The following is a 56,620-nucleotide window of genomic DNA, read 5'->3' on the forward strand; positions in this document are numbered from 1 at the left end:
CGAGATCGACTATGAGGTGACGATGCTCACCGTCCGCACCACCGGCCCGGCGGGGCCCACCATCCGGTTCTGCGAGCCGATCGGACACCACCACCGCAACGGTGAGGTGCTGGAGCTGTGGCAGCCGCAGCAGATGTCGCCGGTCGCGCTCGACGCGGCCAAATCCATCGCCGCCCGCATCGTCAACTCGCTCGGCGGCCGCGGGGTGTACGGCGTGGAGTTGCTGGTGCGCGACGACGAGGTGTACTTCTCCGACGTGCGGGTCCGGCCGCAGGACACCGGCCTCGTAACCTTGCGATCGCAACGGCTTTCGCACTTCGAGTTGCATGCCAGGGCGATCCTGGGCCTCGCGGTGGACACCATCATGATTTCGCCGGCCGCCGCGGAGGTGCACTACGGCGGCTCCGAGGCGGCGTGGCCCGGCGGGACCGGTGGGGCCGAGCTGACGGCGGTGCTGCGGGAGGCGTTGAGCGTGCCGGAGAGCGACGTGCGGCTGTTCGGCGGACCGGATGACGAGACCGACGCCCCGCACCGTCTGGGGGTCGCGCTGGCCACCGCGCCGGACGCCACCGCGGCCCGCAGGCAGGTTCGGCAGGTGTCCACGGCATTGCGCAGGCTCTGGTGATGGTTTGGTGATCCGATGACCGAACAACCCGACGCGGCCGGCGACCGGCCGACCGCCACCCCGTTCCTCGGCGCCCTGGTGATCATCATTGGGGTGCTCATCATCGTCGGGCTGATCAACCTGTTCGACCGTGAACCGGTGACTCCCGAACAGGAGATCATCGGCGCGGTGATCGCGCAGAACGACGCACTGCAGCGGCAGGACTACGCCGACTACACGACGTTCACCTGCGCCGCCCAGCACAAGACCGAGTCCGAAGTCCTTGATGAACAACGCAACTCGGTCGACCGTCGCGGCGAACGGTACCTCGACGACGTCACCGACGTCACCATCGACGGGGATCGGGCCACCGCGCGGGCGATCTATCACTTCGACAACGCGCCCGACGACGAGGTGGCGGCCGAAATGACGTTCGTCCGGGAGGCCGGAAGCTGGAAGGTCTGTTCACCGGGTCCTCGTTAGATGTGGGAGACTCACCGCCGTGAGTTACGCAGGAGACATCACCCCGGAGCAGGCCTGGAAGCTGCTGTCCGATGATCCGGCGGCGGTGCTGGTCGACGTGCGTACCGAGGCTGAATGGCGATTCGTCGGCGTCCCGGATCTGACCTCGTTGGGGCGTCGGGCGTTGTTCATCGAATGGGTCCGGCAGGACGGCAGCCTCAATGAGAACTTCGTCGAGGAGTTGACGTCGTCCGGGTGTAAACCCGGTTCGGGTCCGGTGGTGTTCCTGTGTCGGTCCGGCAACCGCTCGATCGGCGCGGCGCGGGCCGCCACGGCGGCCGGGATCGAGCCGTCCTACAACGTGCTGGACGGCTTCGAAGGCGACCTCGACGAGCACGGCCATCGCGGCCGCACCGGGTGGAAGGCCGTCGGACTGCCCTGGAAGCAGTCATGACCGACCGGCCGCCCGCATCCAAGCCGTCCGTGCGGACCCCGGCCGGGCTGCCCGACGGGGTCGGCCCGGCCACCATCGGGGTACGCGGCGGTCTGCTGCGGTCCGAGTTCGAGGAGACGGCCGAGGCCCTGTACCTCACCTCCGGTTACGTCTATGAGTCCGCCGCCGACGCCGAGCGGGCGTTCGCCGGGGAGATCGACCGCTTCGTCTACTCCCGCTACGGCAATCCGACCATCGCGATGTTCGAGGAGCGGTTGCGGCTCATCGAGGGCGCTCCGGCCTGTTTCGCCACCGCGACCGGCATGGCCGCGGTGTTCACCGCGCTCGGCGCGCTGCTGGGCGCCGGCGACCGGTTGGTGGCGGCACGGTCGCTGTTCGGGTCGTGCTTCGTGGTGTGCAACGAGATCCTGCCCCGCTGGGGAGTGCAGACCGTGTTCGTCGACGGCGATGACCTCGGACAGTGGGAGCGGGCGCTGTCGGAGCCGACCACCGCGGTGTTCTTCGAAACCCCGTCGAATCCGATGCAATCGCTGGTCGACATCGCGGCGGTGACCGAGCTCGCCCACGCCGCCGGCGCGAAGGTGGTGCTCGACAACGTGTTCGCCACCCCGCTTTTGCAGCAGGGGTTCCAGCTCGGCGTGGACGTGGTGGTGTATTCGGGCACCAAACACATCGACGGTCAGGGCCGGGTGCTCGGCGGGGCGATCCTCGGCGACACGGACTACATCGACGGGCCGGTGCAGAAACTGATGCGCCACACCGGCCCGGCGATCAGCGCGTTCAACGCCTGGATCATGCTCAAAGGCCTTGAGACCCTGGCGGTTCGGGTGAACCACAGCAACGCGTCGGCGCACCGGATCGCCGAGTTCCTGGAAGGACACCCCGCCGTGCGGTGGGTGCGTTACCCCTTCCTGGAGTCCCATCCGCAATATGATCTGGCCAAACGGCAGATGCGAGGTGGTGGCACGGTGATCACGTTCGAGTTGGACGCACCGCCGGACGGCGGCAAACAGCGTGCGTTCGAGGTTCTCGACAAGCTGCGGTTGATCGACATCTCCAACAACCTCGGTGACGCCAAGTCGTTGATCACCCATCCGGCCACCACCACCCACCGGGCCATGGGGGCGGAGGGCCGCGCCGCGATCGGCCTCGGTGACGCGGTGGTGCGGATCTCGGTGGGCCTGGAGGACACCGAAGATCTGATCGCCGACCTGGACAGGGCGCTGAGTTAGATGGCCCGTCGGTCGTCGGCGCAGTCGCGAGCCAGGAAGGCGGAGGCGAAGAAGGCCCGGCGACGCAAACGCAAGGCGGCCCGCGACGCCACCTGGCTGCCCGACGAGACCATGGCGGCCGTGGCGGACACCACCGACGTCGAGGCGATGGACGCGGTACTGACCGCCCGCGGCTGGGAATTCGACATCGACAACTCCAGCGATGAACTGGTCAGCTGGTTCTTCGCGGCGTCGGGCATCGTCACCGACGACGAGGCGGTCGAGACCGTCACCAGGATCTGGTTGACCACCGAGGACGAGTGGCACGTCATCCTCGTCGGGTCCGGCCCCGACGGCATCGATTACGTGTTCTCCGCCGAATCGCTGCTGGCCAATCTCGACGCGGTGGAGAACTTCCGCGCCGGAGACCCCGCGCCGGTGTTCGCCTGACATCGGCTGTGCGCCGGCCGCGGCGAGCGTGAGTCGGCTGTGGCGGGGGTGAGCCGGCTGCGGCGGGTGTGCGTCGGCTGCGGTGGTTGTGCGGGTACTGCGGAGATTCGGCCGGATCCCCGCAGTGGCCGAACTATCCCCGCAGTGGCCGCACTGTCGACGCAGTGGCCGCACAGCCGGTGTGGTGGCCGCACAGTCGCCATGACGTCCGTGCACTGAAAGGCGCAGCGACGTCGTGGCGGTTCTTCAGCCGCGGCGGGTGTAAGCCGGCCGCGGCGAACGTAAGCCGGCCGCGGCGGGTGTGCACTTGCTGCGGTGGGTGTGCGTCGTTGGTGTCGGTTGTGCGGGTACTGCGGAGATTCGGCCCGATCCCCGCAGCCACCGCACAACCAGCACAGCCACCGCACAACCACCACAGCCACCGCACGCTCACCGCGCGGCCGGCACACCCGACGCTCTAGGACTTCTGTCCGGACCTGTCCTGCTGCTTGTTTCCACCCTCGAGCACCCCGAGCGCCTGCTGCGCCCGTTGCTCGTAGCCTTGGCGCGCCTGCTGGTCGAACTCCAGGAAAACGGTGTCCAGCCCGAGCCGCTTGTTCAGCCAGCGACGCCCGCGCGGGCCGAGCGTCTGCGCGGCCTGGGCGATGAACCGGAGTGGACCGGGAACCGACACATGCGTTTTGGGCTTGTCGAGCGTCTTGACGATCGCCGCGGCGATGTCCTCGGGCTCGGCCGGTTTGGTCGCCGCCGTCTCCTTGGTGCCCGAGATCAGCTCGGTGCGGGTGAACGGCGGCATCACCACCGACACCTCGACCCCGTAGGGCGCCATCTCGTCGGCCAGGGCCACCGACAACCCGACCACGCCGAACTTCGCGGCGTTGTACGGCACCTGACCGGGCACCGGGATCAGCCCGGACATCGACGCGATGTTGATGATGTGCCCGCTGCGGCGCCGGACCATATCCGGCAGCGCCAGCTGACAGCCGGTGAGCACGCCGTACAGGTTCACCTCGATGGAGGACCGGATCGCCTGCTCGGACTGCTCCAGGAAGGGACCGATCGGCATCACCCCGGCGTTGTTGATGAGCACGTCGATGTGCCCGCCGCCGTCGGTGCGCGCCTTGTCCAGGAACGTCGCGAACGACTCGCGGTCGGTGACGTCGAGCGGGTAACCCGACACCGGCCCGAGCCTGCCCAGTTGCGCGACGGCCGACTCCTGCAGTGCCACGTCCCGGTCGCCGATGACCACTCGTGCACCCCGCGCCAACAGCGCTGTGGCGGTGGCGTAGCCGATGCCGCGGGCGGCCCCGGTGATCGCGATGGTCTTGCCCCTGATGTTGTCCATGGGCCCAGACTTTACAGGTGTCAAGTTTTCTCCGGAAGTGGGCTGCCGCTCCACCGGGGCACCCCCGCACCAGCGCGGACTTCCGGGAAAAAACGTCGGCGGCGCCTGGGGCGGGCATACGATTCTGCGGGTGGAGCGGGTTCGCTGGGTCTCAGCGAAACGGCGGTCGACCTGGGCGGCGCTGAACGAAGCCTTCGGCCCAAGTCGGCGCCGCGGCGCGGTGCTCGTCGGCCCGGCGGGCGCGGGTAAGACCGAGCTGGCCCGCACGGTGCTGCAGCACCGCCGCCGTGAACAGCCGCACACGGTGCTGCACTGGGTCGCGGGGACCGCTTCGGCGAGCCGGATCCCGTTCGGGGCGTTCAGCCATCTGGTCGAGACCGGCGGTGGCGGAGAACCCGCGACGGTGTTGCGGACGGCGCGGGAGTCGCTGTGCGGACCGGTCCTGCGCGACCGCACCCGGACCGGCCTGCTGTTGATCGTCGACGACGCCCACCATCTCGACACCCTGTCGGCCACGCTGGTGCATCAGGTCGCGGTGAGCACCCCGGCGTCGCTGTTGCTCACCGTGCGCGACGGCGAACCGGTGCCCGATGCGATCACCGCGCTGTGGAAAGACGATCTGCTGGCCCGCATCGACATCGAGCCGTTCAGCCAGGCCGAGTGCGAACGGCTGCTGGCGGATGCGCTCGGCGGCCGGGTGGAATCGGCCAGCGCCGAACGGCTGTACGCGATCAGTGAGGGCAACCCGCTGTATCTGCGTCACCTGGTCACCGGCACCGTCGCGTCCGGGGCGCTGCGTGAAGTGGAGGGAATCTGGCAGTTGCGCGGCGAGGTCGCGCTGACGCCGCAGCTGTCCACCCTCATCGATCAGCACCTGTCCGCGCTGCCGGATCAGATCCGCACCGTGCTGGCGTACCTGGCCATCGAGGAACCGCTCACCGTCGCGGATCTGTCCGATCTGGTCAGCCCGGAAGCGGTCGAGGCCGCCGAAGCCGCCGGAGCGGTCACCGTCGACGAACGCGGAGCCGACCTGATCGTGCATCCGGCGCATCCGCTCTACACCGAGACCGTGCGGGCCGGGCTGGGGCGGCTGACCCGGCGCAGCCTGCGCACCGCGCTGGTGGCGCGCTGGTCCCGGCGGCCACCGGACAACGTCAGCGACCGGCTGCGGCTGGCCGCCCTGGCGGTGAACAGTCAAACCCCGCCCCCGGCAACAGATCTCATCGCCACATCGTGGGAGGCGATGCAGCTGGGGGATCTGCTGCTCGGGGAGCAGCTGGCACGCGGGGCGCTGGGACAGTCCGACACGCTCGCCGCCCGGCTTCCGCTGGCGCACGCCCTGGCCTGGCAGGGCCGCGGCCGGGAGGCCGACGACGTGCTGGCCGCCGTCGACCCTGACCGGCTGACCGAATTCGACATCATGGCCTGGACGCTGCCGAAGGCGGCCAACCAGTTCTGGATGCTGTCGGAGTCGGCCGAGGCGATCGCCCTGCTGGACCGGATGCGCACCCGACTGCATCAGCCGGCGGCGGTGACCGCGTTCGACGCCCTGGCGGCCACGTTCGCGATGAACGCCGGCCAGCCGCGGACGGCTCTCGAACTGGCCGGTCGGGTCCTGCAGACGCCGGAGAGCCAGGACCTCGCCGTCGCCTGGGCGGCGGCGACGGCGACGCTGTCCAGCGCCCGGATGGCGCGGTTCGACGAGGTGGAGACCCACGCCGCGCGCGGCCTGGCCGCCCAGCACCCCGGGCTGCTGCGGTTCACCATCGGACTCGGGCAGATCACCCGGCTGATCCTGGCCGGGGACCTGACCCGCGCCGATTTCCTGGCCCACCACTATCTGAGCTTCTGCGAATTCCAGCAGCCCGGCCGCGCGATCGGCGAGGTGTTGCTGGCGCACATCCTGATCGCGCGCGGTGATCTGCCCACGGCGACGACGCTGCTGCGGCAGGCGGCGGCGGCGTTGAGCAGCACCGGTTATTCGTGGGGACCGCTGGCGTTGATGCAGCTCACCCAGGTGCTCGGTGCCCGCGGGGACGCCGACGGGGCGTCGGAGGCGCTGCGCCGCGCCGAACACAGCCACGGGACGCGTTCGGAGTTGTACGCCCCCGAACTCGCGTTGGCCCGGGCCTGGACCCGGGCCGCGGCCCGCGATCTGCCGGGTGCGCTGCGGGGCGCGCGCGACGCCGCCGACGCCGCCGAGCGGTCCGGGCAGCTGGCGGTGGCGCTGCGGGCACTGCACGACGGGGTCCGCCTGGGCGATCTGCAGGCGGCCGAGCGGATCGACCGGCTCAGCGCCGAGATCGACTGCGTGTTCGGCCGGCTGGCGGCCACCCATGCCCGGGCCGCGGCACAGCGCCGCGGACCTGATCTGGACCGGGTGGCGGCCGAGCTGGCCGACATCGGGATGATCGCCGCGGCCGCCGACGCCGCGGCGCAGGCCGCCCAGGCGTATGCCGCGGAAGGGCAGCGGTCCGCCGAACTGACCGCCCGGTCCCGCGCCGCCGAATGGTCCAAGCGGTGCGGAAGCCCGTCGACGCCGGTGCTGGAACGGGTCCTCAACCCGTTGCCACTGACCGGACGGGAACGCGAGATCGCGGTGATGGTCGCGCAGGGGCTGACCAACAAGGCGATCGCGGAACGGCTGTGCGTGTCCGTGCGCACCGTGGAGGGACACATCTACCGGGCCTGCATCAAGCTCGACGTGGCCGACCGGACACTGCTGGCCGCAGCGGTGGCCGCCGACGGCTGACGACACCGTCCGGTGCCGAAAGGGGGGGAGACGATGGGACATCTGGCCGCACCGCTGGCGATGCCGGAGGCCGAGATCGTGCTACGCGCCCCGGCCGGGGTCGCGCTGCCGAAGGTCGAGACGATCTGGTTTCGGACACCGGACGGGCTGCAGCTGAACTTCAAACATCTGCCACCCGCCACCGGCAGCACCGACCGCGGCCCGGTGCTGCTGGTGCACGGATCGGGAGTGCGGGCCAACCTGTTCTGCCCGCCGAGCATCATCACGCTGCCCGCGATGCTGTCCGCCGAGGGCTTCGACGTGTGGATGCTCAACTGGCGGGCCAGCATCGACGTGCAGCCGACGGAGTACACGTTCGACGACGCGGCGGCTCAGGACTTCCCCACGGCCACCCGGGAGATCCTCGACCGCACCGGCCGCAGCACCCTGAAAGCCGTGGTGCACTGCCAGGGTTCGCACGCGTTCATGATGTCGATGACGGCGGGTCTGCTGCCCGAATACACCCGGGTGGTGGCGAGTTCGACGGCGCTGCACCCGCGGATCCGGCGGGCGGCCGCGGTCAAACTGCCGTTCGCGATGGCGACGCTGGGCCGCAGCGTGGACTTCTTCAATCCGCAGTACGGCCTGTACGCCCCGTGGTTCTGGCCGCGGCTGATGGACTGGCTGGTGCGCGCCGTCCACCACGAGTGCCGCAACCCGGTGTGCAAACACGCCAGCTTCGTCTACGGCGTGGGGTCCCCCACCATGTGGAACCACGAGAACCTCGACGAGATCACCCACGACTGGATCAAGGGCGAGTTCGCGCACGTGCCGGTGAGCCTGTTCCGCCAGACCCGCGACTGTCTGTCCGCCGGCCATCTGGTGTCCACCGGGAGGTATCGGGAGCTGCCCCGCGAATTCGGCGTCGGACCACCACATCCCGATGTGCGCGCCGAGTTCAAGTTCATCACCGGTGCGGACAACCGCACCTTCCGGCCCGACGGTATGCGCGCCACCTGGGAGTACTTCGAACGGTACGCGCCCGGGGTGCACGCGTTCGAGCAGTTCCCCGGCTACGGACACCTCGACATGTTCCTCGGCCAGTACGCGGCCGTCGACGTCTTCCCGGCAATCATCGACTGGCTGAAGGGCGGTCCCGGTGGCGAAAACGATTCTGGGCGCTGATCTCGCGTTGCTGCTGTGCGTCTCGGTGCTGGCCGGCTCCTGGCTGGGCCTCGGCGCCACCCCGCCCGCCGAGCTGGGGTGGGCGCTGGGCGCGGTGGTGCTGGCCGCGGTGATGGCGGTGACGGAGATGTTCAGCGGGTTGCGGTGGCCCGCGTTGATCGCCCTGGCCGCCACGGTCGTCGGCCTGGTCGCCGTGCTCTCCGGCATGGTGACCCGCGGCTGGGGCTGGGCCTGGGTGGTGGCCTGGGTCGCCGTCGCGGGCTGGTTCGCGTTGCTGGCCGCCGCCGAGCGGAGCGACAGGTGACCGGGCTGCGGTTCCGGGAGACGATGACCGGCCGGATCGCGATGCGCGCAACCGATCCGGCCGCGGGATACCGGCAGACCGCCGCGGTGGCGGCCACGTTGCGCGTCGAGGTGGACATTCCCGACGTCGCGGCGTTCCTCGCCGGTCCCCGCATCGGGCGGCTGCGGGCGGAGCTGATCGTCCCGGTGCTCGGCGGCCGCTACCTGTCCACCGACGGTGAGTTCCACCTGTTCGACCGGGGCCGCGCGGCCGACAGTGTTCAGGAAATACGTTACACAGCAGACCTTTTCAACAACGATCGGCAGTACCGGATGGACGGGCGCAAGCTGGTGGGCCGGCGACCTTGGCGGGTGTGGCCGGACACCACGCGGCTGCACCTCACCCTGACCGATGTCACCCCGCACACCCCGTCCGATCCGGACAGCTTCCGGCCCCGCACCGCCGCCGGCGTCGTCAGCATCGGGCCGGGCGACTTCATCCGGCAGTTGGGCACCATGCGCGGCTATCCCGCGGACCCGCGCACCCGCTGGGTGGTGCCCCGGTATCTGCTGTTGTTCGCGCGTTGCCTGGCCACCGGCTACTGCGGCCCCGAGACAGAACACCCCGGAAGGAACACAGATGAGCTACCGGACCGGTGACGTTCCCGACCGAACCGAGGTGTTGATCATCGGTTCCGGATTCGGCGGCGCGGTGTTCGCCGAGCGGCTCTCCGCCGCCGGAGTGGGGGTGTGTGTGATCGAACGGGGCAGGGCGTATCCGCCCGGTTCGTTTCCCCGCACCCCCGCCGAGTTCGCACGCAACTTCTGGGCTCCGCACGACAATCTGTACGGGCTGTTCGACATCTGGTCGTTCCGCGGCCTGGAGGCGATCGTGTCCAGCGGCCTCGGTGGCGGCTCGCTGATCTACGCCAATGTCATGCTCCGCAAACCCGCCGAATGGTTCACCCAGCCGCACCCGCACCGGCCCGGGGTGTGGGAGCGGTGGAGCTTCACCCGCGAGGATCTGGATCCGCACTACGACGCCGTCGGGGAGTTCCTCGACCTCGAGACCACCCCGGTGAGCAAGGATCCCGCGGACCCGTTCCACCTGCCCAAGACCGCCGCGTTCCGCGCCGCGGCGGGCCCGGACACCGAACTGGCGCCGCTGGCGGTGCGGTTCCGCGACGTCGCCGGAAACCCCGCCGTCGGCGCACCCCTGCCGGATGCCGACTACCCCAACATCTTCGGCGCCCACCGGCGCAGCTGTGCGCTGATCGGCGAATGCGACATCGGCTGCAACGAGGGTGCCAAGAACAGCCTCGACCACACCTACCTGTCCGCGGTGGCCGCCCGCCCCAACGCGTCGATCCACGTCCGGGTCGAGGCCGAGACGATCGAACGCCGCCCGGACGGCACCTTCGCCGTCGGCGTCCGCACCCACGATGCGGTCGGGAACCGGACCGACACCACCGTCATCGCCGATCAGGTGGTGGTGTCGGCCGGAACGTTCGGCAGCACCTTTCTGCTGTTGCGCAACCGGGCCCGGCTCGACCTCCGCCCGGACGGCCCGCTGGGCACCCGGTTCTGCGGGAACGGTGACCTGCTCGGGCTGATCCTCAAGGCCCCGACCGTGCTGGCCGGCACCCGCGGCCCGGTCATCACCGCGTCCCACCGGTACGACGACGCGCACGGAATGTATCTGCAGGACGCCGGATTTCCCAACTTCGCGGCCTGGCTCATCGAAACCCGGTTCGGCGCCGGCCACTACCGCCGGCTCGCGAAGTTCACCGGCAAACGGCTCTGGGCGGCGCTCACCCGCCGTGGCCAGACCTCGATCGCCGGTGACATCGCGCGACTGCTGGGCGACGGCAGATTCACCGACTGCGGGATGCCGGTGCTCGGCATGGGCCGCGACGTGCCGGACGGCCGGCTGTTCCTGCGCGGCGACGATGTCCTGGAGAGCGACTGGACCTCCACCACGTCCGCGGCGCACTTCGACGCGCTCATCGGCCGGATGCGGGCGGTGGCCACCGCACTCGGTGGCACGTTCACGCCCAACCCCACCTACCTGCTGAAGAAGCGGGTCATCACCGTGCACCCGCTGGGCGGCTGCCCCGCGGACACCTCGGAGTCGACCGGGGTGGTCGACGGGTACGGCCGGGTGCACGGTGTGCCCGGGCTCTGGGTGGCCGACGGATCGGTGTTCCCCGGACCCGTCGGCCCCAACCCGTCGTTCACCATCGCCGCCTTCGCCCGCCGCGCCGCCGGGCAGTTCCTCGCCGACCTGGGCCGAAGCCGAATCGGGTAGCGCACTACGCGTGCCCGCGGCCGCCCCCCGGCCGTACGTTTTCGTCACGACCACCGAACACCAGGTGATCGACACCGAGACATCCCGGGGGAGTGACTGAAAATGACTGTGCAACAGCATCATCCGAATGCCGCAACCGCGCCCGTTGCGACACCGCCCAGCACGCTGATCACCGAACACGAGGTGCGGCTGGCGACCACCGCGGCGGCAGGCGTGACGGCGCCACCGGCCCCGGCGCCCACGGGCGACCGGACCACCTGGTGGCAGCGGCTGTGGACCAGGACTGACCCGCCCCGTCCGCGCCGCCGCCACTATCCCGCCCGCTACCGGTTCCTCGAGGACGCCGCGATGGCCCGGGAGATGCACCGGCTATGAGTCCCGTCCTGATGGTCGCCATGGCGGTCGTGACGGCAGTCGGCGCCGTCGGCCTGTACCGGCTGTCCGCCTGGCTGGAGCGCTGGGATTACCAGCGCCACTTCTACGACTGACGGCCCGGATACTGGAATTCGTGTCCACCGTCGAGCAATTGTCCTTCCAGGCGGTCGGCCGGCATCACCGGCTGGCCGAACCGCTGCTGGCCGAACTCGCCGTCGAGTACGCGCACCGCTACGACAGCACCGTCGACCGGGTCGCGAGGTGGTTGCGCTCCGCGCCGGCCGCCGAGTTCGAGCCACCCGACGGAGCATTGGTGATCGGCCTGCTCAGCGGGCAGCCGGTGACCGGCGGGGCGTTCCGCCGGTTCGACGCCCACACCGCGGAGCTCAAGCGGATCTGGACCGACAGCCGCCACCGTCGCCGCGGCCACGCCCGGGCGTTGCTGGCCGAACTGGAGCGCCGGATCACCGCCCGCGGATACCGGCGCATCTACCTGACCACCGGCGATCGGCAGCCCGAGGCCGAGGCGCTCTATCGGGCCGCCGGCTACTCCCGGCTGCCGAAACCGTTGCCCGGCGACGAGGAGGGATATCCGGTGGCGTTCCTCAAGGAACTCGGCGGGCCCGGCAGCTGAGTCGACGGTGCTCAGGCCGGGGTGGCCAGCCGGGCCGCGGTGCTGATCTCCCCGCGCCACACCGGCCCGTGGCCGGGAAGCAGCACCTCGGCGTCGAGCAGACCGAGGGCGGCCACACTGCGCACACAGCTGTCCTGGTCGTGGTTGAACACCTCCGGCAGCAGCTGGGGGCCGCGCCGCGGCGCCACCGGATGCCCGGTCACCAGCGCGTCACCGGAGACCAGCACCTCCCCGATCAGATAGGAGCAGTGCCCCGCGGTGTGGCCGGGGCTGGGGATGACCACCGGTTGACCCGGCAGCTGGGCGGCCACGTCCTCGGTCAGCGCCCGGGTGCCGGGGATGCCCTCCCGCACCAGCGCCCCGGTGCGGACCGCGGTGAGCGACCAGGTCAGCCACCGCGGCCGCCACAACTGACCGGCCAGATCCAGCGGCGACACCTGCTCCAGGTACGCGCGCTTGGCGTGGCCGACCTCGTCGGCGTGGCAGAACACCGGGGTGCCGTGCGTCTTGGCGAACCAGATCGCCGAGCCGAGGTGATCGATGTGCGCGTGCGTCAACAGGATGGCGCGGACGGCGTCGGGCCCGAAGCCCAGCTGCCGCAGCGAATGCAGGACGAGGCCGCGTTGACCGGGATACCCTGCGTCGATGAGCACGACCCCGGTCCCGTCGGTGACCAGCACCCAGTTGACCAGGTCGGTGTTCGCGAAGTGAACGGAGTCGGTGATCTGTTCGAGTCTGACCGCCGGCGCTGCCATCCCGCGAGTGTAGATAACCGGCACTGGAGTAGAAACAAGGTAGGAGACGCGACGAACAGGAAGACGTCCAGTGGCTGAACTCAAGTTGGGGTACAAGGCATCGGCGGAGCAGTTCGCGCCGCGGGAACTCGTGGAGCTCGGGGTCGCCGCCGAGGAACACGGCATGGACAGCGCCACGGTCAGCGACCATTTCCAGCCGTGGCGGCACAAGGGCGGACATGCCCCGTTCTCGCTCGCGTGGATGACCGCGGTGGGGGAGCGCACCAAGCGCATCACGCTGGGCACGTCGGTGCTGACGCCGACGTTCCGGTACAACCCGGCGGTCATCGCGCAGGCGTTCGCCACCATGGCGTGCCTGTATCCGGACCGGATCTTCCTCGGGGTGGGCACGGGGGAGGCGCTCAACGAGATCGCCACCGGTTACGAGGGTGAGTGGCCCGAGTTCAAGGAACGGTTCGCCCGGCTGCGCGAGGCGGTGCGGCTGATGCGGGAGCTGTGGCTCGGTGACCGGGTCGACTTCGACGGCGAGTACTACCGGACCAAGGGCGCTTCGATCTACGACGTGCCCGAGGGCGGGGTGCCGGTGTACATCGCCGCGGGCGGACCGGTGGTCGCCAAGTACGCCGGACGGGCAGGCGACGGCTTCATCTGCACCTCCGGCAAGGGTGCGGAGCTCTACCAGGACAAGCTCATCCCAGCCGTCGCCGAGGGCGCCGCCGCGGCCGGCCGCGACGCCGACGAGATCGACAAGATGATCGAGATCAAGATCTCCTACGATCCCGATCCCGAGCTGGCGCTGGAGAACACCCGGTTCTGGGCGCCGCTGTCGTTGACGGCCGAACAGAAGCACTCCATCGACGATCCGATCGAGATGGAGCGGGCCGCCGACGAGCTGCCGATCGAGCAGGTGGCCAAGCGCTGGATCGTCGCCTCCGATCCGGACGAGGCGGTGGAGCAGGTCGCCCAGTACGTGAAGTGGGGCCTGAACCATCTGGTGTTCCACGCCCCGGGTCACGATCAGCGCCGGTTCCTGGAGCTGTTCCGCACAGATCTGGAGCCCCGGCTGCGCCGGCTGGGCTGATCGGGCAGGTTTCAGGCATGTCCGCCGCATCCGAGGCCCCGTCGCCTGAGCCGTCGATCTCCGCGATCTACATCGCGGCTCCGGAGGGGGACACCGGAAAGTCGACGATCGCGCTCGGCATCCTGCACCGGCTGGCCGCCAACGTCGCCCGGGTGGGGGTGTTCCGGCCGATCACCAGGCTGAACGAGGACCGCGACTACATCCTGGAACTGCTGCTGGCCCACGCCACCGCGGACCTGAGCTACGAGGACTGCGTCGGTGTCGGCTATCAACAGCTGCACGAGGACACCGACGGCGCGATCGCCGAGATCGTCGACCGCTACCACCGGATGGCCGCCGCGTGCGACGCGGTGCTCATCGTCGGCAGCGACTACACCGACATCGCCACCCCGACCGAGCTGTCGGTCAACGCGCGGATCGCGGTGAACCTCGGCGCGCCGGTGCTGCTGGCGGTGCGGGCCCAGGACCGCACCCCGGAACAGATCGCGCAGGTGGTCGAGGTGTGTACCGCGGAACTGGCCGCCCAGCACGCCCACACCGCGGCGGTGGTGGCCAACCGGTGCGATCCGGCGCAACTGGACGCGGTGCGCACCGCGCTCACCGAGTTGCTGCCGAACGGACCCAAGTGTTTCGTGCTGCCCGAGGAGCCGCTGTTGGTGGCGCCGTCGGTGGCCGAACTGCAGCGCGCCGTCGACGGCACGCTGATTCAGGGGGATCCGGCGATGCTGCACCGGGAGGTGATGGATGTGCTCGTCGCCGGGATGACGGCCGAGCATGTGTTGGAACGGCTCACCGAGGGGGTCGCGGTCATCACCCCCGGCGACCGCTCCGACGTGGTGCTCGCCATGGTCAGCGCCCATGCAGCCGAGGGTTTTCCGTCGTTGTCGGCCCTCATCCTCAACGGCGGGTGGGAGCTGCACCCGTCGATCGCGGCGCTGGTGTCCGGCCTGGGCCTGTCGTTGCCGATGATCGCCACCGACCTGGGCACGTTCGCGACCGCCAGCCGGGTCGCCGCCACCCGGGGCCGGGTGACGGCCGCATCGCACCGCAAGATCGACACCGCCCTGCAGCTGATGGAGACCTACGTCGACACCTCGGACATGCTGGAGCAGTTGGCGATTCCGATTCCCACCGTCGTCACCCCGCAGATGTTCACCTACCGGCTGCTGGAGCGGGCCCGCGCGGACCGCAAGCACATCGTGTTGCCGGAGGGCGAGGACGATCGCATCCTGATCTCGGCCGGGCGGCTGCTGCAGCGTGGGGTGGCCGATCTGACCATCCTGGGTGACGAGGCACAGGTGCGTGGGCGGGCCGCCGAGCTGGGTGTGGATCTGTCCGGGGCCACCGTGATCGACCCGCGGACCAGCGATCTGCGGGAGCGGTTCGCCGAGCAGTACGCCGAGATGCGTGAACACAAGGGCGTCACGCTGGAACAGGCCCGCGAGATCATGCTCGACGTGTCCTATTTCGGCACCATGCTGGTGTACAACGACATGGTCGACGGCATGGTGTCGGGTGCGGCGCACACCACCGCGCACACCGTGCGGCCGGCGTTCGAGATCATCCGGACCCAGCCCGACGTGTCCACGGTGTCCAGCATCTTCCTGATGTGCCTGTCGGACCGGGTGCTGGCCTACGGCGACTGCGCGATCGTGCCGGACCCGACCGCCGAACAGCTCGCCGACATCGCGATCTCCTCGGCCCGCACCGCCGCCCGGTTCGACATCGAGCCGAGGGTGGCGATGCTGTCCTACTCGACCGGTACCTCAGGAGCCGGCGCTGACGTCGAAAAGGTCAAGCGGGCAACGGAGTTGGTGCGTCAACGCCAGCCGGATCTCCTGGTGGAGGGGCCCATCCAGTACGACGCGGCGGTGGAGCCGTCGGTGGCGCGGACCAAGATGCCGGACTCCCCGGTGGCCGGCCGCGCCACGGTGCTGATCTTCCCGGACCTCAACACCGGCAACAACACCTACAAGGCGGTGCAGCGCAGTGCCGGGGCGGTGGCCATCGGACCGGTGCTGCAGGGGTTGAACAAGCCGGTCAATGACCTGTCCCGGGGTGCGCTGATCGAGGACATCGTCAACACGGTGGCGATCACCGCGATCCAGGCCCAAGGTGGGAGCTGATGTCCGAGCGGAACGTCCTGGTCATCAACTCGGGTTCCTCATCGCTGAAATTCGAGTTGATCGAAGCGGATTCGGGAACATCGCTGGCCGAGGGCAATGTCGAGCGGATCGGTGAGGACACCTCGCTGGCCGGGTTGCGGGTCGGGGAACGGGAGGTCCGCCGCGACGGCGAGCCGATCGCCGACCACGAGGCCGCGTTGCGGACGGCGTTCGACATGTTCGACGAGGCCGGCTCGAACCTGGCCGAGATGAACCTGGCCGCGGTCGGGCACCGGGCGGTGCACGGCGGACAGACGTTCTTCGAGCCGACGCTGGTCACCGACGAACTCATCGCCAAGATGGCCGAGCTCGCGCCGCTGGCGCCGTTGCACAATCCGCCTGGCCTGCTGGGGATGACGGTGGCCCGCAAACTGTTGCCGGACGTGCCGCATGTCGCGGTGTTCGACACGGCGTTCTTCCACGATCTGCCCGCGCCGGCGGCGACGTATGCGATCGACCGGGAGGTGGCGCAGCGGTGGGACATTCGGCGCTACGGCTTCCACGGCACGTCGCACCAGTACGTCAGCGAACAGGCCGCGGTGTTCTTGGATCGGCCGCTGAGTTCGCTGAACCAGATCGTGCTGCACCTGGGCAACGGTGCGTCGGTGTCGGCGATCGTCGGCGGGCGGGCGGTCGACACGTCGATGGGGCTGACCCCGCTGGAGGGTCTGGTGATGGGCACCCGCCCGGGCGACATCGACCCCGGCATCACGTTCTACCTGGCCCGCACCGCGGGAATGACCATCGACGAGATCGACGAACTGTACAACCGGCGGTCGGGGATCCTCGGGCTGGCCGGTGCCAACGATTTCCGGGAACTGCTCAAACGCATCGACGCCGGAGACCAGGCGGCCCGGCTGGCCTACGACATCTACATCCACCGGTTGCGCAAGTACGTCGGCGGGTATCTGGCGTTGTTGGGCACCACCGACGTCATCACCTTCACCGCCGGCGTGGGGGAGAACAACCCGGACGTACGCCGTGATGCGCTGTCCGGATTGGGTGCGCTCGGAATCGAACTCGACGAGCAGCTCAACGCCGGCCCGACGCGCGGGCCGCGGCGCATCTCGGCAGCCGGTTCGCCGACGACGGTGTTGGTGATCCCCACCAACGAGGAGCTCGCGATCGCCCGGGCCTGCCTGAGCGTCATCTGAGCCTGCCGCGACGGTGCGCTCATCATGGTGAGCGTGTTGTGAGTGCTTCGATTGTGCGGTGGCGGTGGGTTTTTCGCTGATTTCCCGCCCTGGGTGCACGCTGAGATCGGTGGCTGCACGCTCACTGTCCTGATTGCACTGTCGAGACCGCGTACACACGCTGGGGACCGTCGAGGCGGTGCCCTCGACTGTGTGTCGACAGATGTGAGTGTGTGCCGGCCGTTTCGGGTGTACGTCAGGTGCTTCGATTGTGTGGTGGCGGTGGGTTTTTCGCTGATTTCCCGCCCTGGGTGCACGCTGAGATCGGTGGCTGCACGCTCACTGTCCTGATTGCATTGTCGAGACCGCGTACACACGCTGGGGACAGTGAGCGCATTGTGGATAACCCCGCCGGACCGCCCGAACATTGTCGGGACCGACGACGAGGTTCCACCCATGACTCAATGCACGAATCAGTGGGGTGAAGCGTTCCTTGCAAGTGAAGCGCTGGCGGCCGGCGCCCTGACACCGCACCAGCTGCGGTCCAGATATCGACGGCTGTTTCCGGATGTGTACACACAGCGCGAGGCGAGACTGACGCTCGGACAGCGAGTTCACGCGGCGTGGCTGTGGTCGCGCCGCCGGGGAACGATCGCCGGCTCGGCCGCGGCGGCCGTGCACGGCACGAAGTGGATCGACGTCGACACCCCGGTCGAACTGGTGCACACCAACCCTCGGCCGCCCGACGGCATCGTCACCCGCCGGTGCCTGCTGTTCGACGACGAGGTGACGACCATCGACGGCCGGCCGGTGACCACTCCCGAACGCACCGCATTCGACATCGGCCGGCGCGGAAGCATCATGTCGACGGTGCCTCGACTCGACGCGCTGGTCAACGCCACCGGGATCAAGCTCGACGACATCGCCCGGCTCGCGGCCCGCCACCCCGGCGCACGCGGTCTGCGGCTGCTGGAGACCGTGCTCGAACTCGTCGACGGCGGTGCACAGTCGCCGAAGGAGAGCCAGGTCCGGCTGTGGCTGATCGAAGCCGGTTTCCCGGTGCCGCACACCCAGATCCCGGTGTGCGACTCCGACGGTGTGCCGTTCGCATTCCTTGACATGGGTTGGCCGGAATGGCTGCTCGCCGTGGAGTACGAAGGTGAACACCACCGGGAACGGTTCCGGTACACCGGCGATATCCACCGGCTGGAGAAGGTGCAACAGCAGTGGAGCGTGGTGCGGTTGACCGCCGACGACACCCAGGTGAGCGCCATCCACCGTGTCCATCGTGCGGTGTCGGCGCTCGGCGTGAACTGCCCGTGCCGACTGTGAACAAGCAGAGTCGATTGTGCGACCAGCATCGCGAAAACCGGGTTTGGCCGCAGTAGCGGCACATTCACCTCCGCGAATACACACCCGATGCGCCCAACGCACAGCCGCCGCGAAACAGGCACGCTCCCACCCGCGAGAGAACCCCCACCGCGTCAGAAGGTGCTCATCGGTCGCACACTGTTGGCCAGGTCGACGAGTGCGTAGCGGTGCGCCTGGGTGGGCGCCACCCGGGCCAACGCCCGCAGCGAGGACTCCACGCCCAGCTGCAGACCGTGTTCGGTGAACGGGAACCCGAGGATGTGGTTGGTGCTGGCGTTGTGATCGGCCAGCCAGTCCATCGCGGTGCCCAGCACCAGCGCGCGGATCTGCAGCACCCGCGGCTCGCTGTCGGGCAGCGCCTCGACCCGGCGGGCCGCATCGCGGATGTGCTTCTCGGTGATCTCGCTGGTCGACCGGCCGGACAGCAGCGTCACCGCACTCGTCAGCCGGGCGGTCGGGAAGTGCCGCGAGGTGGCCGGCACCTGGTCGAGCACCCGCACCGCGCCCTCCCGGTCGCCCTCCGCCGCCAGCGCGCGGGCCAGCCCGAAGGCCGCCGAGATGATGCCGTGGTCGGTGGACCACACGGTGTTGTAGAACTTGCCGGCCTCCGGGCTGCCGGCCAGCTCCGCGGTCGCGGCCAGCGCCAGCTTCGGCGCCAGCTCACCGGGCAGGGTGTCGAGCACCTCGGCGAAATGCTTCATCGCCGACTCGTAGTCGGCGGACAGCATCTCGGCGACGGCGCGGAACCACACCAGCCGCCACCGCCAGCCCACCCGGGCGGCCAGATCGTCGAGTTTGCGGGTCGCCTTGGCGACGTCCCCGAGGTCGAGCAGGGCCCGCACCTCCATCAGCGGCAACTCCACCGACTCGGACAGGTCGATGCCGTCGGAGTCCAGCGCCCCGTGCCGGGCGGCGCGCAGCTGATCCAGTGTCTGCACCGGCTCGCTGAGCACGCTGGCCGTCAGCACCGGTGCGCCGACGTCCGCCGGATCCACCAGCGGCACCGGCAGCGCCTTGACGATCTCCTGGGCGGTCAGCTTCTCCGAGTGCACCTGACCGTCCCGGTAGACGTCGGTGTGCGCCAGCAGCAGATCGATCCCGAACGTCGACCGGGTGGGGCTGAACACCGTCGACAGACCGGGCCGCGGCACGCCGGTGTCCTTGGCGACGACCTCGCGCAGCACACCGAGCAGCTGTGCGGACATCTCCTCGGCGCTGGCGAACCGGCGGCGCGGATCCGGGTCGGTCGCCCGGCGCAGCAGCCGCGCGAACGAGTCGTACTCGGCCAGCACCGGATCGTCCTCGGGCAGGCCGTCGACGTAACGGCCCTTGCGGGTGGGCAGTTTCAGCGTCAGCGCCGCCAGCGTGCGGCCCACGGTGTAGATGTCGGTCTGCACCGTCGGACCGGTGCGCACGATCTCGGGCGCCTGGTAACCCGGTGTGCCGTAGAGGTATCCGAAGGAGTTGATCGTCGACACCGCACCGAGGTCGATCAGCTTCAGCTGATCCTCGGTGATCATGATGTTCTCCGGCTTGAGGTCGTTGTAGGCCAGCCCGATCGAGTGCAGATATCCCAGCGCGGGCAGGATCTCGAGCATGTAGCCGATCGCCTCGGCCACCGGGAGTTTCTTGTCCCGGGCCTCCTTCAGCGACGTCCCGCCGACGTACTCCATCACGATGTAGCCGACCGGGTTGCCGTGCTTGTCGTCGTGCTCGACGAAGTTGTAGATCTTGACGATCCCCGGATGCGTCACCTCGGCGAGGAACTGCCGCTCGGCCATCGCGATCGCCTGCGCCTCGGCGTCGCCGGAATGCACCAGACCCTTGAGCACAACGGGACGTTCGTTCACGTTGTGGTCGAACGCCAGGTACACCCAGCCCAGCCCGCCGTGCGCGATGCAGCCCTTGATCTCGTACTGGTCGGCCACCATGTCGCCGGGATTGAGTTGCGGCAGGAACGAGTACGGGCTGCCGCAGTGCGGGCACCAGCCCTCGATCGCCGCCGGTGTCGCCCCCTTCGACCGCCCGACCGGCCGGTTGCAGTTCCAGCAGAACCGCTTCGACTCCGCCACCACCGGATTGGTCATCAACGCGGTGAGCGGATCCTTCGTGGGCACCCGCGGGATCTCGACCAGTCCGCCGCCCAGCCGGCGGGTCGGCGACATCTGCCGGGCCACCGTGACGGCCATGTCGTGCGGTTCGGTGTCGTCCCCGCCCTCGGTGTCCGGATGGTCCCCCAGATGCGGCCGGAACACCGCCTGGGTGGCCATCGGCCGGATGGTGGACATGGTGTCCAGGCCGAGATCGTCGAAGCTCGCCGGCTGGGTGCCCACCGTGGGTCCGGCCGACGTCGTCTCCGGCGCGGGGCCGGTCGACTTCTGCTCTGATCCGACTGTCGTTTCCGCCGAACGGGTTTCGACGGTCGGCTCCGAACCGACGGTCGGCTCCGCCGGGGGTGTCCCGGTTCGCGCGTCGTCGTGGTTCTGGTTCACTTCGGTCTCAGGCATTCGTCGTGTCAGGTCTTCTGGTGTTCGGCATCAGTCGACGTATCTCGCGACAGGCGGGGCCGGAGCCGGCCCCAATACTGTCAACCATTTGCGGTACAAGGTATTCCATGTTCCGTCGCGCCGGATCCGTTCCAGCGTGCCGTTGACGAACCGGACCAGTCCCGGATTGTTCTTGTTGATGCCGATCCCGTACGGCTCCTGGCTCATACTGGGCCCGACGATGTGCAGATACGGATCCTGTGCCATCAGCCCGGCCAGGATCGAGTCGTCGGTGCTGACCGCGTCGACCTGATTCTGTTGGATCGCCACCAGGCAGTCGGCCCAGGTCTCCACCGCCACGATGATCGGTGGCGGGCTGATCTGCTGCACCCGGGTCAGTGACGTGGTGCCCTTGACGACGCACACCCGCCGGCCGGAGAGGTCGGCGGCCCGCGTGATCGGTGAACTGCGCGGCGCCAGAATCCGCTGATTGGCGTTGAGATACGCGGTGGAGAAGTGGATCTTCTCCTTGCGCTCGCAGGTGATGGTCATGGTCTTGACCACCACGTCGACCTCGTTGTTCTGCAACGCCTCGATCCGGTCGGCCGACGACAGGATCCGGTACTCGACCTGTGCCGGGCTGCCGAAGATGTCGCGGGCGATCTCACCGGCGATGTCGACGTCGAAGCCGGCGATCTGCCCGGTGATCGGGTCGCGGAAACTGAACAGGTTGCTGCCGATGTCGAGGCCGACGATCAGCCGGCCGCGTTCCCGGATGTGGGCGACCGCCTCATCGGCCTCGGCCCTGGTCGGGAACGGCCGCAGGCTCGCGGTGCGGTCACAGTCCTCGGCCTTCGGGTCGGGCATCTGCGCGGGCTGCGGCGGCATCTCCTCCATTCCCGACGGCGACGGCGGGTTGAGCACCACCTCCGGCGCGGGCGCCACCGAGTTCGACTCCCCACATCCGGTGAGCAGCATCCCGAGCACTCCCAGCACCGCCACCAGACGCTTGACCGGCGTGCCCATGGTTCTCACCTCGATGTCCATCACCGGTACTCGTTGAGTCGCGGCCACAGCCCCAGGGCCACCGCGATCGCCGCGACGGCGCTGAGCGCGGCGGCCCCCGCCGTGGCCCCGGACAGCACCCGGCGGGCGTTGACGATGTTGTTGCGCAGTTCGGTGCGGCTCTTCTCGATGGCCTTGTTCAACGCCGCGTCGAGCTGATCGAACGCGGGTGTGGAGTCGCCGTCGCCGGTGCCCAGCGCCACCTGGGTGGCCGCCTGGTAGTTGCCGACCGCGATGTAGGCGTTGATCCGGTCGTCGGCGACGCGCCACCGTTCGAGCAACCGTTGCGCATCGTGCAGATCGGACTTGTCGATGGAGTCGCGGCGCTCGAGATAGTCGGCCAGCTGCTGCTGCATCGTCTCGATGCGCTGGTAGAACGACTCCTTGCGGGTGGTCTCGTCACCGCGGCGGATCAGCGCCAGGGTTTCGTCGGCCCGCGCCTGCTGGGCGGTGATCGCCAGGTTGGTGACGGTCTTGAGGGATTCGGCGGCGGTGTTCTTCGCGCTGCGGCTGTCCGCGGTGGAGATGGTCAGCGCGGTTCCCACCCAGACCACCATGATCAGCACCGCCAGCCCACCGGCGACGAAACCGATGTTCACCCGGCGCCGGGTGCGCCGCGCCAGCCAGCGGTTGGCGAACAGCCCGAACAGCAACGTCGCCAGCACCACCAGGATCACCGGCGCCGGGATGCGGGCCGAGGCCGTCGTCTCGACGTCGACCCGCGCCGACGTCGCCTCGTAGAGCCGTTGCGCATCGGGCAGGATCTGCGACTGCATCAGCGCCGACGCCTCCGACAGGTACGACGACCCCACCGGGTTGCCGGCCCGGTTGTTGGTGCGGGCGGTCTCGACCAGCCCGGTGTAGACGGCCAGCTGCGCGTTGACCCGGCCGAGCAGGGCCACCAGCTCCTCGTCGGTCAGACCGCTCGCTGCCCGGGTGACGGCCACCGCGGCGTCGGTGATGGCCTGCTCGTAGCGCTGCCGCACCTCCGGCGGCTCCGCCCCGGCGATGAACGCCGTCGCCGCCGCCGCGTCGGCCACCGACAGCTTGGTGTAGAGCTGCCCGGCGGCGAAGGCCAGCGGCTCGGTGTGGTTGAGCACGGTGGTCAGCGCCTGCTGCCGGTCGTTGATCGTGGTCGAAGTGGCGAACGCGCTGGCGATGGCCAGCGCGGACAGCACGATCCCGATGGTCAGGATCCGGCCCGGCGTGGTCCACAGGAACCACCAGCGCGAATGTGTCGGGTTGGTCGGCGACCGTGACGCGAGCGGCTCGGTCGAGGGATGCGCCAACTCCACTGTCACGGGTCCGTGGACCTCATCTCTTCGCTGCTAACCCGACCCCGCCAAAACTCTATAAAAGAAGTCTGAGAGCTGCCGTGGAATGGGTCCGTCGAACCGCCCCGGGGTGGCGTGGTTCACCCCGGTCGACGGAGGATGCCTATCCTGAACCCGTGCGGGGCGACGGTGACGGCTGGGTGATGTCGGAAAGCGGCGCCCGCTTCTGGGGCCGGTACGGCGCGGCGGGACTGTTGCTGCGCGCGCCGCGTCCGGACGGGTCGCCGGCGGTGCTGCTGCAGCACCGGGCGGCGTGGAGCCATCAGGGCGGCACCTGGGGGCTGCCCGGCGGCGCCCGGGACAGCCACGAGACCGCCGAGCAGGCCGCGGTGCGGGAGGCACACGAGGAGACCGGCCTGGCCGTCGAGCTGGTCGTGGTGCGCACCGCGGTGGTGACCGCCGAGGTCGCCGGTGTCGGCGGTACCCACTGGAGCTACACCACCGTCATCGCCGACGCGCCCGAGATGCTGGAGACCGAGCCCAACCTGGAGAGCGCCGAGCTGCGCTGGGTTGCCGAGGACGACGTGGGGGCGTTGCCGCTGCACCCCGGGTTCGCCGCCAGCTGGGACGGGTTGCGTGAGCTCATCGCCACCATTCCGCTGCTGACCAACGACCCGCGTTAGCCCGTTCGGCCGCCGGGCAGCATCGCCTTGAGCCGCCGGGCGGCCGCCTCGGGATCGTCCGCCGCGGTGATCGCCCGGACCACCACGATGCGCCGCGCCCCGGCCGCCACCACCTCGGGCAACCGCTGCTCGTCGATGCCGCCGATGGCGAACCACGGTTTGCCGGTGCCCTCGGCCGCGGCGGCGCGCACCAGATCCAGGCCGGGCGCCGGACGGCCCGGTTTGGTCGGGGTCGGCCAGCACGGGCCGACGCAGAAGTAGTCCACGTCCCGATCGGCGATCGCGGTGCGGACCTGTTCGATGTCATGGGTGGACCGCCCGATCAGCACCTCGTCCCCGACGATCCGGCGGGCCACCGGCAACGGGAGGTCGTCCTGCCCGAGATGCAGCACGTCGGCCCCGGCGGCCAGCGCGACGTCGGCGCGATCGTTGACCGCCAGCAACGCGTCGTGACGGCGGGCGGCGTCGGCGAGCACCGACAGCGCCTCGAGCTCGTCACGCGCCTCCAACGGGCCGAACCGCTGCTCGCCGGGGGACCCCTTGTCGCGCAGCTGGATGAGGTCCACCCCGCCCGCCAGCGCGGCGTCGGCGAACTCGGCGAGGTCACCGCGCTCCCGGCGGGCGTCGGTGCACAGGTACAGCGAAGCGGCGGACAACCGGGCAGACCGGGACGAACCGGACGAACTGACTGGTGGATGCACACCGCGACGCTAACGCGCTACGGTGGATGTTCGACACGGGAGTCCCGGGTGCGGGGCTGAGAGTGGGCCACACCGACGGACCGGACCGGCCCTTACCGTCACACCTGATCCGGATCATGCCGGCGAAGGGAGCAGAATGTCCGATGTCATCGGGTCCGACCGCACGGTGGCCGTCGTCGGCGGCGGTGTCATCGGCCTGGCGGTCGCCCGCCGCGCCGCGCTGGCCGGCTGGCAGGTCCGGGTGCACCGCAGCGAGGAGCGCGGCGCCTCCTGGGTGGCCGGCGGCATGCTGGCCCCGCACAGCGAAGGCTGGCCCGGGGAGGAACACCTGCTGCGACTGGGACTGGCCTCGCTGAATCTGTGGCGGAACGGTTTCCTCGACGGGCTGCCGCCCGAGGTCGTCACCGCGCGGGAGTCGTTGGTCGTCGCGGTCGACCGGGCCGACGTCGCCGATCTGCAGACGGTCGGCTCCTGGCTGGCCGGGCAGGGCCATCCGGTCACCTTCACCACCTCCGCGCGGGATGTGGAACCGCTTCTGGCGCAAGGAATCCGGCACGGCTTCATCGCCGACACCGAACTCGCGGTGGACAACCGGGCCGTGGTCGAGGCGCTGCGTGCGCACTGTGACCGGCTGGGTGTGCAGTGGGCGCCCCCGGTGACCGACCTGGCCGAGGTGGACGCGCCGGTGCGGGTGATCGCCAACGGGCTGGACGCGCCCGCGCTGTGGCCCGGCCTGCCGATCCGCCCGGTCAAGGGCGAGGTGCTGCGGCTGCGGTGGCGACGTGGCTGTATGCCGGTGCCGCAGCGGGTGATTCGGGCCCGGGTGCACGGCCGGCAGGTGTATCTGGTGCCGCGTGCCGACGGTCTGGTGGTCGGCGCCACCCAGTACGAGCACGGCCGCGACACCGCGCCGTCGGTGACCGGGGTGCGCGACCTGCTCGACGACTCCTGCGCGGTGGTCCCGGCGCTGGGCGAGTACGAACTGGCCGAATGCGCCGCCGGGCTGCGCCCGATGACCCCGGACAATCTGCCGATCGTGGGCCGACTGGACGACCGCACGCTGGTCGCCGCCGGGCACGGACGGTCCGGATTTCTGCTGGCCCCGTGGACCGCGGAGGCCATCCTCGCCGAACTCGACGGCGCCCCGTTACCCGAAGCCGAGCTGGTAGGAGCACGCTGACATGAAGGCCGACATGAAGACGATGAGAGTGACACTGAACGACGAGACCATCGAGGTCGACGAGCAGACCACGGTGGCGACGCTGCTGGAACAGCGGGGTTTCCCGGAGAAGGGGATCGCGGTCGCCGTGGATTGGTCGGTGCTGCCGCGATCACGGTGGGACACCACGCTGACCGACGGCGCGCGCATCGAGGTGGTGACGGCGGTGCAGGGTGGCTAGCCCGGACACCGACAAGCTGACCATCGCTGGCCGCACGTTCGGCTCCCGGCTCATCCTGGGCACCGGCGGAGCGGCGAATCTGGCGATCCTGGAAGAGGCGTTGGTGGCCTCGGGCACCGAACTGACCACGGTGGCGATGCGCCGCGTCGACGCCGAGGGCGGCACCGGGGTGCTGGAGCTGCTGAACCGGCTGGGCATCACCCCGCTGCCCAACACCGCCGGCTGCCGCGGCGCGGCCGAGGCGGTCTACACCGCGCAGCTGGGCCGGGAGGCGCTGGACACCGACTGGGTCAAACTCGAGGTCATCGCCGACGAGCGCACCCTGCTGCCGGACGCGGTCGAACTGGTCCGCGCCGCAGAACAACTGGTGGACGACGGGTTCACCGTGCTGCCCTACACCAACGACGACCCGGTGCTGGCCAAACGGTTGGAGGACGTCGGCTGCGCCGCGGTGATGCCGCTGGGATCCCCGATCGGCACCGGGCTGGGCATCTCCAATCCGCACAACATCGAGATGATCGTGGCGCAGTCGAATGTGCCGGTGATCCTGGACGCCGGGATCGGCACCGCCAGCGACGCCGCGCTCGCGATGGAACTGGGCTGCGATGCGGTGCTGTTGGCCACCGCGGTGACCCGGGCCGGCGACCCACCGAAGATGGCGGCCGCGATGGCCGCGGCGGTCACCGCCGGACGGCTGGCCCGGCAGGCCGGCCGGATCCCGAAACGATTCTGGGCGCAGGCGTCCAGCCCGCCCCTCTGATCGACCGGCCCGACCCGTCCACCGGGGTGCGGTGGCCGGCCGGGCGAGGTGTCATGATGGCGGCGATGATCGAATTGACCGCGTTGACCAAGGTGTTCGGTCGCACTCGGGCCGTCGACGACCTCACCTGCACGGTCGAACCGGGGGTGGTGACCGGATTCCTCGGACCCAACGGGGCCGGCAAGACCACCACGATGCGGTTGATTCTCGGGCTGGACCGGCCGACGTCGGGCACCGCCACCATCGACGGTCGTCGCTACCGCGACCTGCGTGACCCACTGCGCACCGTCGGGGCGCTGCTGGACGCACGTGCGGTGCACCCGGCCCGCAGCGCGCGCAACCATCTGCGCTGGCTGGCCGCGGCCAACCGGATTCCGCAGCGCCGCGTCGACGAGGTGTTGGAGCTGGTCGGGCTGACCGCGGTGGCCGCCAGACCCGCCGGCACGCTGTCGCTGGGCATGAGCCAGCGGCTGGGCATCGCCGGCGCGCTGTTGGGTGATCCGCCGGTGCTGCTGTTCGACGAACCGGTCAACGGTCTGGATCCGGAGGGCATCCGCTGGGTGCGCACGCTGATGCGCACCATGGCCGCCGAGGGCCGCACCGTGCTGGTGTCCAGCCACCTGCTGGCCGAGATGGCCAACACCGCCGACCGGCTGCTGGTGATCGGCCGTGGCAGATTGATCGCCTCGACCAGCGTCGCCGAGTTCGTCGGCAGCACCGCCGCCGAACGGGTCCGGGTCCGCAGCCCCGAGATGGACACGCTGCGCGGGCTGCTGGCCGACGCCGGCGTCGAGGTGCGGCTCGAACCGGACGGGGCGGCGCTCACGGTGCGCGGCGCGGCGCCGGAGGTGGTCGGCGAGTTGGCCGCCCGCAACGGCATCACCCTCCACGAACTGAGCGTGCAGCGGGCCTCGCTGGAGGACGCCTACCTCGAGCTCACCGACGCCGCGGTGGAATACCGGGCGGTGCCGCGGTGAGCGCCGTGATGAGCATGGCCACCGGCCTGGCCGCGGCGGTGAACGCCGAACGCGTCAAACTGCTCACCACCCGCGCGCCGCTGTGGTCGGCGCTGGGCGTCGCGGTGTCGGCGCTCGGGGTGGCCGCACTGCAGGGCTTGACCGCGCACCACTACAGTGCGCTGCCGCCGCAGCAGGCGGCGCTCGGGGTGGTGGTGTTCGGGATTCCGGTGCTGATGATCCTCGCGGCGCTGACCGTCACCGGCGAACACCGCACCGGCGCCATCCGCACCACGTTCCTGGCCGTGCCGCGCCGCACCGTGGCGATCGCCGCGAAAACCGTGGTGGCGACGGTGTTCTGCGGCGGCTGGGCGGCGCTGATGACAGTGGCCGCGATTCTCGCGGCCGGCGCGTCGGCCGACCCGATGGCCGCGGCCCACCTGACGCCGACCGGGGCGGCGGGTTGGCGGGTGATCGCCGGGGTGACCGCGTTCGCGATGCTCGCCGCGGTGCTCGGCGTCGCGGTGGGAGTGTTGCTGCGGAACACCGCCGGGGCGGTCGCGGTGCTGCTGTTGTGGCCGCTGGTCGCCGAACCGATCCTGGCCAACATGCCGGACGTCGCCCCGGTGGTGGGCCCGTACCTGCCGTTCGGCAACGTGTTCCGGTTCCTCGACGTGCGGTGGCTCTACCCGGTCTTCGACACGCCCTGGGGCGGACTCGGGTCCCTGGTGTACTTCGCGGTCGTGGTCGCGGTGGTGGGTGTCGCCGCCGTGGTGGTGGTGAATCGCCGCGACGCCTGACCCGGGGCGGCCCCGGGTTACCGTGGTGGGCGATGCGTAGCACACCGTTGACCGCCGGGGCCCTGATGACCGCGATGGCCGTGTTCGGCACGGCCGTGGTGGGAGGATGCAGTCGCAGCACCCAGACCGAACCGGTGCCGGGCGCGGCGCCGGCGGCTGCCGACTTCGCCGCCGAACTGCGTGACCGGATCTCCGGTGACGCGGTGTTCGCCCATCTGACCGAGTTGCAGAGGATCGCCGACGAGCACGGCGGCAACCGGGCGCTGGGCACCCCGGGTTACGACGCGAGCGTCGACTATGTGGTCGATGTGTTGCGGGACAGCGGTTTCGAGGTCGAAACCCCGGAGTTCGAGGTGCGGCTGCCGTTCGCCGAGGACCCCGAGGTGACGGTGGGCGGCGCCCCGGTGTCCGCCAAACCGCTGTTGTTCACCATCGGCACCGGCCCGGACGGGGTGTCGGGTCCGCTGGTGCCCGCACGCGCCGACGACGACAGTCCCGGGTGCACCGCCGACGACTACGACGGTCTGCCGGTCGACGGCGCGGTGGTGCTGGTCGACCGGGGCCATTGCCCGTTCGGCGACAAACAGGCCGCGGCCGCCGAACGCGGCGCGGTGGCGCTGATCGTGGCGAACACCGTCGACGAAGAGGAGATGGGCGGCACCCTCGGGGAGAGAACCGAGGTCGAGATCCCGGTCGTCAGCGTGTCCAAGTCCGAGGGCGCCCGGCTGCGGGAACGGCCCGGGCCCACCGCGATCACGCTGGAGGCTGGTGTGGAGACCAAACGCACCCGCAATGTGATCGCGCAGACCTCGACCGGCGCGACCAGCGATGTGGTGATGATCGGTGCCCACCTCGACGGTGTTCCCGACGGGCCCGGGATGAACGACAACGGCTCCGGTGTCGCAGCGGTTCTGGAGACCGCGCGGCAGCTGGGCAGCGCGCCGGACATCGCCAACGCGGTGCGGTTCGGGTTCTGGGGCGCCGAGGAGGTCGGGCTGCGCGGATCGCGGGCCTATCTGGCGTCATTGGATGTCGAGGAACTCAAAGACATCGCGGTGTACCTGAACCTGGACATGGTGGGCTCACCGAATCCGGGCTACTTCACCTATGACGGGGACCTGTCGAGTCCACCGGATCCGAACCGGCCCGCGCCGCGGGTGCCGGAGGGGTCGGCCGGGGTGGAGCGCACCCTGGTGGCCGCGCTCGCCGACGAGGACATCGAACCCGACGACGTCAACCTCGAGGGCCGCTCCGACAACGACAGCTTCACCCTCGCCGGTATCCCCGCCGGGGGGCTGTTCACCGGCGGCAGCGGCGAGAAGACCGAGGAACAGGCCGAGCGGTGGGGCGGGACGGCCGGTGAACCGTTCGACCCGAACTACCACAAGGAAGGCGACGACCTCGACAACATCGACCGCACGGCGTTGGCGGTCAACGCCGCGGCCGCGGCCTATGCGGTCGGGATGTACGCCCAGGATCAGCGGGGCCGCAACGGTCTACCGATCCGCGACGACCGCACCCGCCATCAGCTGAGCAATCCGTGATGCCCCCGGCCCGGGATTCAGCCGGCCCGCCGCGACACCAGATAGCCGGCCGCGCCGACGGCGACCACCGCCGCACCGGCCAGCACCGAGGCCGGCGGCAGTGACACCGCCAGCACCAGGCACCCGGCCAGACCCAGCACCGGTGTCATCCGCCGCCCGCCCAGGGTGTACGCCGTGGCATTGGTGATCGCGTAGTACAGCAGGACGGCGAACGACGAGAAGCCGATGGCGTCGCGCAGGTCGAGCAGCCCGGCCAGCACCGCGACCACGGCGCCCACCGCCAGCCCGGCCCGGTGTGGGCTGCCGAACCGCGGATGCACCGCGGCCAGCGCGGACGGCAGGTGCCGGTCCCGGGCCATCGCCAGCACCGTGCGCGAGACCCCCAGCAGCAGGGCCAGCAGCGCACCCACCGCGGCGACGACCGCGGCGCCGCGCACCACCGGCGCGAACCCGCCGAACCCGGCCGCGGTGACGGCGTCGGCCACCGGAGCGGGCGAGCGGGCCAGGCCGGCGCTGCCGAGCGCGACGAGCACCGCCGCAGTCACCGCCCCGTACACGGTCAGGGTGATGCCCAGGGCCAGCGGGATGGCGCGCCGGATCGTGCGGGCGGGGTCGCGGACCTCCTCACCGAGGGTGGCGATCCGGGCGTACCCGGCGAACGCGAAGAACAACAGCGCGGCGGACTGCAGCACCGCGCCCGCGCCGATGTCGGTGCCGCCGCCCGCCACCCGGCCGGCGGGCGCGCCGAACCCCAGCACGAGCACCACCACCGCGGTGAGCACCCCGAGCACACCGGCCACCACGAGCCGGGTCAGCAGCGCCGACTTCTCGATGCCCAGATAGGTGAGCGCGGTCAACGCCACCACCGCGGCTACCGCGATCGCGTGCGCGTGTCCCGGCCACAGGTAGAACCCGATGGTCAACGCCATCGCCGCACAGGACGCGGTCTTGCCGACGACGAAGCTGAACCCGGCGGTGTACCCCCAGAACGCCCCGAGCCGTTCCCGACCGTAGACGTAGGTGCCGCCGGACTGCGGGTAACGGGCGGCCAACCGCGCCGACGCGGTGGCATTGCAGTAGGCCACCGCCGCGGCGATGCCCAGCCCGGCCAGCAGCCACGGGCCGGCGGCAGCCGCCGCCGGACCGAGCGCGACGAAGATGCCGGCCCCGATCATCGCGCCCAGCCCGATCGTCACCGCGTCGAGGGTGCCCAGCCGACGCGGCAACTGCGGCGATCCCGAAATCGTTGCCGCGCCTAGGTTGACCGGCTGCGCACCGCGGTGGCGACCAGGTAGGCGGTGTAGGCGAGCAGTCCGACGACGGCGAACTTGCGGGTGCGCCGGGCGGCGAGGCCGACACCGAGCGCGGTTTCGATCCCGCCGTTGACGTAGACGTGGTTGCGGGTGTTGTCCGGAAACACCCCGGAGACCAGCGGTTCCCAGAACGTGGGTGCGGCGAGGTGGCTCAACCCGGTCGCCGCGAGGAGCAGCCCCGAGAGTTTGAGCACCTTCGAATCCTTGTCCGAATCCCTGTCCGCCACAACAACCCCTTTCGCATCGGTCGTCGATCTGACTCGCCGACGTAGTATGACCGTGCCGACGCGGCGGACGCCAACCCCGACTCTGGGTATGGTGACCGCATGCGCTGGCTGACCCTGACGGCGATGCTGGGGGTGGCGGTGCTGCTGAGCGGGTGTACCGTCACCGTCGACGGTGCCGCCTCGGCGCCCGCGGACGCCCCGGGAGACGCCACCGTCGTGGTGGCCGAGGACGGTTACGGAGTCGAACTCGGATACCAGTTCGCCCCGGCGCGGATCGAGATCTACATCGAGCCGTTGTGCCCGGCCTGCGCGCGGCTGCAACGCCGTTACGGCGAGGATCTGCGCAGCGCCATCGAACGTGACGAGCTGCGGGTGACCTATCGGCCGCTGACCTTCCTGGACCGGTCCGGCGGCTACTCCAAGCGGGTCAGCAACGCGCTGTTCGCCGCCGCCGAGCCCGGATCGGACGCCGGGGCGACCCAGGTGCAGGCGTTCGTGATGCAGACGTACCGGCTGCTCTCCCCGGTCGGCGACAATCTCGACGCCCGCGGATTGGCCGCCGTCGCCGGGGATGTCGGTCTCCCGGACGACGTCGTCGATCTGATCGCGGACAACGCGCCGGCCGTCGACGTCGAGGCGATGGACTCCTACAACACCGAACGCTTCGAGGAGCTCACCGGTAAGCGCGCCTATACGCCGATGGTGTTCGACCTCAACGCGCGGGCCGAGGTGGACGTCGACGATCCGGACTGGGTGGCTGACGTCATCGAGGGTTCCTGACGGCGTATCAGCGCATGGTGTCGGTGCGGTAGTTGTCGGTGATCGCGATGCACGTGACGGTGCGGTGCCCGCGCTCCCACGATTCCTCCGACGGGGCCAGCACGAACACCTCGACCGGGCGGTCCGGCGCCGGGGTGGCGTAGCCGTCCAGTGCGGGCCGGCATCTGCGCTGATGCTCCTCCAGCACCGAGGCGGGCGGGTAGGCGCCGTCCGGAATGGGGATGACCGCGAACACCTCACCGCGGTGCTGCTCGGTGCAGTCCACGACCGCAAGCGTGGTCACCCGGCTGCTGTCGGGGACCTCGGCGACGCAGTGACCGACCTCGACGTCGGCCACGTCAACACCACCGCGCCCGCTCTGCAGGTAGGCGGCCGCGCCGAGGGCCAGCGCCGCGAGGACGGCCAGCGCCGACGCCGCGACGACCCAGCCGCGGATCCGGCGCCGCGGCGGCCGCGGCGGCCTCGGCGGGCCGGATGAATACGGTTGCGGCGGGGGCGGCGGATACGCCCCGGGCTGCTCCGTCATGCCACCAACTGTAGTGCCGCGGTCACCGCCGCTGCCGCCACGTCGATGTCGCGGGAGCCCAGATCGTGCCGTGCCCCGGCGACGGCCACCACCTCGGTGCGGGCCGGGATCAGCGCCGCGGCGGCGCGCACCTCGTCGAGGCTGCCGAACGGATCGGAGCTGCCGTGGGTGAACACGGTGGGGACCGTGATGGCCCGCAGATGGTCGGTGCGGGTCCGCTCCGGCTTACCGGGCGGGTGCACCGGATAGGAGAACAGGGTGAGCGCCGCCAGCCGCGGCATCGCCTCCGGATTGCGCCCGGCCACCACCATCGACGTCATCCGCCCGCCGTAGGAGTGTCCGCCGGCGATCACCGGCCCGTCGGTGACCGAGTGCGCCCACCGGATCGCCTCCGCCACCCCTTGTTGATCGGTCGCCGCGGAGTTCGACGGTGGTCCCTTGGGGCGGCGCCTGCGGTAGGGCAGGTTGTACCTTACGGCCAGCCAGCCGCGGCTCGCCCACTCGTCGCAGACCCGCTGCAGCAGAGCCGAATCCCGATCGCCGCCGGCCCCGTGGGTGAGCACCACCGCGCCGGCCGGGGCGCCGGTGGGATGGTGTGCGACCCCGGCGATCTCCTCGAGACTCATCTCCGCGATCCTAGGGCCCGCAAATGTAGGGAAACACCGGATATCCGATCGGGCCGCGTCGGTCTACCGTCCAGATCAGTGATTCACGAGCGTCGAACAGCGTCGAACAGCACTGAATCGAGAAGGGGGCGATCGCATGAGCACTGTGACGTTCACACGCCGGACAATCGGGGCGGCGGCCGCCGCCGCGGCGGCCGCGGGTGCGGCGCTCGCACTGGCGGGGCCGGCGTCGGCGGGCAAATTCGACAAACACCTCGCGGTGGACTGTCCGCAGCCGTACAGCCAGAACTGCCCGCCCCGTGCCGGTATGACGGCAAACACCAGCGGGCCGTTGTTCGTCACGTTCACCGCCGACGGCAATCCGCCGGCGTGTGCGCCGATGCGGGCGCGGATCTTCATCGACGGCAAGGAGTGGGGCAGCAACATCGTCCAGCCCGGGCAGAACGACGGCGGCTATTACATCGACGTGGCACCGGGCAGCCACCTGATCGAGGTGCAGGGCGACGGTGTCCGCGGCGGATGCAACACCGGCGCGATGAGCGGCTGGTCCGGCACCCTGCACGTGGAGACCGACGACGATGCGCTCAACGGCGCGACCCCGTAGCCGGGTGCTCGGCCCGGCGGTGATTGCCGTGGTCCTGACCGCCGGGGTGGGCGCCGGCCCCGGGATCGCGGTGGCGGGCGCGGACGAGCTGGGAGCACCGGAGATCACCAGGGTGCGGTTCGAGGGGTCCAACCTGTTCATCTCCTTCGTCGACCACGCGTCCGAGGAGAACGGCTTCCGCTACACGGTGCGGGAGCGCGACAACCCGGATCGTGTCCTCGTCAACGATGTGGAGGTTCCCGGCGGGGTGCCCGGCGCCAACCGGGAGTCGACACACCAGTTCGGCGACATCCCGGCCGGGGTGCCGGTGTGCGCCACGATGCGCGCCTACCGGATGTCGGGTTCGGGCATCTCGTTCAGGTACGCCGACTCCGGGCCGTCGAACACCCTGTGTACGGATCCCGCTGCCGCGCAGACGGATGTGGCGCTGCAGACGATCCGGGGCGCCGAGTTCCCGCCGGCCGATCAGGCGCCGGCGTATCTGGTGATGCTGCGCAACGCCGGGAACACCGACGCGGCCGGTGTCGTCGTCGACATCTCCACCTCGGGTGTGGCCGTCCTCGGCGATCAGGGCCCGGTGGCGGCGGGCTGGAACGCCAACGGCTTCGACTGCGCGGTCAGTTCGCCGACCGCGATGCGCTGCACCGGCGGCACCGTGAGAAAAGGACAACAGATCAACCCGGCGGTGATCGTGCGGTTCACCGGGCCCGGCTTCGGCGCGATCCATGCCCAGGCCGGCGGTGCGGGGGACACCAACCCCGGAAACAACGGCACCGCGCTCAATGTGACGGCCGAGTGAGTGACGGCCGGGCGAGAACGGCGAAACCGGTCCCCGACCGGGGTCGGCGACCTTAACCTGCAGATGTCTGGACGCCCTTGGCTGAGGGGGGCTGGGACGTTTGACGGCGCAGCGAGTGGAACGTCCGGCGGAGTCTCGGGCCGTTGCCGAGTTCCTCGCCGCGGTCCTCGCTGAGCCGAGTGCGCTGGTACTGGAGGGCGAACCCGGTATCGGCAAGACCACGCTGTGGCTGGCCGCCATCGAGGCCGCCGCCGGACAGGGTTTCCGCGTGCTGGCCGCACGGGCGTCGACGGCCGAATCGGTGCTCGCCTACGCCGCGCTGGGTGATCTGTTGAGCGGTGTCGACGACGCCGTGCTCGCCGGGCTGGCGGCGCCGCAACGGGCCGCGCTGGAGGCGGTGCTGCTGCGCGCCGACGGTGCGGACGGCATCAACCAGCGAGCGGTGGCCGCCGGTTTCCTCACCGTCGTCAGAACGCTGGCCGATGCGTCGCCGGTGCTGCTCGCGGTCGACGACCTGCAGTGGATCGACACCGCGAGCCGGCTGGTGCTCGGGTACGTCGCGCGCCGCCTGCCCCGCAACACCGGTCTGCTCGGTGCGGCACGCACCGAGGCCCGTGCGCCGGCGCCGGATTCCTGGCTGCGCCTGCCGACTCCCGAGGCGTTCAGGCGGATCACCCTGGCGCCGTTCGGGCTGGCGGGCCTGCGTGAGGTGCTGCTGGCCCGGTTGGGCCGCACGTTCCCCCGCGCGGTCATGGTGCAGATCCACCACATCTCCGGTGGAAATCCGTTCTACGCCCTGGAATTGGCGCGAGCGATGGACGACGGCAGCCCGCTGGTGCGGCTGCCGAGCTCACTCACCGAACTGGTGCGGGCGCGGATCGGGCGGATTGGAGCCGACGCCAGGAACGTGCTGCTGGCCGCGGCGTGCTCCGCGGCGCCGACGGTGGAATCGGTGGCCCGGGCGGTGGGCGTCGACGAACCACGGGTGGTCCGACTGCTGTCCGACGCGGTCGACCGCGACATCATCCGGATGGACGGCCACCGGATCTGCTTCAGCCATCCGCTGCTGGCCCGGGGAGTCTACGACGACGCCACCGCCACCCGGCGACGGGCGATGCACCGGCGGTTGGCCGAGATCGTCGACGAACCCGAACTGCAGGCCAGACACCTCGCCATCGCCGTCGGGTGGGCGGACCCGCAGGTGCTGGCCTGCCTGGACCGGGCCGCCGAGGCGGCACGCCTGCGCGGGGCGCCCAGCACGGCGGCCGAACTGATCGACATGGCGATCGGTCTGGGCGGCGATTCACCGGAGCGCCGCCTGATGTCGGCCCGCAATCACGTCGACGCGGGTGACGGAGACTCCGCCCGGGCCATCCTCAAACGCAGCAGCGCCGAGATGACCGGCGCGCCGCGCGCCCAGGTGCTCCGGCTGCTCGGCGGGTTGGAGATCCTCTACGGCAGCTACCTCGACGCGGCGGACGCGTTACGCCGGGCGCTCACCGACGCCACCGACGATGCCGTGCTCCGGGCGCGGATCCTGACCCTCCTGGCATTCGTCGAGTTCAACACCGGCCGGCGCGCCGCCGCCGCGGCGGACGCCGATGAGGCGGTCGAGTGTGCGACCAGGGCGGGTGACCGCGGGGTGCTGAGCCAGGCGCTGGCGATGCGGACCCTGGTGACCTGCCTGCTGGGGCGGGGGTTCGATCCGGCCGCCCTGCACCGCGCCCTGGAACTGGAGGAACCCGGTTCGGGGGATCTGGGGATCACCCGCACCAGCGGGTTGCACGCCATGCTGCTGGCCTACACCGGCCGATTCGACGCGGCCGTCGAGGTCATGCGGGCCGTGGCCCGACATTGCCGCGACCGCGGTGAGGGTCTGGATCTGACGTATATCGCCCTGCACCGGGTTCTGGTGGAACTCTGGCGGGGCGAAGTCCGCGCGGCGGCGACGATCGCCGAGGAGGCGATCGAGTCCGCGGCGGTGCTGGACGGCGACCTCCCCCGCGGCGTCGTCCTGCTGCTGCGCCAGGCCCTCGCCACCTATGCGGGCCGCGTCGACGACGCCCGTGGCGACGGTGCCCGGGCGGCCGCAATCTTCGCCCGGTCGGGATCCGCCATTCTCACGACGCTGACCACCTCGCTGACCGGATTCCTGGAGTTGTCGGTCGGTGATCACGTGGCCGCGATCGCCACCCTGCGGCCCCTACTGCCCATCCTCGGCCCGGATCTCGAGGGCACCGAGATCATCACGGCCGGATTCCTGCCCGACCTGGTCGAGGCGCAGGTGCTCATGGGCCTGCTCGACGATGCCGAACCGTTGGTGCAGGCGTTGACACGTAACGGCCGTCGGCTGGACCGGCCCTGGATGCTGGCGGTCGCGGCGCGGTGCCGGGCCATGATGCTCGCTGCCCGTGGCGACCTCGCGGGAGCGGTGGCCGCGGTCGACAGCGCCCTGGCCGAACTGGACCGGGTGCCGATGCGCTTCGAGCGGGCCCGCACCCTGTTGCTGCTCGGTCAGCTGCGACGCCGGCAGCGGCACCGGGACGCCGCCGCCGCCGCGTTGCGCGCGGCGCTGGAGTCGTTCGAGGACATGGGGACGACGTTGTGGGCGGAGCGGGCCCGCGCCGAGCTGGGCCGGACCGTCGCCAACCGGGCCCGGCGCGCGCTGTTGTCGGAGTCCGAGCTGCGGATCGCGCAGCTGTCGGCATCCGGGATGACCAACCGCGATGTCGCCGCGGCGCTGTTCGTGAGCCCGAAGACCGTCGAGGCCAATCTCACCCGCATCTACCGCAAACTCGGTATCCACTCCCGCGCCGAACTCGGCCGGGTGATGGGCGGCGACAGGCCTGACGACAGATCCCAGGACGGCGCAAACCATAGGGAATCACCCGATGCCGCAGGGCAATCCGTTCACTAGCGTCGGATCGGTGAGGATCCACACCGTGCGGCTGCCCTGCTATCTGGTGGAGTGGTACCGCCCCGAATTCGACACCGACCAGGTCGGCGACACCGTGGCCCGGTTGGACGAGGGGGTGGCGACCATGTGCGGCGAGGGTGTCGAGGTGCAGTTGTTGATGACCCTGGCCATGCCGTCGGATGAGACCATCTTCGGGGTGTTCGCCGCCCACCGGGAGGAGGACGTCTACGAGGTGTGCCGCCGGGCGGGGGTGCCGGTCGAGCGCCTGGCCACCGCGCTGGACGCGCGTATCGCCGGCCGGCCGTGGACCCGGTGACCGGGCGTGCCGGATCCGGCGCTCAGCCGCGCAGCCGGAACATCGGGTTCACCGGTCCGTGACCACGCCCCAGCGGATATGCGGCACGCAGACATTCGGTGATCCACCGCTTCGCGAACTCCACCGCCTCCGGCACGCTGTGGCCGTGTGCGAGGGCGGCGGCGGTGGCGGCCGCCAGCGTGTCGCCGGCGCCGTGGTCGTGGCCGGTGTCCACCCGCGGGGCGTCGAACCGGTGGAACTCGGCGCCGTCGAACAGCAGATCCGGGCTGTGCGGTGCGGAGCGCAGATGACCACCCTTGACCAGCACCCACTTCGGCCCCAACGCGTGCAGCGCCTTGGCCGCCTCGCGTTGGCTGGCCTCGTCGACCACATCCACCCCCACCAGCAGGCGGACCTCGTCCAGGTTGGGTGTGACCAGCGTGGCGATCGGAAACAGCTTGGTGCGCAATGCATCCAGCGCGCTCATGTGGAGCAGCGGATCGCCGTGCATCGACGCGCACACCGGGTCGACGACGAGGGGCACGGCGGTGCCGATGCCCTGGCCGCGAGCGGTCTCGGCCACCGTCTCGATGATCTCCGACGACGCCAGCATGCCGGTCTTGGCGGCCTGCAGGCCGATGTCGGAGGCGACCGCCACGATCTGGTCGGCGACCACCTGGACCGGGATCTCGTGAAACCCGCTGACCCCGACGGAGTTCTGCACCGTCACCGCGGCGACCGCCACCAGGCCGTGCACACCCAGCATCGCGAACGTCCGCAGGTCGGCCTGAATCCCGGCGCCACCGCCGGAATCCGACCCGGCGATGGTCAGCACCCGCAGCGGGGTCTGCCCGGGTTCGGGGAGGGGGAGGTACGTCACGGCCGGACCTCCTCCAGCGGCAGATAGACCTGATTGCCGTGTTCGGCGAATTCCCGTGACTTCTGCGCCATCGCGTCCCGGATGTCGGCGGTGATGCGCATGGAGCAGAATCTGGGCCCGCACATCGAGCAGAAGTGTGCGGTCTTGGCGGGTTCGGCTGGCAGCGTCTCGTCGTGGTACTCCCGCGCGGTGTCGGGATCCAGTGACAGGGCGAACTGGTCGTGCCAGCGGAATTCGAAGCGGGCCTTGGACAGCGCGTCGTCACGCTGCTGGGCGCGGGGATGGCCCTTGGCCAGATCGGCGGCGTGGGCGGCGATCTTGTAGGCGATCACCCCGTCCTTGACGTCCTGACGGTTCGGCAGTCCCAGGTGCTCCTTGGGGGTGACGTAGCACAGCATGGCGGTGCCGGCCTGGGCGATGATCGATGCGCCGATCGCCGAGGTGATGTGGTCGTAGCCGGGCGCGATGTCGGTGGCCAACGGGCCGAGGGTGTAGAACGGCGCCTCTTCGCACCATTCTTCCTCCAGCCGGACGTTCTCGGCGATCTTGTGCATCGGCACATGGCCGGGACCCTCGATCATCACCTGCGCGCCATGGGATTTCGCGATCTTGGTGAGCTCGCCGAGGGTGCGCAGTTCGGCGAACTGGGCTTCGTCGTTGGCGTCGGCGATCGAACCCGGCCGCAACCCGTCACCGAGCGAGAACGTGACGTCGTAGCGGGCCAGGATCTCGCACAGTTCCTCGAAGTGGGTGTAGAGGAACGACTCCTGGTGATGCGCCAGGCACCAGGCCGCCATGATCGAGCCGCCCCGGCTGACGATGCCGGTGACCCGGTCGACGGTCAGCGGGATGTAGCGCAGCAGCACGCCGGCGTGCACGGTCATGTAGTCGACACCCTGCTCGCACTGCTCGATCACGGTGTCGCGGTAGACCTCCCAGGTCAGCTTGACCGGATCGCCGTCGACCTTCTCCAGCGCCTGGTAGATCGGCACCGTGCCGACCGGCACCGGCGAATTGCGCAGGATCCATTCCCGGGTCTCATGGATGTTGCGGCCGGTCGACAGGTCCATGACGGTGTCGGCGCCCCACCGGGTCGCCCACACCATCTTGTCCACCTCTTCCTCGATCGACGAGGTGACCGCCGAATTACCGATATTGGCATTGACTTTCACGCTGAACGCCTTGCCGATGATCATCGGTTCGGCTTCCGGGTGGTTGTGGTTGGCCGGGATCACCGCCCGGCCCGCAGCGACCTCCCGGCGGACCAGTTCGGCGGGTACCCCCTCACGTTCGGCGATGAACGCCATCTCCGCGGTGATCTCCCCGGCGCGGGCCCGCTGCAGCTGGGTGCCGCGGTCCCGCACCACGCCCGGCCGCGGCGGCAGCCCCGCCGACAGGTCGATCACCGCGTCCGGATCGGTGTACGGCCCGGACGTGTCGTAGAGATCGAGGTGCTCACCGTTGCTGAGGTGCACCCGCCGGTACGGCACCCGTGCCCCGGGAACCCCCTCGAGCTCCCGATACACCTTGGTGCTGCCCGCGATCGGGCCGGTGGTCACGGTCGGATTGATGGCGACAGACTGATCGCTCACGTCATCTCCCTACGCCGGCATTACCCGGTCAGGTTCGTACGGTCGACGGCACCATCAGCCGTCCTCTCAGCGCACTGGCGTGCGCTCCCGCGTGGACAGTTCCGTCGGCTCGCGCCGACCGCTTCACGTTAGCCCATCATCTGCGGCTGTAAACCCCGGGCCGAAAGTCCGGGCCGGGTCAGAACGGGGGCGGTCGGCTGCGTTCGGCGACGTGGCCGGCGTTGAGTGCCCGCTCCGTGGCCGTGCGACGGGCGCGGTCCTGGATGCGGGTGCGTTGTCGAAGGGGCATCCTCAGCGTGCGGAGGTCGGTCGGGGCCGGCTCCGGGGCCGGGGTTGCCGGGTAGGCCGGGGTGGTGAACAGGGATGCGGGGTGGTACAGCCGGCTGCCCGGATAGGTGGTGTAGGTGGCGCCGGTGGGGGAGGTCCACACGATGGTGCCGTCCGGGGACTGCACATCCGACCAGCCGCCCGGTCCCGCGTAGAAGGTCTTGAGCAGGTGGTGTTTTCGGCACATGCAGCGAAGGCCGCTCGGGTGGGTCGGGCCGGCCGGCCATGCGATCGCATGGTCGATGTCACAGCGGTCGGCCGGGCAGTCGCAGCCGGGGAAGCGGCAGGTCAGATCGCGCATCCGGACGAATTCCCGAAGTGCCGTGGACGGCCGGTAGCCGGTTTCCGGTGCGGAGTCGCAGAAGTCGCGCATCGTCCGCACGGTCGCGCCGCCGGCGATCAGTTCGGCGAGCAGGGGTGCGGGAATGGCGCCGCCACCGAGGAGCAGAGCCGGTGACGGGCGCGAGGCGGGACCTTGCGTCGGTTCGGGTTCGGGGTCCGGGGTCAACGCCTCGGCCAGCGAGGTGCGGGGGGTGATCGGGCGGCTGGGCTCGCTGCCGGAGAGGTGAGGGTCCGGACGGCACTCCAGAGCGGCATCGAGAGCGGCATCGTCTGCCAGCACATGGACGACCACGCTGGTCGCGCGGGCGTCGGGATTCGCGCCGGCGGGGCAGTCGGGGGACCCGCACCGGCAGGTCAGCCGATCGGCGCCGGCGCCCAGCGCGCCGAGGGCATCGGCGCGGCGTTGGGAGATGGTGCGCGGATCGTCGTCGCAGACACCGTGGGCCATCTCCATCAACCGCCGGTCCAGCAGGATGGCATCGGTGGCCAGCAGCTGTCCCGACACCGAGGTGGTTCCGCTCGGGTCGTCGGGTGCGCCGATGTCGAGGTGGCGGGCCCGGGCGGCGGTGCGGGTCCGGCGCAGCGCGCCGGGATCGTGACGATCCACCACCGTGTCGATGGCCTGGTCGAGTTTGTGGTTCGACAGTGGTCCGAACCGAGAGGCGGTGCCGGCCAGCTCGCCGTCGATGAGACGCAATGCCTCCCGGTCCTGGACCAGCGCCGTCCGTGAGCTGATCGCCGCGGCGGTGCGGTAACCGATGACCCCGTCGCAGAACAGCCGCATCACCGTGGGCAGCCGGTGCACCAGGGACTGGGCCAGCTGCATCTGCCCGGAGGCCCGGCCGTGGCTGATGCCCAGCGCGGCGGCGATCTCGGCGGCCGCGCCGTCCCAGTCGTCACACGCCCAGTCGGCGTGTTCGCCCCGCGCACAGCGTCGCCGGACCAGCTCGGCGATCCAGGCCAGCCGGCGGGCAGTGGCGGCGGCCTCGTCACGACCCCAGCCGGCGACCGCCGCCACGACCTCGGCGTCGGTGGCGGTGCGGATCGCCCCCAGATCCGGACTCTCGAACATACGTGCGAGTCTGGCACGGGGGTCTGACACGATCGGGTCGAGCGGTCGGGTGAGATGCCACCGGTCAACCGGGGGGACGAGCGGAGCCGGTTCAGTTACCGGAGCACCTGGTCACCAGTGCCGCCGTCAGCTCTTCGGCGGTGTTCATCCGTTCCATCTGCTCCGGATCGGACGTGGCGACCCCGGCTGTCGCGGTGGCTCCGATCTCCATCAGGGTGGTCGCCAACTCGGACGCGTCCTCGGCCAGGTCGTCCGGGGCGGCGGGGTCGATCTGGGTCATCAGGTACTGACCACCGACCGAAAGGGCGAGCCGGGCGTTCGCCATGACGGCCATCCCGCCGACCACGTCATCCGGTCCGCCGGGAGCGGTGGCGTTCACATTCATCGACACCCCGCGGCGAACCGTGTCGACCGCGGCACACAATCGCTCCTCGGCTGCAGCCCGGTCCTCATCGCCGAACGACGGCGACGATCCGCGATCGGGTTTCACAGCGGCCCAGCCGGCGACGGCCAGGGCCACCAACGACACCATCAAGGCGATCATCGGAATCACCTGGGAATTCCGGTTTGCCTCCGGCTTCGGAGCGGCCGGTTGATCCACGTCGCGATCGGTGTCGTGTGCGGCGGTGTCTGACATCAAAAGTCCTCACATTCAAGCTGATACGAGTGCATTCAGGTGCCGGGGCGGTGGTGTGGCCGTCGAGCCTGGCCCGGATGGTGGCGGCCGCACCGTGTGCGGTGACGGCCGCCACCACCGGATCTCACCGGCCCCAGGGGCTCGACGGAAGGCCTAGCGGTCAGTCGCTGGAACCGCTCGGACCGTTGGCGCTGGCGCCTTTGCTGCCGTCGTTGCCCTTCTTGCCGAGGGCGCCGCCGCGGCCGCCGATGCCCTTCGCGCCACCGGTCCCGGTGCCGCCGACGCCCTGGGCGATGCCGGCCCCACCGTTACCACCGGCGCCGCCGTTGTTGGTGATCAGGCCTCGGCCGCCCCGGCCACCGTTGCCGCCTTCTGCCTTGCCGTCAACGGCTTCCGGAATCGGATTGCCGGGGATCGGCTTGCTCCTGTCCCACGGCTTCGACCACGCCGAGCCGCCGTTTCCGCCGGCTCCGGCGTTGCCCGCCTTGACCGAGGAGCCACCGGCCCCGCCGTCACCGCCGCGCGCGGTGCGTCCGTCGGTGTTCGCCTCGGCCGCGCCGCCGTTGCCGCCGTTGCCGCCCGGCCCCCACAGTGAGGTGCCGCCGGAGCCGCCGTTTCCGCCGATGGCGTCGCCGACGTCGCCGCGGTTGTTGTTCTCGTACGGACTCACCGAAAGCCCTGTGCCGCCGTTGCCTCCGTTGCCGCCCGGGCCGATGAGCACAAACCGGCCGGCGTCACCACCGTTACCTGCGATGGCGTTACCCAGCGAGTTGGCGACGGCGCTCCCGCCGTTGCCGCCGCTACCCGGTCCGGCACCGTGGCCGCCGTGGCCGCCGTAGGCGCTGGAGCTGACCGCGTCATCGTCCGGTCCCGGTACGCCGTCGGTGATGCCGACCCAGTGGTTGGCGATTGCCAGGCCGCCGTTCCCGCCATTGCCTCCGGTGAACAATCCACCGGGTTCACTGGCGGCACCACTCGGCAGCAGGAGGCTGAGCAGGCCGCCCGGTCTCAGGACGCCGCCCAGGCCACCGTTGCCTCCGTTGCCACCACGTGCATCGAGGTAGGAGGTGGTGCTCCAACCCCCGTTGCCGCCGTTGCCGCCGAGGCCGAACAACAGGCCGCCACGCCCACCGTTGCCTCCGTTGCCGCCGGCGACGCTCTTATCTGCGGCCACGGTGGCGGTCACGGGGTCTGCGCCGTTCTTGCCGCCGACGTTGCCGCCGTTACCCCCGTCACCGCCGTTGCCGAACAGGAAACCGCCCCGGCCCCCGTCCGCACCGTCAGACGCCTCGAAATACATCTGGATGGTGCTGCCCGGGTTGTCCGGATCGGGAACGGTGTACAGGCCGGCGTCCAGGCCGTTGCCGCCCTTGCCGCCGTTGCCCCACAACAGGCCACCGTTCCCGCCGCGGGTCGCCTCGTGGAAGACGCCGTTCTCATCGATGTAGGCATCGGTGCCGTTGAGTCCGTCACCGATGAGCAGTCCGCCCGGGCCGATGAGGCCCAGGAATGCGCCGCCGGGGTTCCAGTCCGGGCCGAACGAAGCCATCCCGAGTGCGCTGGCCGAGAAGGCAGACCGATCGTGGGACGCGCCCCCGAGCCCGCCGACAGAATCACCGGCTTCACACATCAGCGGCAAGGTGCTGTCGCAGGCAACCAGTGAATACTCGTACTCCACCGTTCGGGGCGCGCTGCCCGCCGCTTCCAGGGCGGAGACGCCACCGGGGCCCGCCAACAGCATGGCGGCACCGCCGACGAATGCCGCTCCGCTGGTGATGAACGGCATCACGGGCTGACGCCGCCCACATCTGTTTTCAGCCAATTCACATCCTCTCGTTCGCTCCACTCCGCTGGAGACGTTCCAGCAGCCCGGAAGATAGCAAAGATGTCAGCCATTCAAGATCGGATTTGAGAAATTTGCGAAGACGTTGATCAACTGCCTAGATCATCTAGTGCCGGTAACCCGGAGAAGTTGGGCGGCCCGTGGCTCCGGCGTGCTGCTGGATTCTGAGATGGCAGCACGACCACCGATTGACCGGGAAAAGCAACGTGATGTTTTGGATCGCAATGAATCCGAGGTGGGGGATGACAGGCCGCTGACGCGCCACCAGCTGGTGTGATAACACGTTTCAGAATGCTGTCTCGACGTCGCCGTGCAATCAGGAGGCACTGGCTGACAGCGGCAATATTGGCAAACTCGGTAGCCGGGGCGATGCCGCGGGTGGATCCGGGCGGCGCAGAGAAGATGGGGATGGATTGGGGGTGAATCTGGGATTTTCCTGAGAAAAAGGGGCGCCGCGTGAGCGCGCGCAATCCCGGATCGGTCCGGCTAGTCGAGCTGCACGAGCACCGGCGCGTGGTCGCTCGGCGGCCCCACCTTGCCCTTGCTGCGCCGTTCGTCGCGCACGATCTCGGCGTGCGTGACGCGGGCCGCCAGCGCCGGTGAACCGAGGATGAAGTCGATCCGCATCCCCCGGTTCTTCGGGAACCGCAATTGGGTGTAGTCCCAGTAGGTGTACACCCCCGGCCCGGGCGTGAAAGGCCTCACCACATCGATGTACCCGGCGTCGACGACGGCCCGGAACGCCGCCCGTTCCGGCTCGGTGACATGGGTGCTGTCGCGGTAGGACTCGATGTCCCAGACGTCCTCGTCGGTCGGCGCGATGTTCCAGTCACCGGTCAGGGCGATCTGCGCCGCCGGATCCGCGGCCAGCCATTTGCTCGCGGTATCCCGCAGCGCGCCAAGCCATTCCAGCTTGTAGTGGTAGTGCGGCGATCCCACGGTCCGGCCGTTGGGCACATACAGGCTCCACACCCGCACCCCGTTGCAGGTCGCCCCCAGCGCCCGTGCCTCCGCGGCGGCCTCCGCATCGGGCGAGTCACTCCAGGTCGGCTGACCGTCGAAACCGACCTCGACGTCCTCGATGCCGACCCGGGACGCGATCGCCACCCCGTTCCACTGGTTGAACCCGCAGTGCACCACCTCGTAACCCAGCGCGGCGAACGGCATGGTGGGGAACTGATCGTCGGCGCACTTGGTCTCCTGCATGGCCAGCACATCGATGTCGGCCCGCTGCAACCAGTCGGTGACCCGTTCCACGCGGGCCCGGATGGAGTTGACGTTCCAGGTGGCCAGCCGCATGGCCACACCCTACGTTCGCAGCGAGCGGGCATCGAGATGGCGCACCCGGTGCTGCTCGGTGCAGCCCAGCGAGCCGAACAGTGCGAGGGCGGCCGCGTCACCGCTGCTCACCTCGGCATACGCCGCCGTCGCCCCCTGCTGCGCGCCCCAGCTCAACAGCGCCGTGCAGAGCCGGCGGGCCTGACCGCGGCGCCGCTGCGAGGGCTCCACCGCCACCGCCGAGACGCCGACCCGGCGACTGCCGTCCGGGGCGGTCGTCACGGCGGCGCGCGCGGCGCCCACCCCGGGCAGCACCGCGAACCGCACCTGCCCGTCGACCGCCGCTGTCCACACCCGGACCGGGATGTCCCGACCGGACATCCGCAGCCATTCGGCGTCCGGCCGCGGCAGCAACCGCACATCGGGATCCGGCGCGGCGGTGCGGGGTGTCCCGACGAGCATCACCGACTCGTGGACGGCCGGCGCGGCATCCAGAATCCGCAGCAGCCGGCTCGGCACCGCCAGCAGCGGCGGCAGACCGCGATCGGCGTACCACCGCACGATCTCGGGCAGCGATCCGAGATCGGCGTCCATGCCGAGTGGCACAGCGGAATCGGCCCGGAGGGTGTGGCCCCCGGCCGCGCGCAGCAGCCAGCCGCCCAACCAGTGCTGCTCGAGTCCCGGCCAGGCCAGGGCCGCGGCGTGCTCGGTGGCCCGGATCTGCGCGGTGCGCACCGGAGCGGCGGTCAACGCCCGGGCCACCACCACGTCCTCCGGCCGGATCTGGACCACCGCACCGGTTTTGGTGCGGACGCGGATCTGCGGCTCGGTGGCCAGCAGGTGGCCGACGACATCGCTCAGCGGTGGCTGCGACCCGGCGGGCAGCCGGTAGCGCAGGCTCACCCGGGTGCCCGGGGCGGGAAGGTCGGCCATCGGTCGGCGGTTCACGAGCGGGCCGGCGAATGCGGGTGCACTAGTGCCCGAACGGATCGGGCACCTCGCCGGGCATCCAGGACAGGCCGGGCACCCCCCAGCCGCGTGCCTTCACCATCCGCTTGGCGGCCCGGGCGTAGCGGCCCACCAGGCGGTCCAGGTACAGGTAGCCGTCGAGGTGGCCGACCTCGTGCTGGAGCATCCGGGCGAACAGGTCGGTGCCCTCCAGCGTGATCGGATTCCCCTCCGCGTCCAGACCGGTCACCCGGGCCCAGTCGGCACGTCCGGTGGGGAACTGCTCACCGGGGACCGAAAGGCAGCCCTCCTCGTCGGTGTCGGGGTCGGGCATGGTCTCGGGAATCTCCGAGGTCTCCAGCACCGGGTTGATGACGACCCCGCGGCGCCGGGTGCTGCGCCCCCGGGTTTCGGCGCAGTCGTAGACGAAGACCCGCAGCGACACCCCGATCTGGTTCGCCGCCAGCCCGACACCGTTCGCGGCGTCCATGGTGTCGAACATGTCGGTGATCAGATCGGGCAGATCGTCGGGTAGCGAACCGTCGTCACCGACGGGTACCGGACTGGTGGGGCTGTGCAGGACCGGATCTCCCACGATCCGGATTGGGCGGACGGCCATGGGAAAAGACTAAGCGGCGCCCTCAAGTGACCGGACTCGCGGGCACGGCTGACGCCCCCGGCGCGCAACCCGTGGTTGAATGAACCGCGAACCACAAAGCTGTAATTCGATTTGTCGGAAGGGTCCACTAGCGATATGGACGGCGCCATCGCGCGGACTGAGCAATCCGGAGACGACTCTGAGCTCACCGATGGGTTGACCCGGCGCGAGCACGAGATCCTCGCGTTCGAGCGGCAGTGGTGGAAATACGCCGGCTCGAAGGAAGAGGCGATCAAAGAGCTGTTCTCGATGTCGGCCACCCGCTACTACCAGGTGCTCAACGCGCTGGTCGACCGGCCGGAGGCGCTCGCGGCCGACCCGATGCTGGTGAAGCGGCTCCGGCGGCTCCGGGCCAGCCGACAGAAGGCCCGCGCGGCGCGGCGACTGGGATTCGAGGTCACCTGATCCGCCGCGTCGTTCCTGACCGGGCTCGTCGGTCGATACAGTGGGCGGAATGAACCAGCGAGAGTCCTCCGGGATACCCCTGCGCGCCATCGTGATGGTGTTGTTGTTCCTGGGGGTGGTCTTCCTGCTGGTGGCGTTCCAGGCGATGGGGTCCGAGAACGACTCCGACGGCGCCGACGCGCCGGTCGCCGGCAACCTCACCACCACAACCACGACCACGTCGCCGGAGGCCGAGCCGGGCCGTCCGGAAGTGCGGGTGTACAACCTGTCCGATGTCACCGGGGCCGCCGCGTCGACGGCCGACCGGCTCCGGGAGGCCGAGTGGGACGTGGCCGATGTCGGTGACATGGAACTCGAGGGTGTGGAGGTCACCACGGTGTTCTTCGGCGACGCCCCAGGCGAGGAGGAGGCAGCCAATGAAGTGGGTCAACTGCTCGACGCTCCCGTCCAGCCCCGCACTCCGGAGCTGGCGGAGCAACCGCCCGGCATCATCGTCGCGGTCACAGGTTAGGCTGCCAACCATGTTGAGACCGGTCACTGTCGCCGCAATGTTCGCCGTGCCCGCCCTCGCATTGAGCGGGTGCACGCCCAACGAGCAGGTCGCCACCGAACCGGGCACCACCCCACCGGTGTGGACCGGCTCACCTGCACCGGCCGTCCCGCCGGGTGAGGACCAGGAGGCCGGTGAGCGCCTGACCGCGCAGCTGCGCACCGCCGACGGCACCCAGGTCGGCACCGCCGACTTCGATTTCGCCGACGGCTACGCGACGGTGACGGTGCGGATCACCACGCCGGGCAAACTCGACCCCGGTTTCCACGGCATCCACATCCACTCGGTCGGCAAGTGCGAGGCCAACTCGGTGGGGCCGGACGGCGGTGCACCCGGGGACTTCCTGTCCGCCGGTGGCCACCTGCACCTCGCCGGCGACGGTGAGGGCCATCCCGCCGCCGGTGATCTGACCGCGCTGCAGGTCCGGGAGGACGGCGAGGCGCTGCTGGTCACCACCTCCGATGCGTTCACCAAGGAGGATCTGACCCGCGACGGCGGCACCGCGCTGATCATCCACGAGAAGGCGGACAACTTCGCCAACATCCCGCCGGAGCGCTACCAGCAGGTGAACGGTGATCCGCCGCCCGATCAGATCACCCTGTCCACCGGCGACGCCGGGGATCGTGTCGTCTGCGGTGTCATCTCCGGCGGGTAGTACTCGCATCGACTTCGCCGGGTCACCCCGGCCCACGCTCGGCGTCGAATGGGAGTTCGCTCTCGTCGACGCCGACACCCGCGACCTCAGCAACGAGGCCGCGGAGGTGATCGCCGAGATCGGCGAGAACCCGCACGTCCACAAGGAACTGCTGCGCAACACGGTCGAGTTCGTCACCGGCATCTGTGCGGACACGCCGGAGGCCATCGCCGATCTGCGGGCGACACTGCTGCCCGCCCGCAAGATCGTGCGGGACCGCGGAATGGAGTTGTTCTGCGCTGGCACCCACCCGTTCGCGAAGTGGTCGGCGCAGAAACTCACCGACGCACCGCGGTACGCCGAGCTGATCAAGCGCACCCAGTGGTGGGGCCGCCAGATGCTGATCTGGGGCGTGCACGTGCATGTCGGCGTCTCCTCGGCGCACAAGGTGATGCCGATCATCTCGTCGCTGCTCAACCAGTATCCGCACCTGCTGGCGCTGTCGGCGTCCTCGCCGTACTGGGACGGGGAGGACACCGGCTACGCCAGCAACCGGGCGATGATGTTCCAGCAGCTGCCGACGGCCGGGCTGCCGTTCCAGTTCCAGACCTGGGCGGAGTTCGAACGGTTCGTCGCCGACCAGAAGAAGACCGGGATCATCGACCACATGAACGAGATCCGGTGGGACATCCGCCCCTCACCGCATCTGGGCACGATCGAGGTGCGGGTGTTCGACGGCATCTCCAACCTGCGCGAGCTCGGCGCGCTGGTGGCGCTGACCCATTGTCTGGTCGTCGATCTGGACCGGCGGCTGGATGCCGGTGAGCAGCTGCCGACCATGCCGCCGTGGCATGTGCAGGAGAACAAGTGGCGCGCCGCCCGTTACGGACTGGACGCCGAGATCATCCTGGACGCCGACAGCAATGAGCGACTGGTCACCGATGATCTCGATGACATCCTGAATCGTCTTGAGCCGGTGGCTGTCTCACTCAACTGCGCCGACGAGCTGGCCGAGGTGGAACACATCTACCGGACCGGCGCGTCTTATCAGCGGCAGCGCCGGGTCGCCGAGGAACACGACGGCGATCTTCGTGCGGTGGTCGACGCCCTGATCGGTGAGCTGGACCTCGGTGAGCCGGAACAGCAGGGTGCGTCATGACCATCACGCCGATGTTCCCGCTGGAGATCGCCATGCTGCCGGGTGAGGAACTGCCGCTGCGGATCTTCGAGCCGCGCTACCGCGAACTGGTCCAGACCTGCCTCGCCGCCGAGGTCCCGGCGTTCGGGGTGGTGCTGATCGCGGCCGGACGGGAGGTGGGCGGCGGCGACACCCGCTGCGATGTGGGTGCGCTGGCCCGCATCGTCGAATACGCCGAACAGCCCATGGGCCGGTACCGGTTGCGATGCGAGGTCGGGGAACGGATCCGGGTGCTGGAGTGGCTGCCGGATGATCCGTATCCGCGGGCGGTGATCGAGCCGTGGCCGGACGAACCGGGAGAGCCGGTGGGCGTGGATCAGCTCACCGAGCTCGAGGACCGGATGATGGCACTCTTCGAGCGGATCGCCGGCGCGCAGGGCGCGGAGCTGCCGCCGCGCCACCATCTGCTCGGTGAACCCGAGCCGGGGCAGGGCGTGGCGGAACGGTTGTACACGTTGGCCTCCCGTATCCCGATCGGTCAGGCCGACCGTTATGCGGTGCTGGCGGCGCCCGATCCGGCCGCCCGGCTGGCGGCGTTACGGGAGGCTGTCGAGACGGTCGCCGCGATGGTGGAGTTCCAGCTGTCGCAGGACTGAACGCGGCTCACGCGCTCAGGACGCCAGGCCCTCGACGAACAGCGCACGCCCGGCGGCGTCCGGTGACCCGTCCGAACAGCACCGGTCGTATCGGTCCAGCAGTCTGCTCGCGGGCAGTCGGGTGATCTCCCAACCGGATTCGGTCAGATGCTCGATGATCGCGGTGTCGCCGTCGGACATCTCGACCGCCAGCCGACTGCCCGGCGCGCTGAGTTCCCCGATGTCGGCGAACACCGCGGTGCGCTCACCCGCGAGCCGTTCGACCGCCCACGCCGTCGCCTTGGCCGGATCGAAGCCGTTGCGCCGCAGGGCGTCCGGCCAACCCGCCTGCCGGTCCACGGACACCCCGACACAACGGGTGGCGGGTTCGGCGCCGCAACGCCGCAGGGTGTCGATCTTGAGCCGGAGCACGTCGGGGTGGTCGACCTCGTAGACCGTGGTGCCGTCGATCCACGGCAGCCGCCAGGCGCGGGCATCCAGTCCCGGCGCCAGGATCACGATCTGATCCAGCCCGTTGGCCCCGGCCGTCATGAGGAACTCGTCGAACCATCGGGTGCGCGACGCCAGGTACGCGGCGACGGCGGTGTCCCGGTCGGCCACCGGTGGGTCAGGGCGCGGCCAGCCACCGGCGACCGCGGCGTCGAACAGCAGCTGCGCGTACGGGTCGGTGAACAGCGGGCAGGCGCAGCCGGATTCGATGGTGCGGACCTGGGCGGCGCGCAGTGCGCTGCTTGCCGCGCTCTCCGGGAACCAGCCGTCCTCAGTCCTCACCACGTGCGTCGAGTTCCCCGCGCGTGACGAATTCATGCATTTCGTCGCGCACCAGCTGATTCTCGACGTCCTGCTCGCGGTAGGCCAGCTGGCCCACCCGGTTGGCGATCACCGGTGCGGTGATCACCGCGAACATCCCGGCCAGCACCAGCATCCCGACGTCGGCGTTGCCGCGCAGCTGGACCGCCGCACCGGCCATGACCAGCAGCAGCCCCAGTGTCTGCGGTTTGGTCGAGGAATGCATCCGGGCCAGGGTGTCCGGGAAGCGCACGATGCCGACGGCGGCCGTGAACGCCAGCGCCGACCCGGCCAGCAGCAGGACGGCGACCACGATGTCGGCGATGCTCATGGCCGCTCCCGCTCCGGATCGGGCTGGACGTCGGGCACCCGGAAGCGGGCGATGCTGATCGAACCGACGAAGCTGATCAGCGCCAGCGCGGTCAGGCTGTAGGTCACCGTGGTGTCCAGACTGTAGGCCGCCCACACCCCGATACCGCACATGGTGACGGCGACCAGGGTGTCCAGCGCGACCAGCCGGTCCAGTGTGGTGGGACCCGCCAGCATGCGGAACATGGTGATCACCACGGCGCCGCCGAGCATGAACGCGCAGAGAGTGAATACGGTGCTCATGCCTCCGCCTCCGCTCCCCGCTGGTTCGAGATCTCCTTCTCCGGCGCCGGCCGCCAGTCCTCATCGCGTTCGAAGGCCGCGATCAACAGCTGCTCCAACTGCTTCATCTGCCGGTAGAAGTTCCGCAACGCGCGCTCCGAACCCACATTGATCACGTGCACATAGACGATTCGACGGTTCTGGTCGATCTCGATGCCGATGGTGCCGGGGGTCAGGTTGATCAGGTTGACCGCCAGCGCCAGCACCAGATCCGATTTCAGGTTGAACCGCGCGGCGAGCACCGCGCTCACCGGGAGCGGGCCGGGACGGATCGCCAGCCACGCCAACTGAATCGACGACACCAGCAGCCAGTAGGCCATCTGCAGGATCAACCGCAGCAGCGACAGCGGATGCAGTTTCCCCTCGACCGGCACCACGGGCAGCGGCAACAGCAGGGTGATCACCAGGGCCAGTACCAGTCCGGCGATCACATTCGCGGCCGAGACATCACCCCACAGCAGCACCCACACCAGGGTCAGCCAGCACAGGATCCACAGCCGCAGCAGCACGCTTCTCATGGCGCTTCTCCGATCACCGCGCCGATGTAGCGGCCCCGGTCGAGCACCTGTTCGGCGGCCCGTTCGCTGTAGGCGACGATCGGCCCGGCGAAGATGGTCAGCGCCAGACCGACGAGGATCAACCCGCCGGTGGGCACCAGCATGCTGACCGGCATCCGTCCGACATGGCGGCGTTCGGCGAACTCGATGTCCTCGATGTCGTCGAGCAGCACCGCCGGGGCCGCCGCCGACAGGTGCCCCTCCGGGGCGTCGGCGCGGGACCGCCAGAACGCCTTCGTCCAGACCCGCGCCACCACGTACAACGTCAACAGGCTGGTCACCACGCTGCCCCCGACCAGCGTCCAGGCCAGCACCGACCCGTCGGCCGCACCGGCCTCCATCAACGCGACCTTGCCGATGAAACCGGAGAACGGCGGGATGCCACCCAGATTCAGCGCGGGCACCACGAACACGAACGCCAGCAGCGGGCTCGCGGCGGCCAGCCCGCCGAGCCGCTGCAGCGTCGACGCACCCGCCTGCCGTTCGATGAGGCCGACGACGAGGAACAGAGTCGTCTGCACCACGATGTGGTGGGCGACGTAGTAGATCGCCCCGGACATTCCGAGCTGGGTCGACAACGCGATCCCGAACACCATGTAGCCGATGTGGCTGACCAGCGTGAACGACAGCAACCGTTTGATGTCGCTCTGGGCGATCGCGCCCAGGATGCCGATCAGCATGGTGGCCAGGGCCGCGATCAGCAGCAGCGGATCCAGCCCGGCGCCCGGGAACAGCAGCGAATGGGTCCGGATGATCGCGTACACACCGACCTTGGTGAGCAACCCGGCGAACACCGCGGTGACCGGGGCGGGAGCGGTGGGGTAGGAGTCGGGCAGCCACGACGACAGCGGGAACACCGCCGCCTTGATGCCGAACGCGATCAGCAGCACGGCGAACAACGCGGTGCGCGTGCCCGGTGCGATGTCGTCCAGGCGCACCGCGAGCTCGGCCATGTTGAGCGTCCCGGTGGCCGCGTACACCAGGCCGATGCCGGCCAGGAAGATCAGCGACGACACCATCGACACCATGACGTAGTAGGTGCCGGCGCGCACCCGTTCCTCACTGGCGCCGATGGTCAGCAGCACGAAGCTCGCGGTGAGCAGCACCTCGAACCCGACGAACAGGTTGAACAGGTCGCCCGCCACGAACGCCATGCACACACCGGCGGACAGCACCAGATAGGTCGGGATGAAGATCGACACCGGCTGGCGTTCGTCACCGTCACGCACACCCTGTCCGATGGCGTACTGGACCACCGCCAGCAGCACGATCGACGACACCACGAGCATCATCGCCGCCAGTCGGTCCACCACCAGCGTGATGCCCAGGGGGCCCAGGCCCCCGACGATCTCACCCCAGCCGCCGACGTGCACCACCACGGTGCCGTCGCGGTCGGTGAGATACAGCAGCACCGCGCACACCGCGACCATCGCGGTCAACGAGAGCAACGCGATCATGCGCTGCAACCGGACCCGCCGGCCGGCGATCAGCGTCGCAGCCGCGCTCAGGGTGGGAATCAACACCGGCAGCGGCGTCAACGTCGCCGCGAGGTTCATGCCGCAACCGCCTTCACGTCGGACCGGGCCGTCATCGGGAACCCTCCGCACCGGGCAGCGCGTCCAGTTCGTCGGGTTCGTCGGTGTCCCGCTTCGGGTCGAACCGTGGCTTGTCCCGGTCCAGTGCGGCGGCCTCCTCGCCGGTCAGCCGCGACACCCTGGTGTCCTCGGGGTCGTCGCTGACCTCTTCGACGGTGGTCAACCGGTAGGACCGGTACGCCAGCGCGAGCACGAAGGCCGCCACCCCCATCGTGATGACGATCGCGGTCAGGATCATCGCCTGGGCCAGCGGGTCGGCATTGTTCTCCGAACTGTTGCTGATGTGGTCGCGCACCGGCGGATTGCCCGACGGCCCGCTGGCGGTGATGATCAGCAGGTTGACCGCGTTGCTGATCAACAGGATGCCCAACAGCATGCGGATCAGGCTGCGCTCGAGCAGCAGGTAGACACCGGCGCTGGTGAGCCCGCCGATCAGGATGAGCTGGGTCAGGAACGAGGTCATCGCGGCTTCGCCACCGCCCTCGCGGGTGCGGGACCGGCCAACTCCACATCCAACCGGGCGCCCAGACTGCGCAGCACGTCGAGCACCAGACCGACCACGATGAGATACACCCCCAGATCGAAGAACAACGTCGTCATGAACGTGACCTGGCCCAGCACCGGCAGCGTCAGCTCGATCAGCGCCGACGACAGCGCAGGCGCGCCCAGCAGCAGTGAGGTGGCGGCGGTGCCGGCCGCCAGGGTCAGCCCGGCGCCCAGCACCTTCCCGGCGTCCAGCGGGATGGTCTCACCGAGCTCGTAGCGCCCGCCGGCGATGTAGCGCAGCACCACCGCGAGTCCGGCGGTGAGCCCGCCGGCGAACCCGCCGCCGGGCGAGTTGTGGCCGGCGAAGAAGAAGTACGCCGACAGCACCATCATCAGCGGGAAGATGATCCGGGTCGCCACCTCCAGCACCAGCGACCGGTGTTGCGGATCGCGGAACTCGCTGCCGCGCAGCCAGGTGATGTCCCCCACGGCGGGGCTGATGTCGACGAACTGGGCGATCCGGCCGATGTCGGGCTGACCGGCATCCGACACCCGCGGTGGTGATCCGAAGCGCCGGTGCCGGAACACCATCGACGCGACCCCGGTGGCCGCGACCACCAGCACCATGATCTCGCCCATGGTGTCCCAGGCCCGGATGTCGACCAGGATGACGTTGACGGTGTTGGCGCCGTGGCCGAGGTGGTACGCCGCGTCGGGCAGCAGTGCGGCGACCGCCATGCCGTCCCGGGCGGCCAGCGCGAACACCGCCAGTGTGGTGAGGGAGAAACCGACCGACAGCGCCAGAACCGCCCGGGGCCAACGGAACCGGCTGATCTGCGCCTGATCGGTCTCCGGCGGCAGCGACCGCAGCACCAGCACGAAGATCACCAGTGTGACGGTCTCCACCAGGAACTGGGTCAATGCCAGGTCGGGGGCGCCGTGGAAGGCGAAGATCGCACCGCAGCTGTAACCGGTGACACCCACCAGCAGCGCCGCGGCCAACCGGTTGCGCATCACCGTGGTGCCGGCCGCCGCGGCCAGCGCAGCCGCCGCGACCACGGTGTGCAGCGGGGTGTCCCACAGTTCGAATCCCGGCCGGTCGCGCGCCCCGACGGCCAGCACCACCACCGGCACCAGCACCAGGACGGAGAGGATGACCGACTGGGTGGCCGGGATCGACCCGCGCTGGGTGATCGCGGTGGTGCGCACGGCCAGCAGATCCAGCCCGCGCATCACCTTGTCGTAGACGATGTCGGCGTTGCCGAGCACCTCCATCGGCA

The 56,620-nt window shown here is 70.0% G+C and carries 57 protein-coding genes, 1 pseudogene and 2 riboswitches (2 of these 60 only partly in view); of the genes and pseudogenes, 33 read left to right on the forward strand and 25 right to left on the reverse strand.

All coding sequences use genetic code 11. The annotated features are described in order from the left end of the window. The 5 genes in view from purT to CKW28_RS02330 are tightly spaced (at most 19 nt apart) and all read left to right on the forward strand, a layout consistent with a single transcriptional unit that may run on beyond the window. Positions 1-625 carry the 3' portion of a formate-dependent phosphoribosylglycinamide formyltransferase gene (gene purT / locus CKW28_RS02310; protein WP_040547269.1) on the forward strand. It extends 740 nt beyond the left edge of the window, so 625 of the gene's 1,365 nt are visible here — the last part of the coding sequence; its start codon lies off the left edge, out of view; the stop codon is at positions 623-625. A gap of 15 nt (positions 626-640) precedes the next feature. Beyond that, positions 641-1,087, forward strand: a complete 447-nt coding sequence (locus CKW28_RS02315; RefSeq protein ID WP_003926676.1) for an Rv0361 family membrane protein — start codon at positions 641-643, stop codon at positions 1,085-1,087. 19 nt (positions 1,088-1,106) lie between these two features. After that, positions 1,107-1,520 carry a rhodanese-like domain-containing protein gene (locus tag CKW28_RS02320; RefSeq protein ID WP_003926675.1) on the forward strand — a complete coding sequence of 138 codons (414 nt, stop codon included), beginning with the start codon at positions 1,107-1,109 and terminating at the stop codon, positions 1,518-1,520. Next, the gene (locus CKW28_RS02325) at positions 1,517-2,752 is read left to right on the forward strand and encodes an O-succinylhomoserine sulfhydrylase (protein WP_003926674.1); all 1,236 of its coding nucleotides are present in this window, start codon (positions 1,517-1,519) and stop codon (positions 2,750-2,752) included. The genes CKW28_RS02320 and CKW28_RS02325 overlap by 4 nt, the downstream gene beginning before the upstream one ends. Continuing rightward, on the forward strand, positions 2,753-3,181 hold the full coding sequence (locus CKW28_RS02330; RefSeq protein WP_003926673.1) for a hypothetical protein: 429 nt from the start codon (positions 2,753-2,755) through the stop codon (positions 3,179-3,181). A 457-nt stretch (positions 3,182-3,638) separates the two neighbouring features. On the opposite strand, the gene CKW28_RS02335 is transcribed toward CKW28_RS02330, so the two are convergent. Next, complete coding sequence (locus CKW28_RS02335) at positions 3,639-4,526, reverse strand: SDR family oxidoreductase (RefSeq protein WP_003926672.1); 888 nt, start codon at positions 4,524-4,526, stop codon at positions 3,639-3,641. A 130-nt stretch (positions 4,527-4,656) separates the two neighbouring features. Between CKW28_RS02335 and CKW28_RS02340 the strand changes: the two genes are divergently transcribed. From CKW28_RS02340 to CKW28_RS02370, 7 genes are all read left to right on the forward strand, one after another. Next, positions 4,657-7,278, forward strand: coding sequence for a helix-turn-helix transcriptional regulator (locus tag CKW28_RS02340; RefSeq protein ID WP_003926671.1), 2,622 nt, complete (start codon positions 4,657-4,659; stop codon positions 7,276-7,278). A 33-nt stretch (positions 7,279-7,311) separates the two neighbouring features. Then, positions 7,312-8,442 carry an alpha/beta hydrolase gene (locus tag CKW28_RS02345; protein WP_003926670.1) on the forward strand — a complete coding sequence of 377 codons (1,131 nt, stop codon included), beginning with the start codon at positions 7,312-7,314 and terminating at the stop codon, positions 8,440-8,442. After that, a complete protein-coding gene (locus CKW28_RS02350) occupies positions 8,417-8,746 on the forward strand; it encodes a hypothetical protein (RefSeq protein ID WP_003926669.1) in 330 nt (109 codons plus the stop codon). The genes CKW28_RS02345 and CKW28_RS02350 overlap by 26 nt, the downstream gene beginning before the upstream one ends. Next, positions 8,743-9,384: a hypothetical protein gene (locus tag CKW28_RS02355; protein ID WP_003926668.1), complete on the forward strand. Its 642-nt coding sequence runs from the start codon at positions 8,743-8,745 to the stop codon at positions 9,382-9,384. Before CKW28_RS02350 ends, CKW28_RS02355 begins: the two co-directional genes overlap by 4 nt. Then, positions 9,365-11,032 carry a GMC oxidoreductase gene (locus CKW28_RS02360; RefSeq protein ID WP_003926667.1) on the forward strand — a complete coding sequence of 556 codons (1,668 nt, stop codon included), beginning with the start codon at positions 9,365-9,367 and terminating at the stop codon, positions 11,030-11,032. Before CKW28_RS02355 ends, CKW28_RS02360 begins: the two co-directional genes overlap by 20 nt. A gap of 102 nt (positions 11,033-11,134) precedes the next feature. Then, on the forward strand, positions 11,135-11,407 hold the full coding sequence (locus CKW28_RS02365) for a hypothetical protein (protein WP_040547267.1): 273 nt from the start codon (positions 11,135-11,137) through the stop codon (positions 11,405-11,407). Between the two features lie 133 nt (positions 11,408-11,540). Further along, positions 11,541-12,041: a GNAT family N-acetyltransferase gene (locus CKW28_RS02370; RefSeq protein WP_003926664.1), complete on the forward strand. Its 501-nt coding sequence runs from the start codon at positions 11,541-11,543 to the stop codon at positions 12,039-12,041. An 11-nt stretch (positions 12,042-12,052) separates the two neighbouring features. On the opposite strand, the gene CKW28_RS02375 is transcribed toward CKW28_RS02370, so the two are convergent. After that, the gene (locus CKW28_RS02375; protein ID WP_003926663.1) at positions 12,053-12,796 is read right to left on the reverse strand and encodes an MBL fold metallo-hydrolase; all 744 of its coding nucleotides are present in this window, start codon (positions 12,794-12,796) and stop codon (positions 12,053-12,055) included. Positions 12,797-12,866: 70 nt separating this feature from the next. Here CKW28_RS02375 and fgd point away from each other — a divergent pair, with 70 nt between their 5' ends. The 4 genes from fgd (at position 12,867) to CKW28_RS02395 (ending at position 18,507) form a co-directional block, all read left to right on the forward strand. After that, positions 12,867-13,877 (forward strand): glucose-6-phosphate dehydrogenase (coenzyme-F420), encoded by a 1,011-nt coding sequence (fgd, locus tag CKW28_RS02380; RefSeq protein ID WP_003926662.1) that lies wholly within the window; start codon positions 12,867-12,869, stop codon positions 13,875-13,877. Positions 13,878-13,894: 17 nt separating this feature from the next. Then, positions 13,895-16,003 carry a phosphate acetyltransferase gene (gene pta / locus CKW28_RS02385; protein ID WP_003926661.1) on the forward strand — a complete coding sequence of 703 codons (2,109 nt, stop codon included), beginning with the start codon at positions 13,895-13,897 and terminating at the stop codon, positions 16,001-16,003. After that, a complete protein-coding gene (locus CKW28_RS02390; RefSeq protein WP_003926660.1) occupies positions 16,003-17,196 on the forward strand; it encodes an acetate kinase in 1,194 nt (397 codons plus the stop codon). Before pta ends, CKW28_RS02390 begins: the two co-directional genes overlap by 1 nt. A 435-nt stretch (positions 17,197-17,631) precedes the next feature. Further along, positions 17,632-18,507 (forward strand): type IV toxin-antitoxin system AbiEi family antitoxin, encoded by an 876-nt coding sequence (locus CKW28_RS02395; protein WP_061252266.1) that lies wholly within the window; start codon positions 17,632-17,634, stop codon positions 18,505-18,507. A gap of 152 nt (positions 18,508-18,659) precedes the next feature. Here the strand turns inward: CKW28_RS02395 and CKW28_RS02400 are convergent, their stop codons facing one another. From CKW28_RS02400 to glnX, 3 genes are all read right to left on the reverse strand, one after another. Continuing rightward, complete coding sequence (locus CKW28_RS02400; RefSeq protein WP_003926658.1) at positions 18,660-21,053, reverse strand: serine/threonine-protein kinase PknG; 2,394 nt, start codon at positions 21,051-21,053, stop codon at positions 18,660-18,662. 30 nt (positions 21,054-21,083) lie between these two features. Beyond that, positions 21,084-22,010, reverse strand: coding sequence for a glutamate ABC transporter substrate-binding protein (locus tag CKW28_RS02405; protein ID WP_234785005.1), 927 nt, complete (start codon positions 22,008-22,010; stop codon positions 21,084-21,086). Between the two features lie 68 nt (positions 22,011-22,078). Then, positions 22,079-23,398 carry a protein kinase G-activating protein GlnX gene (glnX, locus tag CKW28_RS02410; RefSeq protein ID WP_003926656.1) on the reverse strand — a complete coding sequence of 440 codons (1,320 nt, stop codon included), beginning with the start codon at positions 23,396-23,398 and terminating at the stop codon, positions 22,079-22,081. A 149-nt stretch (positions 23,399-23,547) separates the two neighbouring features. Between glnX and CKW28_RS02415 the strand changes: the two are divergent. Continuing rightward, positions 23,548-24,051, forward strand: a pseudogene (locus CKW28_RS02415) (NUDIX hydrolase); the annotation flags it as partial. Here the strand turns inward: CKW28_RS02415 and thiE are convergent. Beyond that, the gene (gene thiE / locus CKW28_RS02420) at positions 24,051-24,710 is read right to left on the reverse strand and encodes a thiamine phosphate synthase (protein WP_003926654.1); all 660 of its coding nucleotides are present in this window, start codon (positions 24,708-24,710) and stop codon (positions 24,051-24,053) included. The pseudogene CKW28_RS02415 and the gene thiE overlap by 1 nt on opposite strands. Before the next feature lie 70 nt (positions 24,711-24,780). Beyond that, positions 24,781-24,903: riboswitch (TPP riboswitch) on the forward strand. Between thiE and thiO the strand changes: the two genes are divergently transcribed. The 6 genes from thiO (at position 24,892) to CKW28_RS02450 (ending at position 30,215) form a co-directional block, all read left to right on the forward strand. Next, positions 24,892-25,935: a glycine oxidase ThiO gene (gene thiO / locus CKW28_RS02425; RefSeq protein WP_003926653.1), complete on the forward strand. Its 1,044-nt coding sequence runs from the start codon at positions 24,892-24,894 to the stop codon at positions 25,933-25,935. Its footprint overlaps the riboswitch before it by 12 nt. Positions 25,936-25,957: 22 nt before the next feature. Then, entirely contained in the window at positions 25,958-26,155 is a 198-nt protein-coding gene (thiS, locus tag CKW28_RS02430; RefSeq protein ID WP_003926652.1) for a sulfur carrier protein ThiS, read from the forward strand. Continuing rightward, complete coding sequence (locus CKW28_RS02435; RefSeq protein WP_003926651.1) at positions 26,148-26,915, forward strand: thiazole synthase; 768 nt, start codon at positions 26,148-26,150, stop codon at positions 26,913-26,915. The genes thiS and CKW28_RS02435 overlap by 8 nt, the downstream gene beginning before the upstream one ends. A gap of 65 nt (positions 26,916-26,980) precedes the next feature. Further along, positions 26,981-27,892: an ABC transporter ATP-binding protein gene (locus CKW28_RS02440; RefSeq protein ID WP_003926650.1), complete on the forward strand. Its 912-nt coding sequence runs from the start codon at positions 26,981-26,983 to the stop codon at positions 27,890-27,892. A gap of 14 nt (positions 27,893-27,906) precedes the next feature. Further along, entirely contained in the window at positions 27,907-28,671 is a 765-nt protein-coding gene (locus CKW28_RS02445; protein WP_003926649.1) for an ABC transporter permease, read from the forward strand. A 32-nt stretch (positions 28,672-28,703) separates the two neighbouring features. Then, positions 28,704-30,215 (forward strand): M20/M25/M40 family metallo-hydrolase, encoded by a 1,512-nt coding sequence (locus CKW28_RS02450; RefSeq protein ID WP_040547262.1) that lies wholly within the window; start codon positions 28,704-28,706, stop codon positions 30,213-30,215. A gap of 17 nt (positions 30,216-30,232) precedes the next feature. Here the strand turns inward: CKW28_RS02450 and CKW28_RS02455 are convergent, their stop codons facing one another. After that, the gene (locus CKW28_RS02455; RefSeq protein WP_003926647.1) at positions 30,233-31,441 is read right to left on the reverse strand and encodes an APC family permease; all 1,209 of its coding nucleotides are present in this window, start codon (positions 31,439-31,441) and stop codon (positions 30,233-30,235) included. 29 nt (positions 31,442-31,470) lie between these two features. Then, complete coding sequence (locus CKW28_RS02460) at positions 31,471-31,755, reverse strand: DoxX-related protein (RefSeq protein WP_003926646.1); 285 nt, start codon at positions 31,753-31,755, stop codon at positions 31,471-31,473. 99 nt (positions 31,756-31,854) lie between these two features. Here CKW28_RS02460 and CKW28_RS02465 point away from each other — a divergent pair, with 99 nt between their 5' ends. Continuing rightward, positions 31,855-32,535, forward strand: coding sequence for a DsbA family protein (locus tag CKW28_RS02465; protein ID WP_003926645.1), 681 nt, complete (start codon positions 31,855-31,857; stop codon positions 32,533-32,535). Between the two features lie 7 nt (positions 32,536-32,542). Here CKW28_RS02465 and CKW28_RS02470 read toward each other — a convergent pair whose 3' ends face one another. Beyond that, complete coding sequence (locus CKW28_RS02470; RefSeq protein ID WP_003926644.1) at positions 32,543-33,061, reverse strand: septum formation family protein; 519 nt, start codon at positions 33,059-33,061, stop codon at positions 32,543-32,545. Further along, positions 33,058-33,687: an alpha/beta hydrolase family protein gene (locus tag CKW28_RS02475; RefSeq protein ID WP_003926643.1), complete on the reverse strand. Its 630-nt coding sequence runs from the start codon at positions 33,685-33,687 to the stop codon at positions 33,058-33,060. The genes CKW28_RS02470 and CKW28_RS02475 overlap by 4 nt, the downstream gene beginning before the upstream one ends. Before the next feature lie 136 nt (positions 33,688-33,823). Between CKW28_RS02475 and CKW28_RS02480 the strand changes: the two genes are divergently transcribed. From CKW28_RS02480 to CKW28_RS02495, 4 genes are all read left to right on the forward strand, one after another. Then, the gene (locus tag CKW28_RS02480) at positions 33,824-34,291 is read left to right on the forward strand and encodes a hypothetical protein (RefSeq protein ID WP_050812006.1); all 468 of its coding nucleotides are present in this window, start codon (positions 33,824-33,826) and stop codon (positions 34,289-34,291) included. Between the two features lie 28 nt (positions 34,292-34,319). After that, positions 34,320-35,090 carry a hypothetical protein gene (locus CKW28_RS02485; RefSeq protein WP_131588055.1) on the forward strand — a complete coding sequence of 257 codons (771 nt, stop codon included), beginning with the start codon at positions 34,320-34,322 and terminating at the stop codon, positions 35,088-35,090. Positions 35,091-35,190: 100 nt separating this feature from the next. Then, positions 35,191-38,007 (forward strand): helix-turn-helix transcriptional regulator, encoded by a 2,817-nt coding sequence (locus CKW28_RS02490; protein WP_050812005.1) that lies wholly within the window; start codon positions 35,191-35,193, stop codon positions 38,005-38,007. Between the two features lie 10 nt (positions 38,008-38,017). Beyond that, positions 38,018-38,323, forward strand: coding sequence for a hypothetical protein (locus tag CKW28_RS02495; protein ID WP_003926639.1), 306 nt, complete (start codon positions 38,018-38,020; stop codon positions 38,321-38,323). A 22-nt stretch (positions 38,324-38,345) separates the two neighbouring features. Here CKW28_RS02495 and thiD read toward each other — a convergent pair whose 3' ends face one another. The 8 genes from thiD to CKW28_RS02535 all read right to left on the reverse strand — a co-directional run bounded on the left by thiD (position 38,346) and on the right by CKW28_RS02535 (position 47,840). Beyond that, positions 38,346-39,182 (reverse strand): bifunctional hydroxymethylpyrimidine kinase/phosphomethylpyrimidine kinase, encoded by an 837-nt coding sequence (thiD, locus tag CKW28_RS02500; RefSeq protein WP_003926638.1) that lies wholly within the window; start codon positions 39,180-39,182, stop codon positions 38,346-38,348. Next, the gene (gene thiC, locus CKW28_RS02505; protein WP_003926637.1) at positions 39,179-40,774 is read right to left on the reverse strand and encodes a phosphomethylpyrimidine synthase ThiC; all 1,596 of its coding nucleotides are present in this window, start codon (positions 40,772-40,774) and stop codon (positions 39,179-39,181) included. The genes thiD and thiC overlap by 4 nt, the downstream gene beginning before the upstream one ends. Beyond that, positions 40,764-40,875: riboswitch (TPP riboswitch) on the reverse strand. (Overlaps the previous gene by 11 nt.) Positions 40,876-40,952: 77 nt before the next feature. After that, on the reverse strand, positions 40,953-42,515 hold the full coding sequence (locus CKW28_RS02510) for an HNH endonuclease signature motif containing protein (RefSeq protein ID WP_003926636.1): 1,563 nt from the start codon (positions 42,513-42,515) through the stop codon (positions 40,953-40,955). A gap of 91 nt (positions 42,516-42,606) precedes the next feature. Continuing rightward, positions 42,607-43,059, reverse strand: a complete 453-nt coding sequence (locus tag CKW28_RS02515) for a hypothetical protein (protein WP_040547743.1) — start codon at positions 43,057-43,059, stop codon at positions 42,607-42,609. 253 nt (positions 43,060-43,312) lie between these two features. Then, on the reverse strand, positions 43,313-44,974 hold the full coding sequence (locus CKW28_RS02520) for a hypothetical protein (protein ID WP_207383064.1): 1,662 nt from the start codon (positions 44,972-44,974) through the stop codon (positions 43,313-43,315). Positions 44,975-45,481: 507 nt separating this feature from the next. Continuing rightward, the gene (locus CKW28_RS02525; protein ID WP_003926633.1) at positions 45,482-46,294 is read right to left on the reverse strand and encodes an exodeoxyribonuclease III; all 813 of its coding nucleotides are present in this window, start codon (positions 46,292-46,294) and stop codon (positions 45,482-45,484) included. 9 nt (positions 46,295-46,303) lie between these two features. Beyond that, complete coding sequence (locus tag CKW28_RS02530) at positions 46,304-47,206, reverse strand: N-acetylglutamate synthase, CG3035 family (RefSeq protein ID WP_003926632.1); 903 nt, start codon at positions 47,204-47,206, stop codon at positions 46,304-46,306. Between the two features lie 40 nt (positions 47,207-47,246). Then, positions 47,247-47,840 (reverse strand): peptide deformylase, encoded by a 594-nt coding sequence (locus CKW28_RS02535; protein WP_003926631.1) that lies wholly within the window; start codon positions 47,838-47,840, stop codon positions 47,247-47,249. A 135-nt stretch (positions 47,841-47,975) separates the two neighbouring features. Here CKW28_RS02535 and napA point away from each other — a divergent pair, with 135 nt between their 5' ends. The 5 genes from napA to CKW28_RS02560 are packed head-to-tail and all read left to right on the forward strand — an operon-like array spanning position 47,976 to position 51,262. Beyond that, positions 47,976-48,284 (forward strand): nucleoid-associated protein NapA, encoded by a 309-nt coding sequence (gene napA / locus CKW28_RS02540; protein ID WP_003926630.1) that lies wholly within the window; start codon positions 47,976-47,978, stop codon positions 48,282-48,284. A gap of 49 nt (positions 48,285-48,333) precedes the next feature. Next, positions 48,334-48,795: a LytR C-terminal domain-containing protein gene (locus tag CKW28_RS02545; protein ID WP_003926629.1), complete on the forward strand. Its 462-nt coding sequence runs from the start codon at positions 48,334-48,336 to the stop codon at positions 48,793-48,795. Between the two features lie 10 nt (positions 48,796-48,805). After that, positions 48,806-49,489 (forward strand): superoxide dismutase[Cu-Zn], encoded by a 684-nt coding sequence (gene sodC, locus CKW28_RS02550; RefSeq protein ID WP_040547259.1) that lies wholly within the window; start codon positions 48,806-48,808, stop codon positions 49,487-49,489. After that, positions 49,470-50,627 (forward strand): glutamate--cysteine ligase, encoded by a 1,158-nt coding sequence (locus tag CKW28_RS02555; protein WP_003926627.1) that lies wholly within the window; start codon positions 49,470-49,472, stop codon positions 50,625-50,627. The genes sodC and CKW28_RS02555 overlap by 20 nt, the downstream gene beginning before the upstream one ends. Then, a complete protein-coding gene (locus CKW28_RS02560) occupies positions 50,624-51,262 on the forward strand; it encodes an LON peptidase substrate-binding domain-containing protein (protein WP_003926626.1) in 639 nt (212 codons plus the stop codon). The genes CKW28_RS02555 and CKW28_RS02560 overlap by 4 nt, the downstream gene beginning before the upstream one ends. Positions 51,263-51,277: 15 nt before the next feature. On the opposite strand, the gene CKW28_RS02565 is transcribed toward CKW28_RS02560, so the two are convergent. The 7 genes in view from CKW28_RS02565 to CKW28_RS02595 are tightly spaced (at most 31 nt apart) and all read right to left on the reverse strand, a layout consistent with a single transcriptional unit that may run on beyond the window. Further along, entirely contained in the window at positions 51,278-52,036 is a 759-nt protein-coding gene (locus CKW28_RS02565) for an SAM-dependent methyltransferase (RefSeq protein ID WP_003926625.1), read from the reverse strand. Next, positions 52,023-52,382, reverse strand: a complete 360-nt coding sequence (mnhG, locus tag CKW28_RS02570; RefSeq protein WP_003926624.1) for a monovalent cation/H(+) antiporter subunit G — start codon at positions 52,380-52,382, stop codon at positions 52,023-52,025. Before mnhG ends, CKW28_RS02565 begins: the two co-directional genes overlap by 14 nt. Beyond that, entirely contained in the window at positions 52,379-52,663 is a 285-nt protein-coding gene (locus CKW28_RS02575) for a monovalent cation/H+ antiporter complex subunit F (RefSeq protein WP_003926623.1), read from the reverse strand. The genes mnhG and CKW28_RS02575 overlap by 4 nt, the downstream gene beginning before the upstream one ends. Continuing rightward, entirely contained in the window at positions 52,660-53,220 is a 561-nt protein-coding gene (locus CKW28_RS02580) for a Na+/H+ antiporter subunit E (protein WP_040547257.1), read from the reverse strand. The genes CKW28_RS02575 and CKW28_RS02580 overlap by 4 nt, the downstream gene beginning before the upstream one ends. Continuing rightward, positions 53,217-54,815, reverse strand: coding sequence for a Na+/H+ antiporter subunit D (locus tag CKW28_RS02585; RefSeq protein ID WP_003926621.1), 1,599 nt, complete (start codon positions 54,813-54,815; stop codon positions 53,217-53,219). The genes CKW28_RS02580 and CKW28_RS02585 overlap by 4 nt, the downstream gene beginning before the upstream one ends. Positions 54,816-54,846: 31 nt before the next feature. After that, a complete protein-coding gene (locus CKW28_RS02590) occupies positions 54,847-55,317 on the reverse strand; it encodes a Na(+)/H(+) antiporter subunit C (protein ID WP_003926620.1) in 471 nt (156 codons plus the stop codon). Further along, a protein-coding gene (locus CKW28_RS02595) for a Na+/H+ antiporter subunit A (RefSeq protein WP_003926619.1) crosses the window boundary here: on the reverse strand, positions 55,314-56,620 show its final stretch. The gene runs 1,597 nt beyond the window's last position; only the last 1,307 of its 2,904 coding nucleotides appear in the window; its start codon lies off the right edge, out of view; the stop codon is at positions 55,314-55,316. Before CKW28_RS02595 ends, CKW28_RS02590 begins: the two co-directional genes overlap by 4 nt.

Origin of the sequence: Mycolicibacterium thermoresistibile, from assembly GCF_900187065.1 — a bacterium.
Taxonomy (GTDB): domain Bacteria; phylum Actinomycetota; class Actinomycetes; order Mycobacteriales; family Mycobacteriaceae; genus Mycobacterium; species Mycobacterium thermoresistibile.

Excerpts from the sequence above, each read along its gene's own strand:
- CKW28_RS02510 (WP_003926636.1), bottom strand. The coding sequence starts at position 42,515 with ATGTTCGAGAGTCCGGATCTGGGGGCGATCCGCACCGCCACCGACGCC.
- sodC (WP_040547259.1), top strand. The coding sequence starts at position 48,806 with ATGTTGAGACCGGTCACTGTCGCCGCAATGTTCGCCGTGCCCGCCCTC.
- CKW28_RS02470 (WP_003926644.1), bottom strand. The coding sequence starts at position 33,061 with ATGACGGAGCAGCCCGGGGCGTATCCGCCGCCCCCGCCGCAACCGTAT.
- CKW28_RS02335 (WP_003926672.1), bottom strand. The coding sequence starts at position 4,526 with ATGGACAACATCAGGGGCAAGACCATCGCGATCACCGGGGCCGCCCGC.
- CKW28_RS02395 (WP_061252266.1), top strand. The coding sequence starts at position 17,632 with ATGACTCAATGCACGAATCAGTGGGGTGAAGCGTTCCTTGCAAGTGAA.
- CKW28_RS02535 (WP_003926631.1), bottom strand. The coding sequence starts at position 47,840 with ATGGCCGTCCGCCCAATCCGGATCGTGGGAGATCCGGTCCTGCACAGC.
- CKW28_RS02580 (WP_040547257.1), bottom strand. The coding sequence starts at position 53,220 with ATGAGAAGCGTGCTGCTGCGGCTGTGGATCCTGTGCTGGCTGACCCTG.
- mnhG (WP_003926624.1), bottom strand. The coding sequence starts at position 52,382 with ATGAGCATCGCCGACATCGTGGTCGCCGTCCTGCTGCTGGCCGGGTCG.
- CKW28_RS02465 (WP_003926645.1), top strand. The coding sequence starts at position 31,855 with ATGCGCTGGCTGACCCTGACGGCGATGCTGGGGGTGGCGGTGCTGCTG.
- CKW28_RS02365 (WP_040547267.1), top strand. The coding sequence starts at position 11,135 with ATGACTGTGCAACAGCATCATCCGAATGCCGCAACCGCGCCCGTTGCG.
- CKW28_RS02480 (WP_050812006.1), top strand. The coding sequence starts at position 33,824 with ATGAGCACTGTGACGTTCACACGCCGGACAATCGGGGCGGCGGCCGCC.
- CKW28_RS02530 (WP_003926632.1), bottom strand. The coding sequence starts at position 47,206 with ATGGCCGACCTTCCCGCCCCGGGCACCCGGGTGAGCCTGCGCTACCGG.
- napA (WP_003926630.1), top strand. The coding sequence starts at position 47,976 with ATGGACGGCGCCATCGCGCGGACTGAGCAATCCGGAGACGACTCTGAG.
- CKW28_RS02545 (WP_003926629.1), top strand. The coding sequence starts at position 48,334 with ATGAACCAGCGAGAGTCCTCCGGGATACCCCTGCGCGCCATCGTGATG.
- CKW28_RS02360 (WP_003926667.1), top strand. The coding sequence starts at position 9,365 with ATGAGCTACCGGACCGGTGACGTTCCCGACCGAACCGAGGTGTTGATC.
- CKW28_RS02515 (WP_040547743.1), bottom strand. The coding sequence starts at position 43,059 with ATGATCGCCTTGATGGTGTCGTTGGTGGCCCTGGCCGTCGCCGGCTGG.
- CKW28_RS02450 (WP_040547262.1), top strand. The coding sequence starts at position 28,704 with ATGCGTAGCACACCGTTGACCGCCGGGGCCCTGATGACCGCGATGGCC.
- CKW28_RS02375 (WP_003926663.1), bottom strand. The coding sequence starts at position 12,796 with ATGGCAGCGCCGGCGGTCAGACTCGAACAGATCACCGACTCCGTTCAC.
- CKW28_RS02475 (WP_003926643.1), bottom strand. The coding sequence starts at position 33,687 with ATGAGTCTCGAGGAGATCGCCGGGGTCGCACACCATCCCACCGGCGCC.
- CKW28_RS02575 (WP_003926623.1), bottom strand. The coding sequence starts at position 52,663 with ATGAGCACCGTATTCACTCTCTGCGCGTTCATGCTCGGCGGCGCCGTG.
- CKW28_RS02325 (WP_003926674.1), top strand. The coding sequence starts at position 1,517 with ATGACCGACCGGCCGCCCGCATCCAAGCCGTCCGTGCGGACCCCGGCC.
- CKW28_RS02445 (WP_003926649.1), top strand. The coding sequence starts at position 27,907 with ATGGCCACCGGCCTGGCCGCGGCGGTGAACGCCGAACGCGTCAAACTG.
- thiS (WP_003926652.1), top strand. The coding sequence starts at position 25,958 with ATGAGAGTGACACTGAACGACGAGACCATCGAGGTCGACGAGCAGACC.
- CKW28_RS02440 (WP_003926650.1), top strand. The coding sequence starts at position 26,981 with ATGATCGAATTGACCGCGTTGACCAAGGTGTTCGGTCGCACTCGGGCC.
- CKW28_RS02560 (WP_003926626.1), top strand. The coding sequence starts at position 50,624 with ATGACCATCACGCCGATGTTCCCGCTGGAGATCGCCATGCTGCCGGGT.
- CKW28_RS02590 (WP_003926620.1), bottom strand. The coding sequence starts at position 55,317 with ATGACCTCGTTCCTGACCCAGCTCATCCTGATCGGCGGGCTCACCAGC.
- pta (WP_003926661.1), top strand. The coding sequence starts at position 13,895 with ATGTCCGCCGCATCCGAGGCCCCGTCGCCTGAGCCGTCGATCTCCGCG.
- thiO (WP_003926653.1), top strand. The coding sequence starts at position 24,892 with ATGTCCGATGTCATCGGGTCCGACCGCACGGTGGCCGTCGTCGGCGGC.
- CKW28_RS02585 (WP_003926621.1), bottom strand. The coding sequence starts at position 54,815 with ATGAACCTCGCGGCGACGTTGACGCCGCTGCCGGTGTTGATTCCCACC.
- CKW28_RS02315 (WP_003926676.1), top strand. The coding sequence starts at position 641 with ATGACCGAACAACCCGACGCGGCCGGCGACCGGCCGACCGCCACCCCG.
- CKW28_RS02400 (WP_003926658.1), bottom strand. The coding sequence starts at position 21,053 with ATGCCTGAGACCGAAGTGAACCAGAACCACGACGACGCGCGAACCGGG.
- CKW28_RS02525 (WP_003926633.1), bottom strand. The coding sequence starts at position 46,294 with ATGCGGCTGGCCACCTGGAACGTCAACTCCATCCGGGCCCGCGTGGAA.
- CKW28_RS02345 (WP_003926670.1), top strand. The coding sequence starts at position 7,312 with ATGGGACATCTGGCCGCACCGCTGGCGATGCCGGAGGCCGAGATCGTG.
- CKW28_RS02390 (WP_003926660.1), top strand. The coding sequence starts at position 16,003 with ATGTCCGAGCGGAACGTCCTGGTCATCAACTCGGGTTCCTCATCGCTG.
- CKW28_RS02405 (WP_234785005.1), bottom strand. The coding sequence starts at position 22,010 with ATGCTGCTCACCGGATGTGGGGAGTCGAACTCGGTGGCGCCCGCGCCG.
- CKW28_RS02330 (WP_003926673.1), top strand. The coding sequence starts at position 2,753 with ATGGCCCGTCGGTCGTCGGCGCAGTCGCGAGCCAGGAAGGCGGAGGCG.